48 protein-coding genes and 1 other RNA gene (2 of these 49 running past the window's edge) are annotated in these 57,671 nt (G+C 58.3%); 12 read left to right on the plus strand and 37 right to left on the minus strand.

From position 1 onward, the window contains the following. The 3 genes in view from D0851_RS02720 to D0851_RS02730 are tightly spaced (each overlapping or abutting the next) and all read right to left on the minus strand, a layout consistent with a single transcriptional unit that may run on beyond the window. Positions 1-433, minus strand: partial view of a DNA polymerase III subunit delta' gene (locus D0851_RS02720; protein WP_117617244.1) — the start only. It extends 605 nt beyond the left edge of the window; the window shows 433 of its 1,038 coding nt (coding positions 1-433); the start codon lies at positions 431-433; its stop codon lies off the left edge, out of view. Continuing rightward, the gene (locus D0851_RS02725; protein WP_227539419.1) at positions 426-2,501 is read right to left on the minus strand and encodes a DUF3488 and transglutaminase-like domain-containing protein; all 2,076 of its coding nucleotides are present in this window, start codon (positions 2,499-2,501) and stop codon (positions 426-428) included. The genes D0851_RS02720 and D0851_RS02725 overlap by 8 nt, the downstream gene beginning before the upstream one ends. Then, complete coding sequence (locus D0851_RS02730; RefSeq protein ID WP_117617245.1) at positions 2,498-3,532, minus strand: DUF58 domain-containing protein; 1,035 nt, start codon at positions 3,530-3,532, stop codon at positions 2,498-2,500. The genes D0851_RS02725 and D0851_RS02730 overlap by 4 nt, the downstream gene beginning before the upstream one ends. Before the next feature lie 202 nt (positions 3,533-3,734). Here D0851_RS02730 and D0851_RS02735 point away from each other — a divergent pair, with 202 nt between their 5' ends. After that, entirely contained in the window at positions 3,735-4,352 is a 618-nt protein-coding gene (locus tag D0851_RS02735; RefSeq protein ID WP_117617246.1) for a hypothetical protein, read from the plus strand. A 139-nt stretch (positions 4,353-4,491) separates the two neighbouring features. On the opposite strand, the gene D0851_RS02740 is transcribed toward D0851_RS02735, so the two are convergent. Together D0851_RS02740 and D0851_RS02745 are read right to left on the minus strand one after the other, a co-directional pair. Further along, positions 4,492-5,460 carry a DUF6160 family protein gene (locus D0851_RS02740; RefSeq protein WP_117617247.1) on the minus strand — a complete coding sequence of 323 codons (969 nt, stop codon included), beginning with the start codon at positions 5,458-5,460 and terminating at the stop codon, positions 4,492-4,494. A 190-nt stretch (positions 5,461-5,650) separates the two neighbouring features. Beyond that, complete coding sequence (locus D0851_RS02745; protein WP_117617248.1) at positions 5,651-6,244, minus strand: hypothetical protein; 594 nt, start codon at positions 6,242-6,244, stop codon at positions 5,651-5,653. Positions 6,245-6,426: 182 nt separating this feature from the next. On the opposite strand from D0851_RS02745, the gene pabB reads away from it, so the two are divergent. Next, positions 6,427-7,785, plus strand: a complete 1,359-nt coding sequence (gene pabB / locus D0851_RS02750) for an aminodeoxychorismate synthase component I (protein ID WP_117617249.1) — start codon at positions 6,427-6,429, stop codon at positions 7,783-7,785. Between the two features lie 52 nt (positions 7,786-7,837). On the opposite strand, the gene thrH is transcribed toward pabB, so the two are convergent. Continuing rightward, positions 7,838-8,452, minus strand: coding sequence for a bifunctional phosphoserine phosphatase/homoserine phosphotransferase ThrH (thrH, locus tag D0851_RS02755; RefSeq protein ID WP_117620250.1), 615 nt, complete (start codon positions 8,450-8,452; stop codon positions 7,838-7,840). A 211-nt stretch (positions 8,453-8,663) separates the two neighbouring features. On the opposite strand from thrH, the gene D0851_RS02760 reads away from it, so the two are divergent. Next, on the plus strand, positions 8,664-9,386 hold the full coding sequence (locus tag D0851_RS02760) for a phosphoadenylyl-sulfate reductase (RefSeq protein WP_117617250.1): 723 nt from the start codon (positions 8,664-8,666) through the stop codon (positions 9,384-9,386). A gap of 29 nt (positions 9,387-9,415) precedes the next feature. Here D0851_RS02760 and cysB read toward each other — a convergent pair whose 3' ends face one another. Next, positions 9,416-10,393 carry an HTH-type transcriptional regulator CysB gene (gene cysB / locus D0851_RS02765; RefSeq protein WP_117617251.1) on the minus strand — a complete coding sequence of 326 codons (978 nt, stop codon included), beginning with the start codon at positions 10,391-10,393 and terminating at the stop codon, positions 9,416-9,418. A gap of 281 nt (positions 10,394-10,674) precedes the next feature. Between cysB and D0851_RS02770 the strand changes: the two genes are divergently transcribed. Beyond that, the gene (locus D0851_RS02770; RefSeq protein ID WP_117617252.1) at positions 10,675-13,395 is read left to right on the plus strand and encodes a LuxR C-terminal-related transcriptional regulator; all 2,721 of its coding nucleotides are present in this window, start codon (positions 10,675-10,677) and stop codon (positions 13,393-13,395) included. A gap of 297 nt (positions 13,396-13,692) precedes the next feature. Here the strand turns inward: D0851_RS02770 and dinG are convergent, their stop codons facing one another. From dinG to D0851_RS02795, 5 genes are read right to left on the minus strand one after another with little or no spacing between them, the layout of a single operon-like run. After that, positions 13,693-15,822 carry an ATP-dependent DNA helicase DinG gene (gene dinG / locus D0851_RS02775; protein WP_117617253.1) on the minus strand — a complete coding sequence of 710 codons (2,130 nt, stop codon included), beginning with the start codon at positions 15,820-15,822 and terminating at the stop codon, positions 13,693-13,695. Continuing rightward, on the minus strand, positions 15,822-16,472 hold the full coding sequence (locus tag D0851_RS02780; protein WP_117617254.1) for a general secretion pathway protein GspB: 651 nt from the start codon (positions 16,470-16,472) through the stop codon (positions 15,822-15,824). Before D0851_RS02780 ends, dinG begins: the two co-directional genes overlap by 1 nt. Before the next feature lie 2 nt (positions 16,473-16,474). Beyond that, on the minus strand, positions 16,475-18,211 hold the full coding sequence (locus D0851_RS02785) for an ExeA family protein (protein WP_117617255.1): 1,737 nt from the start codon (positions 18,209-18,211) through the stop codon (positions 16,475-16,477). Between the two features lies 1 nt (position 18,212). After that, entirely contained in the window at positions 18,213-19,700 is a 1,488-nt protein-coding gene (locus D0851_RS02790; protein ID WP_117617256.1) for a DUF3336 domain-containing protein, read from the minus strand. A gap of 29 nt (positions 19,701-19,729) precedes the next feature. Next, entirely contained in the window at positions 19,730-20,518 is a 789-nt protein-coding gene (locus D0851_RS02795) for a VacJ family lipoprotein (protein ID WP_117617257.1), read from the minus strand. 92 nt (positions 20,519-20,610) lie between these two features. Here D0851_RS02795 and D0851_RS02800 point away from each other — a divergent pair, with 92 nt between their 5' ends. Then, complete coding sequence (locus D0851_RS02800; RefSeq protein WP_117617258.1) at positions 20,611-21,018, plus strand: acyl-CoA thioesterase; 408 nt, start codon at positions 20,611-20,613, stop codon at positions 21,016-21,018. 12 nt (positions 21,019-21,030) lie between these two features. Here D0851_RS02800 and D0851_RS02805 read toward each other — a convergent pair whose 3' ends face one another. The 3 genes from D0851_RS02805 to D0851_RS02815 form a co-directional block, all read right to left on the minus strand. Further along, a complete protein-coding gene (locus tag D0851_RS02805; RefSeq protein WP_117617259.1) occupies positions 21,031-22,152 on the minus strand; it encodes a beta-ketoacyl-ACP synthase III in 1,122 nt (373 codons plus the stop codon). A gap of 132 nt (positions 22,153-22,284) precedes the next feature. Continuing rightward, positions 22,285-26,220, minus strand: a complete 3,936-nt coding sequence (hrpA, locus tag D0851_RS02810; protein ID WP_205422259.1) for an ATP-dependent RNA helicase HrpA — start codon at positions 26,218-26,220, stop codon at positions 22,285-22,287. 123 nt (positions 26,221-26,343) lie between these two features. Continuing rightward, on the minus strand, positions 26,344-28,020 hold the full coding sequence (locus tag D0851_RS02815; protein ID WP_117617260.1) for an AMP-binding protein: 1,677 nt from the start codon (positions 28,018-28,020) through the stop codon (positions 26,344-26,346). 188 nt (positions 28,021-28,208) lie between these two features. On the opposite strand from D0851_RS02815, the gene D0851_RS02820 reads away from it, so the two are divergent. Then, positions 28,209-28,730, plus strand: coding sequence for a MaoC/PaaZ C-terminal domain-containing protein (locus D0851_RS02820; RefSeq protein ID WP_117617261.1), 522 nt, complete (start codon positions 28,209-28,211; stop codon positions 28,728-28,730). A gap of 1 nt (position 28,731) precedes the next feature. Here the strand turns inward: D0851_RS02820 and D0851_RS02825 are convergent, their stop codons facing one another. The 21 genes from D0851_RS02825 to D0851_RS02925 all read right to left on the minus strand — a co-directional run bounded on the left by D0851_RS02825 (position 28,732) and on the right by D0851_RS02925 (position 47,828). Next, the gene (locus D0851_RS02825) at positions 28,732-29,733 is read right to left on the minus strand and encodes an AgmX/PglI C-terminal domain-containing protein (RefSeq protein WP_117617262.1); all 1,002 of its coding nucleotides are present in this window, start codon (positions 29,731-29,733) and stop codon (positions 28,732-28,734) included. Continuing rightward, positions 29,726-30,220 (minus strand): ExbD/TolR family protein, encoded by a 495-nt coding sequence (locus tag D0851_RS02830; protein WP_227539420.1) that lies wholly within the window; start codon positions 30,218-30,220, stop codon positions 29,726-29,728. Before D0851_RS02830 ends, D0851_RS02825 begins: the two co-directional genes overlap by 8 nt. Beyond that, on the minus strand, positions 30,217-30,747 hold the full coding sequence (locus D0851_RS02835) for an ExbD/TolR family protein (protein ID WP_117617263.1): 531 nt from the start codon (positions 30,745-30,747) through the stop codon (positions 30,217-30,219). The genes D0851_RS02830 and D0851_RS02835 overlap by 4 nt, the downstream gene beginning before the upstream one ends. Positions 30,748-30,756: 9 nt before the next feature. Then, entirely contained in the window at positions 30,757-31,416 is a 660-nt protein-coding gene (locus D0851_RS02840) for a MotA/TolQ/ExbB proton channel family protein (RefSeq protein ID WP_117617264.1), read from the minus strand. A gap of 16 nt (positions 31,417-31,432) precedes the next feature. Beyond that, positions 31,433-31,786 carry a hypothetical protein gene (locus tag D0851_RS02845; protein WP_227539421.1) on the minus strand — a complete coding sequence of 118 codons (354 nt, stop codon included), beginning with the start codon at positions 31,784-31,786 and terminating at the stop codon, positions 31,433-31,435. Beyond that, the gene (locus D0851_RS02850) at positions 31,787-32,266 is read right to left on the minus strand and encodes a tetratricopeptide repeat protein (RefSeq protein ID WP_117617265.1); all 480 of its coding nucleotides are present in this window, start codon (positions 32,264-32,266) and stop codon (positions 31,787-31,789) included. It abuts the gene before it with no gap. Beyond that, complete coding sequence (locus D0851_RS02855) at positions 32,253-35,099, minus strand: tetratricopeptide repeat protein (protein WP_227539422.1); 2,847 nt, start codon at positions 35,097-35,099, stop codon at positions 32,253-32,255. The genes D0851_RS02850 and D0851_RS02855 overlap by 14 nt, the downstream gene beginning before the upstream one ends. Then, positions 35,096-36,538 carry a hypothetical protein gene (locus D0851_RS02860; protein WP_227539423.1) on the minus strand — a complete coding sequence of 481 codons (1,443 nt, stop codon included), beginning with the start codon at positions 36,536-36,538 and terminating at the stop codon, positions 35,096-35,098. Before D0851_RS02860 ends, D0851_RS02855 begins: the two co-directional genes overlap by 4 nt. Positions 36,539-36,544: 6 nt before the next feature. Beyond that, positions 36,545-37,093 (minus strand): hypothetical protein, encoded by a 549-nt coding sequence (locus D0851_RS02865; protein ID WP_227539424.1) that lies wholly within the window; start codon positions 37,091-37,093, stop codon positions 36,545-36,547. Positions 37,094-37,510: 417 nt separating this feature from the next. Further along, positions 37,511-38,689 (minus strand): vWA domain-containing protein, encoded by a 1,179-nt coding sequence (locus D0851_RS02870; protein ID WP_117617266.1) that lies wholly within the window; start codon positions 38,687-38,689, stop codon positions 37,511-37,513. A gap of 34 nt (positions 38,690-38,723) precedes the next feature. Continuing rightward, positions 38,724-39,566 (minus strand): AAA family ATPase, encoded by an 843-nt coding sequence (locus D0851_RS02875; RefSeq protein ID WP_117617267.1) that lies wholly within the window; start codon positions 39,564-39,566, stop codon positions 38,724-38,726. A gap of 17 nt (positions 39,567-39,583) precedes the next feature. Beyond that, positions 39,584-41,698, minus strand: coding sequence for a VWA domain-containing protein (locus D0851_RS02880; RefSeq protein WP_117617268.1), 2,115 nt, complete (start codon positions 41,696-41,698; stop codon positions 39,584-39,586). Positions 41,699-41,720: 22 nt separating this feature from the next. Beyond that, a complete protein-coding gene (locus tag D0851_RS02885) occupies positions 41,721-42,065 on the minus strand; it encodes a hypothetical protein (protein WP_117617269.1) in 345 nt (114 codons plus the stop codon). After that, on the minus strand, positions 42,065-42,511 hold the full coding sequence (locus D0851_RS02890; RefSeq protein WP_117617270.1) for a YcgN family cysteine cluster protein: 447 nt from the start codon (positions 42,509-42,511) through the stop codon (positions 42,065-42,067). Before D0851_RS02890 ends, D0851_RS02885 begins: the two co-directional genes overlap by 1 nt. Beyond that, the gene (locus D0851_RS02895) at positions 42,508-42,801 is read right to left on the minus strand and encodes a YcgL domain-containing protein (protein ID WP_117617271.1); all 294 of its coding nucleotides are present in this window, start codon (positions 42,799-42,801) and stop codon (positions 42,508-42,510) included. Before D0851_RS02895 ends, D0851_RS02890 begins: the two co-directional genes overlap by 4 nt. Further along, positions 42,798-43,955: a ribonuclease D gene (locus tag D0851_RS02900; protein WP_117617272.1), complete on the minus strand. Its 1,158-nt coding sequence runs from the start codon at positions 43,953-43,955 to the stop codon at positions 42,798-42,800. Before D0851_RS02900 ends, D0851_RS02895 begins: the two co-directional genes overlap by 4 nt. Positions 43,956-43,973: 18 nt before the next feature. Next, positions 43,974-44,576, minus strand: coding sequence for a recombination mediator RecR (gene recR / locus D0851_RS02905; protein WP_117617273.1), 603 nt, complete (start codon positions 44,574-44,576; stop codon positions 43,974-43,976). Positions 44,577-44,607: 31 nt separating this feature from the next. Then, positions 44,608-44,931 carry a YbaB/EbfC family nucleoid-associated protein gene (locus tag D0851_RS02910; RefSeq protein ID WP_117617274.1) on the minus strand — a complete coding sequence of 108 codons (324 nt, stop codon included), beginning with the start codon at positions 44,929-44,931 and terminating at the stop codon, positions 44,608-44,610. Further along, on the minus strand, positions 44,928-46,694 hold the full coding sequence (gene dnaX, locus D0851_RS02915) for a DNA polymerase III subunit gamma/tau (protein WP_117617275.1): 1,767 nt from the start codon (positions 46,692-46,694) through the stop codon (positions 44,928-44,930). Before dnaX ends, D0851_RS02910 begins: the two co-directional genes overlap by 4 nt. Before the next feature lie 178 nt (positions 46,695-46,872). Continuing rightward, positions 46,873-46,969: signal recognition particle sRNA small type (gene ffs / locus D0851_RS02920), an RNA gene on the minus strand. Positions 46,970-47,078: 109 nt separating this feature from the next. Beyond that, positions 47,079-47,828, minus strand: a complete 750-nt coding sequence (locus D0851_RS02925) for a 2OG-Fe(II) oxygenase (RefSeq protein WP_117617276.1) — start codon at positions 47,826-47,828, stop codon at positions 47,079-47,081. 121 nt (positions 47,829-47,949) lie between these two features. On the opposite strand from D0851_RS02925, the gene D0851_RS02930 reads away from it, so the two are divergent. From D0851_RS02930 to D0851_RS02955, 6 genes are all read left to right on the plus strand, one after another. Next, entirely contained in the window at positions 47,950-48,873 is a 924-nt protein-coding gene (locus D0851_RS02930; protein ID WP_117617277.1) for a D-hexose-6-phosphate mutarotase, read from the plus strand. After that, positions 48,870-49,685, plus strand: coding sequence for a lysophospholipid acyltransferase family protein (locus tag D0851_RS02935; protein WP_117617278.1), 816 nt, complete (start codon positions 48,870-48,872; stop codon positions 49,683-49,685). The genes D0851_RS02930 and D0851_RS02935 overlap by 4 nt, the downstream gene beginning before the upstream one ends. Next, positions 49,685-50,632 (plus strand): SDR family oxidoreductase, encoded by a 948-nt coding sequence (locus D0851_RS02940; protein WP_117617279.1) that lies wholly within the window; start codon positions 49,685-49,687, stop codon positions 50,630-50,632. The genes D0851_RS02935 and D0851_RS02940 overlap by 1 nt, the downstream gene beginning before the upstream one ends. Before the next feature lie 83 nt (positions 50,633-50,715). Beyond that, complete coding sequence (gene prsK / locus D0851_RS02945) at positions 50,716-52,851, plus strand: XrtA/PEP-CTERM system histidine kinase PrsK (protein ID WP_117617280.1); 2,136 nt, start codon at positions 50,716-50,718, stop codon at positions 52,849-52,851. Between the two features lie 101 nt (positions 52,852-52,952). Next, a complete protein-coding gene (prsR, locus tag D0851_RS02950) occupies positions 52,953-54,326 on the plus strand; it encodes a PEP-CTERM-box response regulator transcription factor (RefSeq protein ID WP_117617281.1) in 1,374 nt (457 codons plus the stop codon). 52 nt (positions 54,327-54,378) lie between these two features. Continuing rightward, the gene (locus D0851_RS02955) at positions 54,379-57,078 is read left to right on the plus strand and encodes a tetratricopeptide repeat protein (protein WP_117617282.1); all 2,700 of its coding nucleotides are present in this window, start codon (positions 54,379-54,381) and stop codon (positions 57,076-57,078) included. Between the two features lie 132 nt (positions 57,079-57,210). Here the strand turns inward: D0851_RS02955 and xrt are convergent, their stop codons facing one another. Then, on the minus strand, positions 57,211-57,671 hold the final stretch of the coding sequence (gene xrt, locus D0851_RS02960; RefSeq protein WP_117617283.1) for an exosortase. The gene runs 1,117 nt beyond the window's last position; the window shows 461 of its 1,578 coding nt (coding positions 1,118-1,578); its start codon lies beyond the right edge, outside the window; it ends in the stop codon at positions 57,211-57,213.

Consider the following 57,671-nt stretch of genomic DNA (forward strand, 5'->3'; position numbering starts at 1 on the left):
GTAACGGCTCTTCCAGCGTCTTGAGTAATGCGTTCGCCGCGTTGATATTCAGTTGATCCGCACGATCAATGATGGCCACCTTGTGATGCGCCACCTGGGGCGACGCGACTGCAAAGGACGAGAGCGCCCTGATCTGATCCACCTTGACCATGCGGGATTTCTCTGGCCCATAGACACGGACATCCGGGTGGCTGGATGCCGCGAAAAGCTCGCACTGCTTGCAGTGACCACAGGCAATCGGCTGGCCTGAATCCCTGTTCAGCGGCTTGTCACAAAGCAGCAACCCGGCCACGGCCTCTGCCCAGGCGCGCTTGCCGACACCCCGCTCCCCGGCGAGAATCAGAGCGTGGGGGAGCCTGTCCCCGGCCACCCGGCTCTGTACCGTTCGCCAGGCACGCTTGAGCCAGGGCATGTCTTGGGCAATATCAGTCACGGCGCCTTCCTGTCCGGGAATTGGATCTGCGTAATTGTCGCTTCATGGTGGCGAGCAGCCGGCGCATTCGTTTCAGTTGCTCGCCCCCCTCATCCTCTGTGCCTGCGCTATAGTAATGGCTGTTGACCATCCGGGCAAAAAGCCTGGCGGAATCCGCCGCCGCGGGTTCCGCCTTTGCCAGTCTCGTGGCCAGCACAGACGGCGTCTCGCCATGGCGAACCGGCACGCCGGCGCTCGCGCACAGCCGGTGCCAGGTATCCACAACCCGCCGGAAGGCGTTCCGCTTTTCCCCACGGCGCATCTGCAACGCTGATATCAGGCCCGCGATCAGTAATCCGGCCCCGACAATGCCCGCCGTCAGGTACCCCAGCTCCCGCATACCAAAGCCGCCCGGCAACCGGGACATCAAGTCCATCTGGCTCTGGCCCTGATAACCGACGACCCAACGTTGCCACTGATAGTTGATGCGGTCCAGTTGCAGGCTCGCCCACTGAACCAAAGCAACGTTTGCGTACCGCTGGGGCGAGGCCCAATCGTTTTCGAGAAACGACCCTTCTTGCGCAACCGCTTCTCTCAGGCCGGATTCGATGCGCTCGGGTGCAATTGCCGCGGTGGGGTCGATCCGTACCCAGCCCCGGCCATCCAGATAGGCTTCAACCCAGGCATGGGCATCGTATTGGCGTACGATCAGGTAATCCCTCCCGGCACCGGGCTCACCGCCCTGATAACCAACCACCACGCGGGCCGGTATGCCTGCGGCCCGCAATACAAAGGTTGTCGCGCCCGCGTAATGGGCACAGAAGCCCCGCTTTTTGTCGAACAGCAGGGTATCAATGCCGTTGTCCGGCATGGCAGGCGGCCTCAATGTGTAAAAATAAGCCTGCTCCCGAAACCGCTCCATCAGTGAACGGATGATCTGCTCGTCGCCCATGCTTCGACGGAGCTCCCCGGCCAGCTCACGGGCCCTTGGGTTGCCTTCCCCGGGCAGTTGGAGATACCGGCGAAGTTCAGGCCTTTCGATCTGCTCACCTGAGCCGGCTTTCTCTTCCAGGGCCAACCGGTAACGAACCGGGCTGTCAGCGGGCCGACGAAACCGGAACAGGTCGGCCGATTCCTCAACCACGTTGTCGGACACGGCCCGGGAATTTTCCAGGGCAAACGCCCAGCGCTGGTCCGTGGGTTCCAGCAATACGTCGTACTCTTCAGGTTTGAGCGGGCCAACACCGCCATCGACGGCGACCCGACCAAGCGCACGGAAGTCTCCGGCTTGCCCCTGCCTCCAGGTTTCGCCGTCCAGGTAATCCAGGGTAAGGCCACGCCAGTAGCGATCACGATACGGCGGAATCTCGCCACCGAAGGTCACCCGGAACGCCCGTTCGCTGCTCTGCGCCAGACTGGAAATATCGCCTGGTCGCATGGTGTCGCCGATACCGGTCCGGGCCTCACCCGAAACCAGGGGGACGCTCCACAGCGGTGACATGCGCGGGAAGAACACGAACAGCAGAACCACAACAGGCAGAGTCTTCAGGAACAAGGCCCCCAGCCTCCGCCATCCGGATTTCATCCCCCCTGGCAGTTCCGGTGCGTTAAGTACCTGCAACCCCACGAGAAGCAGCGCAATGCCGGTAAAATTCACCAGAGCCCAGAGAATCTCCTGATGAAACAGGAAGTTGACCGTAGCAAGGTAAACGAGAATAAAAAACAACACGTAGAAATCGCGCACTGACCGGGTTTCCAGCCATTTCAGGCCTACAGCAAGCACAAAGAAGGATGCAGCCGTGTCTACCGTAAAGCGCCCTTGTACCGTAGCCACATAGACGCCAGTCAGCACCAGCATTATCCCGGTTCTGAGCCAGCGGCCCGGCAATCTGACCCGGCCATACCGGGCCAGCCATCGCCAGCTGGCGAGTACAGCGCAGGCCGCGATGAGCCACAGGGGAAGCCGGTCCCACTGGGGTGTTAACAGCAGCGCAAAACTGCCTATCAGCCACAGCAGGGCTCTCGATGGCAGGCTGGTTGCCGGTACCTTGTCCGCGTCGTTTCCGCTCAGACGATCCAGAAGGCTCAAACCCGACCCTCCGTGATAACCCGCGACGATGTCCGTGAAGACCGTTTCCGGGTGCCATGGGGTTCAGACATTGCGTCCCTGGGCCGTTCTTCACCCCAGGTTGCCAGCACCCTGAGGCACCGGGCCGCATGCGCAGGCCCGGAATCCGGTTCAATAATCTGCCCCGGAAGATTCAGACCAAACCGGGCCCCGCTTTTGCCACGCTCATTGACCAGAAAGGCCAGATAGCTTAGCCGCAACTCATGATCCGCACCCGGATAGGCATTGAAATCCAGCCAGTGCGGACTTCCCTGCTCGCCCTCCCAGTCTGCGACAACCATCTGCCCGGTTCTTGCAAACCGCTTCCACAAAACCCGCTGGCTCAGATCCCCCTCCCGCCAGGGCCGGATATCGGCATGGTCGTTACCATCAACGGATCGCGCCTGGGCGGACTCCTCGCCATCCTCAACCATGCTGAACGCCTCCGGCGCGGGCACCGGCCTGGGGAAGACAACACCGGCGGACACCGGCCGGATCCAGGACCAGGCCTTCAGCAAGCCAAACGGAAACTGGGTTTCTATACGGATCCTGTCCGGGCGCAGGTATCCCCGGTGAGCGGAATGAACTGGCAGGCTGACATCCTGCGCCTGCCCGCAATGGACATGCACCAGGGCATGGCCCGATTCCCCACAGGAAAGCAGGATGGCAATGGCATCATCCCGGCCCGCCCTGAGCCGGAACCGGAAGGGAATATCATCGCCGGCAAAGCCTTCCCCTGGCTGAACCAGGGTCAGTTCAAGGCCAGAGAGATTTCGATGGGTCTGGTGCATGGCGCCGACAAAAACGGCACCCAGGAGGAACGTGCTCAGATAAATCAGGCTGTTCTGATAATTGATGCCGGTTAACAGCATGATGAATAGCAACAAACCGAAAACCACGCCGGCGCCGGTTGGCAGAATGAAGATATTTTTCTGGCTGAAGGACTGAAGATCAGACCGCGGAATCCGTCGGTTGATCCAGCGCTGCCAGCGGTTTCTGAACAGATTTTTCATAGTGTCGCTGAGGCCATGTAATGCCGAAAAAGTAATGCCAAAAAAGTTCACGGTATTCGACCATGATTTTGCCGTTATTGATAACAGTACCGAAAAATCAAAGATTCTGATCACAATCCGGATATTCCGGCTTGAATTCCTGTCCTACAAACCGAATACTCGGCTCACGGAGCGTGCTTTTTAAACCGCAAGAGGCCAGATTATGAAACGCCAACACCTGCTCACCACCGCCATTAGCGGCCTGGTTGTTGCCTTACCCGCCTTTGGTGGCGTTCAGACCATGACCTCCGACGAAATGGTGGAAACCTATGTCAAGGATTCCGCGGTCATTGTTGTCCCCAAACACCGCCAGAAAACCGAAGCCGACCGGCAACGCATCCTGCGCTCCCTGACCATCTCCCCCGGCCAACCGGTTCTGACCGAAGCTGAAGAAGAAGCCTACCGGGAAGCCCTGCAACGCTATATTGATGAGGGCAAGACCGATGCGCTGGAAAATGCAGAGGAAGAGTTCCTGCGGCGCGCCCTGCTCCTGCCTCAGGAAGAGCTTGCCCGGGCGCAGCCCCCGGCGGAGTTCACCCCGACGATCCCGCCGCTGATCTTCGGACAGCAGGCCCAGATTCCGGAAGAGCCCTTTACCCAGACCTTTCTTAACGATCAACTGGGGATCGGCTTTGACGGCCAGAATCTGAATTTCAGCATCGGCAATCCGCCGGGCATTGACCAGATCCGGATCCCCCAGGCGATCAACGAAGGGCCGATTACGCTGACGCCAAGGCCGGGTGGTGGGTTTGATCTTTCCATTGCGGTGCCGGATCAGTAACGCCCGGTTCCGCTGATCCTGAAACAAAACGGCAGCCATTGACTGGCTGCCGTTTTTATTGGCCTGACGTTTTCAGAGAACCAATAAAAACGCCCCGCAGAGCGGGGCGTCACTTCACCAACGTTGGTCTCAGGTCAGATTAGTGACCGTAGATAGCCAGCTTGGTGTTCTGAATATGCAGGTTGTCCATAGTGAAAGAACCGACGCTGGTTCCACCGACAAGAACACCCGCGACGTTCACATCCATGATTACGTCGTTGACATCAACCCGCAGCACGTCGGTCTTAGCCGATGCACCCAGGCCATTTCCTTTGTATACGTCCATGTTGACGTTTGCAAAGCCCATGTTTAGCTTCTCTTCTTTAGTGTCTCCGGCAACGCCACTGTTATCAAGATCCACATCTGAGAGATCAACCACACCGTCGCCATTGTAATCGAAGTTGGCACCAGCACCGGTCACCGACAGGCCACGGACACCCACCGCCAGGAACGGAACGTCAAATTCCATGTTGTTCACGGTGAAGGCGGTGTCGATGTTCAGAGAACCGTCACCGGTTCCGCCGAGAGTCGTTGCGGCATCTTCAGTATCGACCCGGATATCCAGTCTGCCCACCATACCCCAGGCCTTCATTCCGGAGATCAGGGTAGTGCTCTCACCGGCAGTACCTTCCAGGTTCATCGAGGAAGCAGTGAAGCCCCAGTCAATCGGCAGACCACTGATCGTCTTAACCGAAATGACAGCATCACCGTCGGAAGCCAGGTCAATGTTGATGGCCAAATCGTCCAGAAGCTCGGTCGCTGCGATGTCAGGAGTTCCATCACCGTCGATATCAAAGATAGGGTTCGCACCGGTGATCAGACCAGCACCGCCGAGCTCAATGTCGTTGACGGTGAAGGAACCGCCACCAATCTCGCCGGCAGCACCTGAATCAGTATCGGTGTACCTGAACTGACCGATGCTTACCTGGGTTTCCAGCTCGATGGTCACACCAGCCTGACCGGTGACGTTACCCATCATGGAGTCATTCAATGCCGTCAGTTCTGCCTGTGCGGCGAACGGAGCGGCGGCTACGGCTGTAGCAAGTGCAATTTTCTTCAGGCCTTTCATCTTTATCTCCTTATAAACTCATCATTATTCTTGTGTGAGTCTGTATTTTTTGAAGCAGGATCCGCGATCCCACGAATCCATTTAAGATTGTTTTACAGTCCGAATCCGTGATTGCACTCACAATTCTCAACGACACTGAAACAAACCGTTACAAAGCGGATTTGCGTCACGTTTTTCCTTGCGCCTGCTCCTACCCTTCACTCTCAGCTTCCCGGCCGTCATAGAAAAGCTCGTATGGCTTTTTCTGGGTGCTGGGCTGGCCAAAACTCAGGTCGCCCTGATCAAAACGATAAGGCACAACCTGTAAGCCCGAAAGCCCCAGACGATGCTCATGCTCGATAGCAAGAACCCGGGTATTCTCACCTTCTTCCACGGTGCCTGCATAGACTATTGCGGTTGCGAGAATCTTTCCGTGCCGGGCCAGGGACTTTAAAGCCGCCCTAAACATCAGCACCTTCATGGTTGCGGCAGCTTTCTCCCCGCTCTCGCCCAGCCGAACCCGTTTAACCTCGCCATCGTTCATCATCATCCAGGCGGCGGGAATGACCACACCACTCTGCTCAAGCTCACCCCCCACCTCGTCGCGGGCAACGGCCGTCAAAGTCTGGATATGCTTCGCCGCGAGCCCGGCGTATTTCTTAATTTCATCCGAAGTTAACTGGCCGTCAGCGAGAGCGTTGCGATCTGGTATATCTTCATCGGCGCCAGTTGGCGCTGCAACAGCCGGCGAAACGGCTGCCAGGATCAGCAGAGTGGATAGAAAAAACGGTTTCACGTGCCCCATAATCGTTGTTGTCCTTATATTCCGTTGTCTGGTAAGGAAGCGCGGACGTTAGTGCTGTAAAATAGCAACAAGCCTGCCGGCTACCCTTTAATTCCATTTTCATTAGATCAGTGGCCCGACGATTTCGACAACGCCCGTTTTGTGCCCTGTTTATCATTTTTTCAAAATTCTTCGGAGGTACCTTGAGCCCGGCCACGACCCGCCAGCTTTCTCGGGATGAATTCAGGCGCCTGCTTCGGGAGGCTTCGGGGAAGGATGATTTTGTCCATGTCGGCACCGTGGGTGAAGGCCCGGGGCGTGGTACCTGGAGTGGGTTTTCGTGCAGTGCGGTCCAAAGCCGGGTTCTGTATCCGGGCGATACGGACAGTGACAGGATCGCACGGCTGGCCGAAGAAATGGAAACGGAAGCGGCCAGGTATGCGGGGTATTCGGTTGGCCTTGACTGCCTCGCCGGTGGGTGGATTGGCTTTCTGAGTTACGAACTGGGTTATATCCGGGAGCCGCGACTTGCTCCCATCTGCCCCACGCCCCCCGTGCCGTTGCTCGCCGCAGGGCTTTACCTGTGGCTGGCCAGCCATAACCGGAAAACCGGGGACTATTGCCTCTGGATACACCCGAACTGTCCCGGTAGCCTGGTCACTCAGATCAACGGATGGCTTTCGCTTTCGTTTCATACGGAAAGCCAACCGTGCTCCTGGAAGGTCACGGAACCTTTCAAACCCAGGCAAGCGCCCGAAGCCTTCAAGGCAAGCGTTCAGGCCATCCGGGATTACATCCGTGCCGGCGACTGCTATCAGGCCAACCTGTCGCAGGAATTTGTCGGAAAGTTCACTGGTGACCCCTGGTGCGCTTTTCAGGCATTGGCAAACGCCAACCCCACGCCCTATAGCGCGTTCGTCCGTGCCGGAGAGCACTCCGTGCTTTCGATCTCACCAGAACGATTCCTTGAAATTAAGGGCCGTACGGTCAGGACAAGCCCCATCAAAGGCACTCGCCCCCGCGGGAAAACGACCAATGAGGATGCATCTCTCGCCGCCGAACTTCAGACCTCGGAAAAGGATAGGGCCGAAAACCTGATGATCGTCGATCTGCTGCGCAATGATCTCAGCCTGAACGCCAGAACCGGCAGCGTGAAAGTCGGCAAGCTGTTTGCCCTTGAGTCCTACCGGAACGTCCACCACCTGGTCAGCCACATCCGGGCGGAGCTGGCGGACGGCATAACCCCCATGAAGGCCCTGTTCGATGCCTTCCCGGGCGGGTCCATCACCGGCGCGCCCAAAATCCGGGCCATGGAAATCATCCGGGAACTGGAACCCCACTGGCGCGGCCCCTACTGTGGCTCGATTTTCTATCGCGGACTGGATGGCACCCTGGACAGCAACATCGCCATACGCACCATGCTGTGCGACGGCAAGGGCACCATTCGTTGCTGGGGCGGTGGCGGTATCGTGGCGGATTCCGATCCGGAGGCCGAGTATCAGGAGACCCTGGCGAAGGTCGGGCCTTTGATGCGGTTTCTGGAAACGTTGGTTATCGAGTAGTGAAAATGGGGTCAGAAGAAGGCTTTCTTCTGACCCCTTTTCAGCCGTCGACTCAGGCGCTGTGAATGGCGCTGGCCTTAAGGAATTCCTGCCTCAAATCATCGAAGTTGTGCACCGCCGGGAACTGCGGAAACTCATCAATGACATTCCGGGGCGCGTGGAACAGAATGCCGGCCTCGGCCTGGCCCAGCATGGTGGTGTCGTTGTAGGAATCACCCGCGGCGATGACGCGGTAGTTCAGCAGCTGGAAGGCCCTTACAGACTGACGCTTGGGATCGCGCTGGCGCAGAAGGTAGTTGGCGATCCGGCCATTATCCGCCACTTCAAGTTTGTGGCAAAGCAATGCCGGGTAGCCCAGCTTCTTCATCAGGGGCATGGCGAATTCGTAGAAGGTGTCCGACAGAATCACCACCTGAAAACGCTCCCGCAACCAGTCCAGGAATTCCCGGGCACCGGGGAGCGGGTCCAGCTCACCGATCACTTCCTGAATCTGGGGCAAGCCGTAGCCATGCTGGTCCAGCAGTTTCAGGCGCTGCTTCATCAGGACATCGTAATCCGGAATGTCGCGGGTGGTGGCCTTGAGCTCATCAATGCCGGTTTTTTCGGCGAACGCGATCCAGATTTCCGGGATCAATACTCCTTCAAGGTCAAGGCATGCGAGTTCCACAACGGTCTCCTGATTGATTGGTAGGGGCAGCAGCGGCAAATTCACCGGCCGGGATACGGAGCGTATGATAAGAAAAACCGGGCGGGAATGCATCGTGGAAGTGTAAGTCCATCCTGATAAACGGCGGAATAACCATATAGATTGTCATTCCTTCAGGGTATGAGGCATTTGATGGTAGCCTTTTCACACATTTAGATTAGGTGATTCCGGCATGACCGATATTCAAACCTTGCGGGAGGAGCTCGAAGGCCAGAGCCCCCGTTCGATTCTCAAGGCCGCCCTGAAACAGTACGACAACATCGCGATCTCCTTCAGCGGTGCGGAAGATGTGGTACTGATCGAGATGGCCCACAAGCTCACCGACAATCTGCGGGTATTCACCCTGGATACCGGGCGCCTGCATCCGGAAACCTACGAGTTTGTGGAACGCGTTCGTAAACACTATGGCATAGAGATCGAGGTTCTGTTTCCGGACGCGGAGGAAGTTCAGGACATGGTCAACAAGAAGGGCCTGTTCAGCTTTTACGAAGATGGCCACGGGGAATGTTGCGGTATCCGCAAGGTCAATCCGCTGCGCCGCAAGCTGGCCACGGTTGATGCCTGGATAACCGGCCAGCGCAAGGACCAGAGCCCGGATACCCGCAACGACGTGCCGGTCGTTCAGGAAGATACTGCGTTCTCAACCGATGAGAAAACCCTGGTGAAGTTCAATCCGCTGGCGAACTGGACTTCAAAAGAAGTCTGGGACTACATCCGGATGTCCGAGGCGCCCTATAACGAGCTGCATGAAAAAGGGTTCGTCAGCATTGGCTGCCAGCCGTGCACCCGCCCTGTCCTGCCGGGACAACATGAGCGGGAAGGTCGCTGGTGGTGGGAAGAAGCCACCCAGAAAGAGTGTGGCCTTCATGCGGATAATCTGATCGCCCGGGACTGACCGGGCGGCGAGCTACCCGCGCTCACCGGTTAATAAGTGGGTAGCTCGATTTCCCTGAACAACTCCTCAATTTCTGATCGACTTCCCTGGTGAGCGACCGCTTCGTCCACCTTCTCTTTGGCAAGATGTGGTGCAAAGCGCTGGATGAAGTCGTACATATAGCCCCGTAGGAAAGTGCCTTTTCGGAACCCGATGCGCGTCACGCTGGGGCGGAAAAGTTTCCGGGCGTCCAAAGCAACCAGATCGGTATCGGTTTTCGGGTCGAATGCCATACTGGCGATGATCCCGACACCGAGGCCGAGCCGCACATACGTCTTGATAACGTCCGCATCCGCCGCCGTGAACACGACCTTGGGTGTCAGCCCCTGGGACTGGAACGCTTCGTCAAGTTTTGAACGACCGGTAAAACCGAATACGTAGGTGACCAACGGGTATTCCGCCAGCTCGGCCAGTGTCAGTTCCGGCAACGTCGCAAGCGGGTGATCCCTGGGCACGATCACACTGCGATTCCACCGGTAGCAGGGCATCATGATCAGGTCGTTAAACAACTCCATGCCCTCTGTCGCAATCGCAAAGTCAACAGCGCCGTTAGCGGCCATTTCCGAGATCTGCATGGGCGTTCCCTGATGCATATGCAGGGAAACGTCCGGATACGCCTCAATGAAACCGCTGATCACCGGCGGCAGCGCGTAACGGGCCTGGGTGTGGGTGGTGGCAATACTCAGGTCCCCCTTGCGCTGGTTACTGAATTCCTGGGCAATCTTCTTGATGCCCTCCACCCGCCGGAGAATCTCTCCCGCCTCCCGGATGATAATCTCGCCGCCCGGGGTAATACGGGTCAGGTGCTTACCGCTGCGGGCGAATACCTCCAGGCCCAGTTCATCCTCCAGCAGACGGACCTGCTTGGAGATACCCGGCTGGGAGGTAAAGAGGCTTTGAGCGGTTGCGGACACATTCAGGTCGTGATGCGCAACTTCCCAGATGTAGCGCAACTGTTGTAGTTTCATTGAGTCTGTTGCTCCCTGGAGATCGAAGGACCCTGAAGAAGAATACGCATAAAAATACAGGCTTTCATTCTTTTTTAATATAGGCAATTCTCTTCACACAGTTTAGACCAAAATTGCATTTCCGCAGCCCCTGATAAAACCCGGTCGTGAACAAGAGCGATTAAGACTGATTAATAGTGATTAAGACTGATTACGAGTGATCCAGTGCGTCCATGGCCCTTGACTTGGTCACGACAAAGGACACAATCCCTAATCGATACGCTCCACCTTTCAGGGAAACCATGCTGCTGACCACCAAATTCCTCAGGCCCACCTCTGATTCCCGCGCGGTAAAACGCGAGCGGTTGAGTGCGCTCCTTGAGCCCGATGGCCCGAGACGCCTGAATCTGGTGATTGCACCGGCAGGGTTCGGAAAAACCACCCTGGTGACTCAATGGTGCTCGCGGTCGTCATCACCGGCCGCATGGCTTTCCCTGGACGAGCACGATGATGAGCCGAGGCGCTTCTGGCAGTATGTTACCGGCGCCTTCGAACACGCCGGCCTGGCCGGTGCCGGTGAGCTGCGCAAACAACTGGCCCACGGCACCGACGAGGCCTTCACCGAAGCGATTACAGGGCTAATCAACACCCTGGCACGGGATGGCAGCCCCTGGACCCTGGTACTGGACGATTTTCATTTCATTCACGAACCTGCCATACACCGGCAATTCGCCTATTTTGTCGATTACCTGCCTCCGGGCGTCGCCGTAACCCTTGCTTCCCGGACCGAACCGCCGCTGCCTCTGGCACGGTGGCGGGTGCGCCGCTGGACCCAGGACCTACATCCCGGACTCCTGGCGTTTTCAGAAGAAGAATGCCGGCAATTTTTTCAGGGCACCATGGGCCTGGACATTTCCGAGGAAGACGTCCGGGCAATTTGCCGGAAAACAGAAGGCTGGGTTGCCGCCATGCAGCTGTCGGCACTGTCCGGCAAAGGAAACCCGGCGGGAACGAAGCAGATTGATCTGGACGAGCGCCATATCAGTGACTATGTATTGAGCGAGGTATTAGACCAACAGCCGGCGGAACTGGCGGATTTTCTGCTGGAAACCGCCTGCTGTCCGCGCCTGTGCGCCTCATTATGCGATTCGATCCGCAGCTCCGGCGACAGCCAGGAAATCCTGGAGAAGTTGCTCAGCCAGAACCTTTTCCTGATCCCCCTCGACACCCGGAATGAGTGGTTTCGTTATCACGATCTGTTCCGGGATGCCCTGCTCCTTCGTATTCGTCACAGCCAACCCGAGAAGGCAGCGCAATTGTGGCAGAGAACCGTAGACTGGTTGCTGGCCCACGGCCATGTTCAGGAAGGCATTGCCCAGATCGTCCGTCACGCAGACTGGCACTGGCTGGCCCGGGTACTGGCCGAGCATGGCAATAACCTGATTCATGGCGGATATCATTTACCGGTTCTGAACTGGCTAGACGCCCTGCCCCAGGATCTGGTCACCGACAACCCACAACTTCAGATGCTGCGAATCTGGGGGCTGTTCTTCGCCAACCGTGTGGACACCCTGGCGCCCTTGCTGAGCTCTCTGGAAGATCTTCTCGACCGGCACGTGGCGGATTCCCATCCTGATGCCGAAGGCGCGCTCGGGCTCCAGAGCGAGATCTCACTGATGCGCTCATACCTGGCCCGGACCCGCAGCGATGACAAAAGCGCCACCGATCTCACACGGCAGGTTCTGAAAGAAATCGATCATACCCGCATCCCCCTGAAATCGGTGACCTATTACGGTCTGGGCCTGGACTACTATGGCAAGGGCGAGCTCACCGAAGCCGAAGACGCCCTGCAGTCCGCCGTCCGCTACGGTCAGGTGGAACAAAAGCCGAGCACCGTTCTCTCCAGCGGCGGATTGCTGGCATGGATTCAGTACAACCGTGGCGATATTGACCTGGCCCTGGATACCTGCACCGATATCCGTCAGTGGGTGGACCGGCACTATGCGGACCCCAGCCAGCCCAGGCTGATTTCCTGCTGGCAGAACAGCACCTTGTGCGAAATTCACCGGGAGCGGGACCATCCCCAGCTTGCGGCCACCCACCTTCAACCATTGCTTGAACACGTGGAACGGGGCACGGAAGCCGGGCAGCACGTGGTCATCCAGTACGTCCGCGGCCACCTTGCCTTCAGCGAGGGCAAACTCCAGGAGGCCATCGAGGCGCTGGAGGACGCCGCCCAAACCGCCCGGAAACGCCGGGAACAGATTCTTTTCGAACCACCGGCCAGTACCGCCCTGCTGGCTCGGTGCTACCTGGCCGCCGGTTTCCCGGACAAAGCCCGGGGCTGTCTCGATTCAAGAGTGGATGCCGAGTTCACCAATCCCCTGAACCGGGAACAGAACCGGATCAGTGAGGCGCGGGTAATGGTGGCCCTGGATCAACCTGAACGGGCCCAGGAAATTCTCAGCGCACTCCTTCAGCCGGCCGAGCGTAACGCCCACAACCGTCATCTGGTGGAGATCCTGCTGGTTTATGGCGAGGCCCTGGCACTTCAGGGCCGCACAGAAGAGTCCCGACAAATGCTCACCCGGGCAATCAGCCGGGCCGCCGACGCCGGATTTATGCGGTTGCTGGCAGAAGAAAGCCCGCACCTCCGTTCGCTCCTGCTGTCTTTACCCGCGCTGAACGCACCGGGTAGCTGGAACAGCGGCGTGCGGACCATGCTTCTGAAGCAGGAAGAGATGGCTGGAACGGCCGCGGCAACCCGGGCGACTGAAACCGTCAGGTCGCCGGAACGCTCAGCCAAAACACCGGAAACCCTTCCAGAGCCCCTCAGCCAGCGTGAGCTGGAAGTGCTTGCACTGATTCACCAGGGCCACGCCAACAAGGAGATCGCTTCCCGGATGAGTGTGGCTCCGGCCACCGTCAAGGCCCACATCCGTAACCTTTACGGCAAGCTGGGCGTGGGCCGAAGAACCGAAGCGCTGGCCCGGGCGCGGCAACTCGGGCTCCTTGATAACTGACAACAGCGCCCACGAAATGGGACCCCTGTCACATTTAACTGCAACTTTCTAAGCCTGCTACGCCCTTTGGACGATCCGTTTACGCCCCCTGCTCCTCTATCATTTGTTCAACGGTGAGGGAAACCTTGCCAGGAATTCTGAAACTTCAGGCCTTCAGATTTCTTGTTCCGCGTTGTTTCGACGCCCGGGTTCAAAAGGACCCCTTTGATGAGAGCCACCCCATCTGGGCTGGCTCTTTTTTTTGGGCGGGCTATCTACCTGAACGCATCGTACTCGAAAGAATGGTGCCGGGGAGGATCAGCGTTCGATGATCCGCCGGAACGGCGGCAAGGCATCAAGCAACAGCTGGCCGTAGCGCCTGGCGATGATCCGGCGATCCAGAATGGTGACCCGGCCGGTATCCTGCTCGGTCCTGAGCAAGCGCCCGACCGCCTGAACCAGCTTGATCGAGGCATCGGGCACCGTGATCTCCATAAACGGATTACCACCACGCCGGGTTACCCATTCAGCAAGGCCCGCCTCTATCGGATCATCCGGCACAGAGAACGGCAGTCGGGTAATGACCACGTGGTGGAGGTATTTACCCGGCAGGTCGATACCCTCGGCAAAACTGGCCACCCCAAAGAGCACACTGGGCCGCCCCTCATCCACGCGGCTGCAATGCTGGCGAAGCACCTCACCCTTGGCCATGTCATCCTGGGTGATAATCAGCTCCGGATAGTCCGGCGCCAGTGCGTCACGCACCTGGATCATCTGGCGCCGGGAAGTGAACAGAACCAGCGTTGCCTTTTCACCTGCCCACAGATCGGGCAGGCGCTTGACCAGCTCATCGGTAAACCCGTCATCGGTCGGCAGGGCAGACATCGCCGGCACTTCCACGGTGGCCATTTCGGCATAACGGAAGGAACTGGGAACCACCAGGAAACGGCTGTCCTGGGGCAATCCCGCCCGGGCGTTAAGCCGGTCAAACCGGCCGAGCGCGGTCAGCGTTGCGCTGGTCAGCACAGCCCCGTAGGCCCGGGACCAGAGCCGGGAATACAGCAGATCGTCTGCGAGCACCGGAGAGCTGTAGAGGGTAATGTCTTCGGCGTGATCCCATCGCTGCCGGACCGCCCAGCGCGCGGGAGGCGGGCTACCTCCTTGCTCACACCAGGCCGTCCAAAGTCTCAACTGATCTTCGGCACGACTGTGGAAAGAGCCGATCACCGGATACCATGCCTCGGCAGTCTCACGGTCTAATTCGTGCTCTTTGCGTTCATCAAACGCCCCCTGCAACTCATCCGCCAGCACACCAAGCTGACGCACCAGGTTCGCGGTGGCAATCCGGGTCTCAGCCGACAGATCCGCCATGGCTTCGGGGAGCTCACCCTCCGGGTAACGCCACTGGGCTGTTCGGCGCTCCTCGTTGAATTCCCAGCCGGTATTCTGCTCTGCTTCCTCATAGACCCTGGCCAGAACAAGATCGACATCCCGGGACGCAGAGCCAATGCGGTCGAGACTCTTGGCAGCCTGGCTGCCTCCCGGCAGGTAAGGCTGCATTTTGACCAGCGCCTGGGAGAGCTGCTTCAGCCACTGGCGTGTGGCGTTCAGGGAAACCGAGGCGGCAAAATGATTCAGGGCCTTGTCCGGAAGGTGATGGGCCTCATCAAAAATGTACAAAGCGTTTTCAGGCTCGGGCAAAATGGCACCGCCACCGAGCGCCAGATCCGCCAGCACCAGATCATGGTTCGCCACTACGATATCGGCATCATCCAGATCTTTCCGGGCGTCGAAAAACGCACAGCTGTCGAAGTAGCTGCAGTGGCGGTTGGTGCACTGCCGGTGGTCTGTTGTGACCTGGCGCCAGACATCGTCCGGAATCTGTTCCGGCCAGTGGTCCCGGTCGCCATCCCAGTTTCTTGAACCATAACTGGCGAGCATCTCCTCGAAGAAAGCCCGTGTGCCCGACGCTTCGGACCTGGGGCCATCCAGCAGGAACAGCGGCATGGTGTCGCTGTCGCCATTGCCCTCGTCGTGCAGGCGCGCCTCCAGTCTGGACATGCAAAGATACCGGCCCCGCCCTTTGGCGAGGGTCCAGTTGAAATCCATCTTGCTGTGCTTTTTGAGGTCCGGGAGGTCCTTCAGAACAATCTGGTCCTGCAATGCAACGGTGGCCGTGGAAATAACCAGGGTTTTGCCCAGGGCTTTGGCCACGGGAATTGCCGCGATAAGATAAGCCAGGGTCTTGCCGGTACCGGTCCCCGCCTCTACAACGCACGCTGACGCCGGCGAGGTTCTCTGGCCATCGTTCCCGGTGATCTCACCCATGTATTTTGCAATTTCAGCGATCATCAACCGCTGGCCGTAGCGGGCACGGATATCCTTGCCTGCCAGCACGTCGCGGTAGCCCTGCTGAATCTCGTGCTTGGTGTCGTCAGTCAGAGCCATTATCGGGGGCTCACCCAGTCCCGGACCACACCAACCCGGAAGCGTTGACCGTTAAGGCTGAGTACAACGCCCTCCCCGGTGATGTCTTCCACCCGCAGACCGGAAAACGAATCACCGATTCGCAGATAGGCATTATTAATCATGACGCGGCGGGACGCCGGGGATGATGAGTAGATATGGCTGTTAAAGGTCAAATCCGGGACACTCTTCTGAAACGAAAGGGGCAACTCTACCAGATGGGGCACCCTGCCCGCTTGCTCAGGCACCGGCAAGGGTGGAAAAGTCTGTGATGAATCGGATGAGGGTACAATAATGGTCGCCCGCTCCCGGGGCACGGGCGCCGCGGCGGCCTCAGCCTTCGGCAGGCTCACAGGTGATTCCGGTTCCGGTTCCGGTTCCGGTTCCGGTGCCGGTGTCACCGGTGGCGCTTCAACCTGTTCGGCCGGCTGATCTGGTGGCTGGGAGCCTGGCCAGAAGACAAACGCCAGCACGCCGGCGTTGAGCATCAGGGCGACAGCGACCCAGGCCACCGGCGATACCCGCTTCTTCTTTGGCCGGTGTATCAGCTGCACCTGCTGGCCAAGGTCGGGCACCCGCCCCTGGCGGCGCTCCGTTTCGGATTTTCTTAATGCGTCAAGAATATAAGACATAGTTACTCTCGATTTCCCGACCGATTTCCCGACCGGTTTCCCGGCACTGAGGGCTGAAGCCGGGGAACAGACGCCTCAAGATCGTTATTCATCTGGATGATGGTCATGGCGCCGGCGATTCCGTCAACGGTAAGACCCCGGAGGGACTGATACCAGCGAACCTGCTCTTCGGCACTCATCCGCTTGATCTGATCGCTTTCCGGGCGGCCGGCACTGAGCGTCTCCGCCAGCTCCATCATCCGGGCGCCAATCCATAACTGCTGGCCGTTCCCGGTACTGTAAAAGCCGTCGCCGGTGAGGTATTCCGGAAGGCGCCACAATACCCGGTATTCCCCAAACCAGTAAGGCTCGATACTGGCGAACGATAGCTCCACGTTAGCGGACGGCAACGCAACTTCGGCCATGTCGCCATCTAGGTGACGAATCACAACGTAACCGTCGTTGCCGGCCTGATCCTGAAGCCGCAACATCGCCGGGCGATCCAGAAACTCAAGGCTCCGGCGACTGCCCTGCCGCTCCAGACACGCCAACCCGTTTTCTCTGGCAAAATCACAGGCCACTGGCGCATCGGCAGGCTGATAATTGCGCCCCCAGATCCCGAATAACATCCGGAAGGCATCGACTGAATCCAGCAGCTGACCGGGAACGTCCAGTTCCGCAAGAGCCTGACGCTCAGCAACTTCGTTGTTGTTCGCGGAATCCGCCCTTTCCGGCATTTCCGCCTCAGCCATTTTGCCCGGCTCATCCGCAACCCGCTCGATGGCACCCTGCAATGGCTCCCCCGGGGGCTGCTCAGCGAAAGCCGGCTCGCCCGGGGCCCAACGCTCAAACAGCCAGGCGGTTCCGATAATGGCAACAAGCATGGATGCCGCAACGATCAGGTACTGGGATCTGTCTGGTGAGCCACCTTGCCGCGATGGCCCGGGGCCAGCGGAATGGCCACGAACCTCTTTTGCTGCGTGCCGAATGTGATCAGCGGTAATTTCATGCTCACCTTCCGCGTAGGCCCCAAGCAGAGCCCGGTCGCTGATCAGATTGATCAGCCGGGGAATACCCTGGCTTTCCCGGTACAGTCGCTGAACGGACCGGGGCGAGAAAATGTCCCCGCGCATGCCGGCCACGCTGAGTCGATAGCGAAGGTAGGCCGGCAGCTCGTCCTTGCCAATCGCATCAAGGTGATAACGCGCGGTTACCCGCTGGTTCAGTTGCCGCAGTTCCGGAAGGGCAAGTATCTCCTGCAGTTCCGGCTGGCCAAGCAGGACAATTTGCAGCAGTTTTTTCTCGGCGGTTTCCAGATTGGTCAGGAGCCTGAGTTGTTCAAGCACCTCCGCAGACAGATTCTGGGCTTCGTCGATCATCAACACCTTGTGACGGCCCGCCGCGTGCGCCTTCAGCAGGTCCTGGTTGATGAGATCCACCAGTTCCTTGATGGTGGCGCCGATGTCGTGGGGAATCTCAAGCTCGTCGCAGATGGAGGACAGCAACTCCCGCGCAGAGAGCCGGGGGTTGAGAATCAGCGCTATATCGACATTGTCCGGAGCGTTTTCAATAAAGCAGCGGGATACCGTGGTCTTCCCGGTCCCTACTTCACCGGTAATCACAATGAAGCCGCCCTGGCCCTGAACACCGTACATCAGGTGCGCCAGAGCTTCCTTGTGGCGATCACTGAGATAGAGGTAACGGGGGTCTGGGGCGATAGAAAACGGCGGTTCGCGAAAGCCGAAAAAATCGTAATACATGTCAGGAGGTACCGGAATCCGCGTTATTAACCAACCTGAGCCCGGCAGTGCGCCGGTTCTGCTGTTTCAGTCGACGCACGCACCGCTCAAGGGTTTTGGAGATCCGGGCATGGGAGCGAATCATGGAAATCCTGGGCCAGGTGGCCCGTTCGCCGGCAAGAATCATTTCCCTTACGTAGGCGGGATCCGGATTAGCCAGCATGCGGCGATAGTCCCTGAATGAATAGGTTGGTGCGATGGTAACGTCTCCCGAATACCGCTGAGCCATAATCGTGTACAACTGACCGGACACCTGCCGCAGGAGTTCCGGCCTTACCCGTTTGCGCAGGTAATCGAATACCCCCTTGCCGTGGAACTGGATTTCCGATTTCAGCAGATGCATCGGGAGACTGCCCAGGGAGAGCTTTTCGTCTCTGCCTCGCTGGGTGAGGAACGGCACAACATGGGGGTTGGCCTGGCTCACAATTGTGTAGTTAACGTCGTAGAGATGCATCAGGCGGTCAATTGGGAGATCGCTGACCACCGAACCGTCCACAAACTTGAGGCGTGGCATATAAGGCAGGGTATTGCCGTGGATGTCTTTTTTCATCAGGGTGACCGGCGGAAAAATACCCGGAACCGCCGCACTGGCCAGAGCCGCACTCCACACCATCAGGTAGGGCGATGTATAGCCGCACAACAATCGCGCCTTTTGATGCGCCTGTACCGGTGACACACTTACGTTAATAGAGCGACCAGTACGCTGGTAGGCCTCTTCGAAGGTGTATTCACCAATATTCGCCCGCAGGCAGCCGCGCAACTGCTCCTGATCCATGAGGCCGTCGCCGCGAACGGCACTGATCAGGCCCCGCCACTTCCAGGCCTTGAGGTTGTGGTTTTCCGGTACCAGCATTTCCGGTATTTCCGCATCGGTATGCACACCGAGAATACCGGCAATGATGGCGCCGATACTGGAACCGGCGATCACCTGGGGCAGAAGGCCTTTCTCCCAGAGCGCCTTGATCACCCCGAAATGAAACATGCCGAGGGTGGCACCGCCACTGAGCAGCAATGTCGGCCGGCCGTAGCTTGTCAGGGTATCCCGGAAAAACTGGAGCTTGTCCGCCACGGGGAAACCGGGCACCGAATGGTCGCAGAGGAAATCCAGCGCTTCGCACACCTGGGCAATGTATTCCTCGATCAGATGCTTGGTGCCAACCCGGGACCGGGTGTAGAGCGCAGGATTGCCCATGTTACCAAGATCGTGATGCAAGCCCTCCCTCAGGGCCCGCTTCAGGCGCTCAACGTCGTTCTGCTGACGATACTGCTTAAGGTTGCTCAGGCGATCATAAATGAGCTCGTAGTGGTAGAGACCAGAGGCAAAGTCCTCTTTCCACTCGGCATTGCCCTCCAGAAAATCCAGTTCCAGCGCCGCCGCCTTCCAGACTTCATAGTTCGGCGCCTCGGCCAGCATTTTCCGGAACTTGGCTAATCTTGGATCCTCTAGCACCGCTGACCTCCTTTCAACCCGCCCGAAACTCAGAAATCATCCAGCATCAGATTTTCATCATTGCCACTGGCAAACGGATCATTGACCACTTTCCCATCGTTTATCAGGAACTCACGACGTTGTAAAAACGCGTTTCGGAGGAAAACATACCTGTCGCCGGAAATGAAGCTCTCCGCCGGAATCAGATCAGCCCGCTTATCGACAATCTGGAGAGCCCGGGCAGAATAAGCCTCATGGCTTTCCACGGTGTCCCAGGCTGAAGGCAGAGCAAACCCGTCAGTTACAAAGCCGGTGAAGTGCCGGGGTGTCGAGGGACCAAGAAGCGGTAGCATCAGATAGGGTCCCGGTCCCGCACCCCAGTAGCCCAGGGTCTGTCCGAAATCCTCCGGCCGCTCCGGGAGTTCGAAAGCCGTGGCCACGTCAATCAGGCCCAGGAGGCCGAACGTTGTATTAAAAGTAAAACGCCCGACAGCCACCACCGCGGACTCCCCTTTTAACTGGAGCACGCTGTTGGTGAAGTTCCGGAGTTCGGTGAGGTTGTTGAAGAAATTGGTAATACCCCGGTCGATCAGCCGCGGGGTAAAGTTCCGGTAGGCCTGTGCCACCGGCTTAAGAAACCACCGGTCAATGGTTTCGTTGAAGTTATACACCTTGCGGTTCCAGTTCTCCCAGGGGTCCTTCAGGTCAACCGGCACTGAGCCTTCCGGCGCGGGCTCCTTCATGGTCTGGGCTGTTGCCTGACTGGCGGGAAAAAGCACCGCCATAGCAAGGCTCGTCACGATGGCGATCAACCAGCGTCGGATAAAAAGATATTTCATTTTCGGCTCATGGGTTGTTTAATTCGTCTCGACTCGCCGAAAATACCGGCGCTTTACTTATCATTATTAAACCGTTGTTACGGAGGAACCCGATGTCAGTCCCGGGAAATCTTGTAAGCACGATTACCATGCCGCTCCGCTGGGGAGACATGGATGCATACGGCCACGCCAATAATACAGTTTACTTCCGTTTCTTTGAGGAAGCGCGGATTGTGTGGCTGGCGTCACTGGAACTCGGCGGTCCCGGCGAGCCAACCGGCCCGATTATTATAAAGACCAGTGCCACCTTTCTAAAGGAATTGAACCATCCGGCAACGGTAGAGGTGAAAACATACGCTGACAAAGCAGGCAACACCAGCCTCGACACCTATCATTTGCTGACAGATGTCGATACCGGCGCCATTTATGGGGAAGGTTATGCCAAAATTGTCTGGTTCAACCGGGCAACACGGTCATCGGCTCCGCTGCCAGAGACCTTGCGGGCGCTGGCAACGGGTTAACCCGGCGAGAGACTATCGGCGGCGCACCACGACGCTGCCGATCGAATAACCTGCCCCAAACGAACAGATCACGCCCAGATCACCACTGGCCAGGTCTCCCTTGTGCTTGTGGAAGGCGATGATGGAGCCTGCGGAGCTGGTATTGGCGTACTCGTCCAGAATAACCGGCGCCTCATCTTCGGTGGCATCACGGCCCAGCACCTTGCGGGCAATCAGCTGGTTCATATTGAGGTTGGCCTGGTGCAGCCACATTCGCCGCAGATCGTCCGGGGCAATCGCGAGGCTCCGAAGCTGGTTCAGGATGGTCTCAGCCACCAGTGGTGAAACCTCCTTGAACACCTTGCGACCCTGCTGCACAAACAGCTTGTCGGGTTTGCCAATGCCGGATTCGTCTGCCCGGTTCAGGAAGCCAAAATTGTTCCGGATGTTATTGGAGAATTTCGTCTTCAGGCTGGTACCGAGAATCCCGAACCCCTGTCCGGCGCGGGCATCCTCCTCCCGCTCCACAAAAATCGCCGTGCAGGCATCACCAAAAATGAAGTGGCTGTCCCGGTCCCGGAAGTTCAGATGGCCGGAGCAGATCTCCGGGCTCACCACGAGCACCGAACGGGCGCTGCCGTTTTCCACGGAATTCACGGCAGCCTGCAGGCCAAAGGTCGCCGAGCTGCAGGCAACGTTCATGTCATAGGCAAAACCGTTGATCCCCAATGCTTCCTGAACTTCGATGGAAACCGCCGGGTAGGCGCGCTGCATATTCGAACAGGCGACAATAACGGCATCCACGTCCTGTACGGATTTGCCTGCCTGTTCCAGCGCTTCGCGGCAGGCGGCGACGGCCATTTCGCATTGAACGGAGCGCTCTTCGTTACTGCGCTCCGGGATGTAAGGCGCCATGCGCTTGGGATCAAGGATGCCGTCCTTGTCGATAACATGGCGGCGCTTGATACCGGAGGCTTTTTCTATGAAGGCAGAAGAGGATGGCTGCAATGGGGCAACCTCGCCCTGGGCAATGGCGTCTGCATTCTCTGCATTAAACAGTTCGACGTACTGGTTAAAGGCTTCCACCAGTTCGTCGTTATCAATGGTTGCTGGCGGTGTGTAGAGACCGGTCCCGCTAATAACGGCTTTAATCACGCTAACCCCACGTCATGATTGTGAAAACAGGATGTCAGAAAAATCCACTGTCAGAAATACTAACACAGTCTCCGGGTTTTGCCCGCCGGGAATCAGTCAGGGGCGCCGGATTGGTGCGGGTCTGTCGACGCCTTAAACCCGGGTTTTCTCCCACTGCCGGTCCATCCGTTTTACCGATACCGTCATAACCGTGCCCAGTTGCTGGGCAAAAAACGATACCCGGAACTCCTCAAGCATCCACCGGTAAAGCACCAGCTCCGGATCCCGCACACCCTGGTGCTGCTGTTCGTCACGCTTTACCGCATAGCGGGACCAGAGTGGCTCGATGGTATGCAGGAATTCGCGCTCCCGGCCCATTTCCCGGGGCATTTTTTCAAGCCGGATCAGGGCGGCCTCGAAGTAACGACCGAATTCCGCCAGCCACTCCGGCGGCGTATCTACCAGGAAGCCCGGATAGACAAGATTCCGCAGCTGGAACTTCAGATCCGCCATGCTGTTCGCCAGGGCCAGGTTGATCTTGCCTTTGAGCCGCTTCGCCACTTTCTGGTAGCCGGACATGGCCTGAAACAGCCGCTCGTCCGCCTGCTCAAGCGCGGGAATGAAATCTCCCCGGTGCCTGTCAAACGTGTGCTCAAAGTCATCGGCATTTCTCGGGATACCTTCGATGAGAAAATGCTGCATGGCCGTCGCCAGCAGCAGGTCGTCCAGCAGAACTTTTGCCTGGCCCACCGGGGCAAACATCAGGGCGGATTGCCGGAACTCCGGGAGCTTGCGCTCGAGGTCATCCAGGGTCTTGCCGAACCGGTTGAGAATCAGGCGGGCAACCGCCTTGCGAGTAATGTCCTCTGCCGTCAAACGGTCCAGACACCGAATCTGCCGGACCTGTTTGCCGAGGTCTTCCAGTGCCGGGTACACCGTTACCTGCATCCCGCCTTTTTCGGTCTGTACCTGTTCGGGCAATTGTCCGAACTTCCAGTCGGTATAGGCCCCCACCGGCTCCGTCGAGGCATTGTCACGGGTCGCCGAAGCCAGCGCCTCCTCTGCCCGGCCCTCAAGCTGACCCTGAAGCTCGATGGTATCCCGGCTTTCGGCAATCGCCTTTCCACCATCGCCCATAACCCGGAGGTTCATCCGCAAATGCCTGGGCAATTCCGCCTCAGACCAGGCGTCCGGGTCGATTCTCACGCCAGTCATCCGGCGCAGTTGTTCGCCCAGTTGCAAAGCCAGCGGCTCATTGGATGGCTGGAGATTGGCCAGGGCCGCATCAACAAAATCCGGTACAGGGACGAAATTGCGGCGCAATGCCTTGGGGAGGGACTTCACCAGGGCTACGCATTTCTCCCGTAACAGCCCCGGCACCAGCCACTCAAGCCGGCGGGACGGAATCTGCTTCAGGGCCATCAGGGGAACCTGAAGGGTAACGCCGTCCTGTTCGCTGGCAGGCTCGAATTCGTAACTCAGCGGGTAGCGGACGCCTTCCCACTCCAGGTAATCCGGGTACAACTCCGCCGCCTGGGCGTCGACCGGGCGCTGGAGAATGTCGTCTTCGGTGAGTTCCAGATCTTTCAGCTGCTCCGCCGAAAGGCCTTTCCACCAACTCTCGAAATGGCGCCCGCTGACGATATCCGCCGGCAGGCGCTCCTCGTAGAACGCCACCAGAACGTCATCATCGACCAGAAGATCCCGCCTCCGGGTTTTCTTCTCCAGGTTTTCCACGGTATTGAGTATTTCCCGGTTACGGGCAATGAATGGTGCCCTGGACCGGTAATCGCCCTCAACCAGCGCCCTGCGGATGAACAGAGTGCGACACTCGGCCGGATCCACTTTGGCGTAGGGAATCCGACGTTTGGCCACGATATCCAGGCCGTAAAGCGTCACCTTCTCGTAGCCCATCACCTGAGCCCGTTTCTGTTCCCAGTGGGGCTCAAAATAATGGTGTTTAACAATGTGGCCAGCCAGGGGCTCAATCCATTCCGGCTGAATGGACGCCACCACCCGGGCGAACACCCGGCTGGTTTCAACAATCTCGGTGGCGACAATCCACTTGGGACCGGTTTTGGAAACCCTGGAGCCCGGGAAAAGCATCACCTTCCGGTTGCGGGTGGCGAGATATTCCTTTTTCTCAACCTTGACGGCCACCTGCCCCAGCAGGCCGGCCAGAATAGCCTTGTGGAGCGATTCGTAGCTGGCGGCCTCCTTGTTCACCGCCAGTTTCTGTTCGCGGCAAATCAGGGTGAGCTGGCGATGGATGTCCCGCCATTCCCGCATTCGCATCCAGCTCAGGAAGCTCTTCTGGCAGACCTTCTTCAACTGATTCTGGGACAACTCCTGGCGCTGCTCCTCGTAATAGTTCCAGACGTTCAGCAGGGTAACGAAATCCGATTCCTTGTCATTGAACGGGGCGTGCGCCTGATCGGCCGCCTGCTGTTTGTCCTGGGGGCGTTCACGGGGGTCCTGAATGCTCAGGCCGGCAATGATGACCAGGGTTTCCGACAAGCTGCCAAGGTCGGCGGCGGTTACCAGCATTCTGGCCAGCCGCGGATCCAGAGGCAGTCGCGCCATGGTTCGCCCGAGCTTGGTAACGCGACGCTTGTCATCAACTGCCCCCAGCTCTTCCAGCAGCTTGTAGCCGTCGTTGACCTGCCGTTTGTCCGGCGGTTCAAGAAACGGGAACTGCCGGATCTCGCCGAGCCCGGAAGTGGCCATCTGAAGGATGACTGAAGCAAGGTTGGTGCGCAGGATTTCCGGATCGGTGTATTCCGGGCGGTTGATAAAGTCGGTGTCGTCGTACAGCCGGAAACAGATGCCTGGTGCCACACGACCACAGCGGCCCGCTCTCTGATTGGCACTGGCCTGGGACACGGGTTCTATCGGCAGCCGCTGGATCTTGGAGCGAACGCTGTAGCGGCTGATCCGGGCAACGCCGGTGTCGATCACATAACGAATGCCCGGCACCGTCAGCGAGGTTTCCGCCACGTTGGTCGAAAGCACAATACGCCGGCCTTTGTGAGACTGGAACACCCGGTTCTGCTCGGCATTGCTCAGGCGGGAATACAACGGCAGCACTTCGGTATGCTTCAGATCGACATGGCGCAGAACCTTGCTCAGGTTCCTGATTTCCCGCTCGCCGGGCAGGAACACCAGCACATCGCCCGGTGGCTGCTTTTCACTGCGCTCGTGCTGTTCGATTTCCTCCAGGGCACCCAGAACCCCGTCGGTCCAGCCCTGATCCCGGTCATCTTCATCGCCCGTCAGCGGCCGGTAACGGATGTCCACCGGATAGGTCCGCCCGCTTACCTCAATCACCGGAGCCTTGTCGAAGAACTCGCTGAACCGGTCCACCTCAATGGTTGCCGAGGTAATAATGACCTTCAGGTCCGGTCGCCTGGGAAGGAGCTGGCGCAGGTAGCCGAGCAGAAAATCGATGTTGAGGCTGCGCTCGTGGGCTTCGTCAATGATCAGGGTGTCGTAGCGGTCCAGAAACCGGTCGTGCTGAACTTCCGCCAGCAGGATGCCATCCGTCATCACCTTGACCCTGGATTGCTCCGAGGTGTTATCGGTGAATCGAACCTGGTAGCCGATCTGCTGACCGGTCTGTTCACCGATTTCCTCGGCAATCCGGGCGGCCACACTGCGGGCGGCAATTCGGCGGGGCTGGGTGTGGCCAATCAGCCCCCGGGTACCCCGGCCGCTGTTCATGCAGATTTTCGGGATCTGGGTGGTTTTACCGGAACCGGTTTCACCGGCAATGATCACCACCTGGTGGTTTTCGATGGCCTCCCGGATATCATCCACCCGCTCGGAAACCGGCAACCCCTCCGGGAAACTCGCCGGTTTGTGCAGGGCGTGTCGCTGCTGCACCTTCCCGAGGCCGCGCTCCAGCCAGTTGGCCATCTTTTCCAGGTCTTTCTGGCCCGGCTTGCCCTTGGTGCGGGCAAGGGTTTTCACGATGCGTGCCGCTTCCTGCTGGTTGCAGGCGTCCAGCTGCGCCATCATGGCCTTGACGGCGGCTTCGCCGTCCGGTTTGAGTGTCGGTGTTCTGGAAGTATCGGAACGGGTGTCTGTCATTGAATTGCCGGAATTACGCTCACTCGGATCTGATTGGGCGACAGTCTATCGGGAAAGTCAGGTGGTTAAAAACGGAAAAACCCCGCCGAAGCAGGGTATTCCTTGCAAGAGCCCGGGGCAGGCTTATTGGTTGTTGGCCTCGTCCCGCAGTTCGCGCCGCAGAATCTTGCCCACGTTGGTTTTGGGCAGTTCATCGCGGAATTCAAAGTACTTGGGCACCTTGTAGGCCGTCAGACGCTCGCGACAGAACTCCTTGAGCTCGTTCCCGGTCACGCCCTCGGCTGTCGGCACCAGGTAAACCTTGACCGCTTCGCCACTCTTGGCATCGGAAATGCCCACGGCGGCACACTCGACCACCTTCGGGTGGCTGCTGACAACATCCTCAACCTCATTCGGGAACACGTTGAAGCCAGACACGATAATCATGTCCTTCTTGCGATCAACGATGCGAATGTAGCCGTCTTCCTGGATCAGGGCGATATCACCGGTGCGCAGGAAACCGTCCTCCGTGAAGGACTTCTGGGTGTCCTCCGGGCGCTGCCAGTATCCACGCATAACCTGAGGACCTTTCACACACAGCTCGCCAGGCTCGCCCAGGGGCGTTTCACTACCCTCTTCGTCCAGGGTCTGAACGAGGGTTGAGGGAATGGGCAGGCCGATAGTGCCAATCTGGATGGCACTGGGAGGGTTAAAGGTCACCACTGGCGAGGTTTCAGTCATACCGAAGCCTTCGCAGATCTCACAGCCAGTCACCCGCTGCCACATTTTCGCCGTGTCGCTGGTCAGGGCCATACCGCCGGAGGACGTCAGCTTCAGGCTGGTGAAGTCCAGGGCCTGGAATTCCTCATTGTTGCACAGTGCTACGAACAGAGTATTCAGGCCCAGGAACGCGGTGAACTTGTGATTTTTCAGCTCCTTCACAAAACCCGGGATGTCTCTCGGGTTGGGAATCAGGACATTGTGGGCACCGGCCTCAAGCATGATGCCGCAGTTCAGGGTGAAGGAATAAATGTGGTACAGCGGCAAGGGCGCAATAACAACCTCCTGCCCCTCGACGACCATACCCTCCATCATCGGGCGGGTCTGCAACAGGTTTGCCACCAGGTTTCCGTGGGTCAGCATGGCGCCTTTGGCCACACCGGTAGTGCCGCCGGTGTACTGCAGAACTGCGATATCGTCCCGTTTGCACTCAACCGGTGTAAACTTTTCCCGGCCACCGGCACTAAGCACTGCCGGCAGTTTATGGGCCTGAGGTATGTTGAACGGGGGCACCATCTTCTTGACGTGCCTGATCACCGCATTCATCAGGGTGCGCCTGATCGGTGAATGCATGTCGGCAATTTCAGTCACGATGACGTGTTCGATGCCGGTATGGGGCAGCACTTTTTCGGCGTTCCCGGCCATGTTGGCCAGCACCACCAATGCCTTGGCACCGGAATCGTTGAACTGGTGCTCCATTTCCCGGGTGGTATACAAGGGGTTGGTGTTCACCACAATCAGGCCAGCACGCATGGCGCCAAACACAACCACCGGGTACTGACTGACATTGGGCATCTGAACCGCGATACGGTCGCCAGGTTTCAGATCGGTCTTGTTTTGTATCCAGGCTGCAAAGTTGCGGCTCTGGGTGTCAAGGTCACGATAGGAGAGCGTTGCGCCAACAGCGGAGAATGCAGGACGGTCAGCAAACTTTTTGACGGCCTGCTCAAACACATCCACCATGCTCTTGTACTTGCTCAGGTCAACCTCGCGAGGTACGCCGGCGGGGTATTTATCCTGATAAAACTGCTCAAAATCCATCACCATCTCCTGTTTGGCGCTTTTGATTAGAATGATTTACCGATGTCAGGTTGGTCAAAAAATCAACCCGACAAAAGTATCAGACTCAAAAAAGTGGGGAGAGAATAGCAGTTTTGTAACCGATGAGGTAGTTTTCGGGGTTCTTACCCGAACAGCTGTACACAAATGACATCAGTGCGGAGCGCACCATGAGCGATACCCTTGATACTCTTGATACTCTTGATACTCTTGATACTCTTGATACTCTTGAAAATATTACCTATGACGAGCTGAACGAGGGCGATACCGCCACCTTCATACGCACCCTTTCGGAAGACGAGCTGGTGCTGTTTGCGGCGGTGTCCGGTGACGTGAATCCGGTACACCTGGACTCCGATTTCGCCGCCTGCTCCAGGTTCAAGGAACGCATTGCCCATGGCATGTGGAGCGGCTCCCTGATTTCAGCGGCACTGGCAACGGTTATGCCTGGCCCGGGCACCATTTACCTGGAGCAGAGCCTGTCATTCAGGCGTCCGGTAAAGCTGGATGACACCCTGACGGTAAACCTGAAAGTGCTGCGCAAGGATCCGAGAAACCGTATTGTGGTTGGCTGTGATGTGCGGAACCAGAATGGCCAGCAGGTGGTCTCCGGCCAAGCCAGGGTTATTGCGCCGACGGAAAAAGTCTCCCTGCACAAGCCTCGGCTACCCAGGATCACCATCGAGAGCTGATTCAGCCGGGCAGGAAATCAATCGGGAACCGAACCGTGCGGGTCCCGACCTTGTCGGCACCGAAATTGAACAACCTTACCCTCATGGCAATACGCTGCTCCAGGGACGGATGCTGCAATTCGGAGCTGACAACGTCACAGGCGGAAACCGAACCGTCTGGTTCGATCACCAGTTCCAGCAACACCTTGCCTTCAAGCGTTGGGTCCTGCCGCAACTCCCGCCGGTACAGGGAATAGAGTGCGGTTTTCTGGGCGTCAAATACCTTGCGAATATTGCTCATGGCCCGCTCACCGACGGACGGCCCGGGATTAGCCGGCTTCGCCGCTACGGCACGGGTTTCCTCAACAGGCGCTTCGACTTTCCTGACTTCGTGCCCGGCCACATTCACCGATGTTTCCGGGGCCACAGTGTCTGTAACCCCGCCACTGCCACTGAGCACCTTCCCGGAATCCCCGGGGGGAACGGTGCGCGCCATGCTGTCGGAATCCGTATTCGCCACGAATTGCTGGGCCGGCGCCGGTTCAGGCTCCCTGAGGGAGGCCAGCCGGTCTTTCATCGCCAGCAGCCCGGACCGGGACGCCTTCTCCCTCGCCTGCTCAGTGGTTTGCCGGGGTTTGGCCTGCCGGGCAAGGGCAGGCTCCGGCCGGGGCTCGGGTTTCGGTTCAGCCTTCACCGGCTCAGGGGGCGCCTTTTCCGGTTCTTTTTTTCGAGCCTCGGGCTCCGGCTCTGGCTCAACCGGCTCCCGTCTGGCAGGCTCTGGCGTCACAGGCTCTGGTGTAACAATGGGTTTTGGCCGCTCCACAAGGCGCGCGAGCCTGGGCGGGATCTGTTCAGCCTCGCTGCGTTGAATCTCCGGCAGGTCCAGTGTCGGAATCAACAGTGCCGGAGGCAGTAACAGCGCCAACGTCACCCCGACAATGGCACCAAACCGGAGGTTCTCACCGGTATCCCGGCCCCACGGCAGCCCGGCGGAATGCCCCGCAGGAGACAAGGTATCAGCCATTGCGAACCTCCCCTTCCACCGCAAGCCGCACCTGCCGGTATTGCGCATCAACACAGGTCTGCATCACTTTCCGGAGCAGCCGGTAATCGGTATCGCGACCGGCCATGATGGTAACTTCCAGTCCCTCCTCGGGGATCTCGGTCCAGCGGTTACGTCGCCAGGTGAGCTCCTCCGACAAACCGGAAATACGGTCATCTCCCGTTTCGATTCCCTCCAGCCGGGCCACTTCCTTTCCCTGTACCAGAATGGCGTTGCCGGTTACCTGCACCGTGAGATTCTCTGCGGCTTCCTGCTGTGCCGTCGATTTCGGCAACGGCACATCGGCGGTGTTCTTCATGACTTTCACATCGGAGGAATTCACCATCAGAAAGAAAACCAGAATGGTGAAGATGTCCATCAGCGACACCAGGTTCAGGCCACCCGGTCTGTGCATGCGGCCGTAGTGCCGCTGCCGCTGGATCCTGCGGGCCTTTCGGGATGTTCTCACGCGCCCTCCCCGGATTCTTCCTGGACAGTGGCCGCCAACTGGCGATTATCCGATGCATCCATCAGGGAAACGTCCGGAAACAGCTCGGCCTCCACCACACTGGCCGCCACCACGGCCGGGTATGAGCGAACCGTATCCATGGCGGTAACCAGCGTCTGGTAATCGATATCGGGACCGACTTCCAGCACCACATCGGTCTTCTCCGGTAGCCGGCCTTTCACCTGGCGAAGGACGTCACCAAGCGCTTCAAAGTCCTGTGCACCCTGTTTTTTCGGAAGCACACGAATCAGCCCCCGATCGCTGTCAGCAATTTCGATACCCGCCGGAATCAGTGTTACCACCAGGCGAAGCTCATCGGCTTTTGGAACTTCCCCGGCCTCCATTCCGGGAAAGTTCAGTTCAATTATGCGGACCTGGCTGAACACCATGCCCAGCAACAAAACCGGCACCAGAACGATCATGAGGTTCAGAAAGGCGGTTATGTCCAGCTCCGGCGATGTACTCAGCCTGCGGTGTCGGCGTCTCATGGCATCAACTCAGGCTGCGGATGGCTGGGCATTGGGGTTCGAAACAGGATCAGAAACAATGTTCAGCAGTTTCACACCCGCCATTTCAAAACTGTCCACAATTTCGTTGGTGCGGGTCTGCAGCACGGCATGGAACATTAACAAGGGTATCGCCGACATCAGTCCAAAGGCAGTGGTGTTCATGGCCACGGATATGCTCTCGGAAAGCAGGCTGGCTTTCTGGGATGGGTCTGCCGCTGCCACTGCGGTAAAGGCTGCAATCAGGCCGATAATCGTGCCCAACAACCCCAGAAGGGTGGCGATGTTGGCCAGGGTCGCCAGGTACTGGGTGCGCTTTTCCAGCCGTGGAAGGACTTCCATCAGACCCTCCTCCATGGCGTATTCAATATCTTCCCGCCGGCTGTTGCTCAGCAACCGACCGATGCCCGCGCCCATGATGGAGGCAATGGCGCTATCCGAGTTGCTTGCCGCTTTCATGGCCCGCTGGTAATCACGCTTCTGCAGCAATGGCAGGATGCCCCGTTCGAAGGCCGCCCGGTTGCGCCGCCTCACCCCGGAGAGGTAGAAAAATCGTTCCAGGGTAATGGCCAGGCCCAGCGCCAATACAACAGCAATGGGGTACATGAAGGGGCCGCCTTCCTGGAAAAAACGTACGATGGTGTCCAGCATGATTGTTCTCCCGTTATTACTGCGCAGTCACGGCTGAGTCCCCGAGGGGGCTCAGGATCAGGGGGTTAAGGTTTTCACGAAACAGGCGATGCCTTTCCAGAGTCACCGGGTCTGCCGGCCGCATCAGTTCCGGCGCGGTATCATCCAGCTTTGCCCGGGGACGTTTTGGCAGGCTCGGCGCCTGCCAGGGCAATATGTAAAGTACCCGCGGCTCATCCTCGCCAAGGCTGGCCGATATGCCGTCAACGCTCAGGCGAACCGAGTCCTCCTGACCTGCCCCGGCAAGGGCCGGCGCCAGCAAAACCAGCCCGGCAAGAACAACTGACTGCATACCTGTTACGGTTACCTGCAAGTAATGGCGCATCTGCATCTATTGCAGCCTCCGTTCCAGATCGGCAATCCATCCGGTGACGAGCTGGTCGTCTTCTTCCGTCAGTACCCGATAGCGGTTGTAGTGAGTCAGCGCCCTGTCGAGTTCCAACAGATACAGTTCAGCAATCACGGCCAGGTTGTAATGCAGCTCGGCAACCTCCGGCGAGTTCGAAATACCGGTCTCGAGCAGCTTCGCGGCTTCGGCAAAGCGGTGTTGATCCTTCATCACCAATGCCAGGTTATTAACGACGACCGCGTTGCCCGGGTCCAGCTCAACGGCTTTCTGCCACGCCTCGGCGGCGGCATTCCTGCGGCCCTGCTCCAGAGCCAGCTGCCCCTCCCTTGCGAAGCTTCTTGCCAACTCCGGGTTCGTCTGTGCGGGTTCAGGCTCCTGAACGGTTTGCCCGGCGCAGCCGCCCAGCAGAACCAGCAGAAGACTCCAGGCCAACGTGTTCTTCAACCGGTTATAACGAGCCATCACCCGCCTCCATGTTCCAGCTCAACCATTTCACCTTGCGTTGGTAACGCCCCGGATGCAGATCGGCCAGAACGCCCAGGCTGCGGCCAATCCATGCATCGTACCCCCGGGCGGTGATCCGCCGGTGGTTCTCGGTGTGCAGCCGAATTGCCTTCTCTTCAAACGGATAGGCTTCCTCTTCCAGCAGCATCTGGTATTGCATGGTCTCCAGCTCGTTCAGATCAGCCGGCACTGACGACGCCATCAGGTCCCGGGCCAGCCCCCGGTAAAGTTCCGCACGCCGGTAAAGGGACTCGGACAGCACCGCCTCAGCGCCGAGTGCCTCGGCATCCAGGAATCGTTGACGCGCGGCTTCCAGCGCGCCCTGCTTGCGTTCCAGCGAATCTTCCAGGGGATGGGTCAGTTCGATACTGGTGAAAGCGGCTGCGGCACGGGCACCGAGAACCATTGAGGCACGAGAAGCCCACTCAAGGGTCTCCGGGCTGTGCCAGGGGCTTTCCAGCTCCGCGCTGACCAGTGCTTCCCGCCAGTCATCCCCCTCAACGCCGGATTCCATAAGGCGGTGACGCATGGTCTGAAGGCGCAGGTGGCCCGGACCATCCCCGGCAACGACGCCAGTGGCCAGATAGTCACGGTACAGCGCGTTGCGTTCAGCGATATTGCCAGCGTCATGGAGCAATGCGGCAGCTCTGAGCCGCAGCTGCCAGGGGTCAGGTTGGCCTGCCGCCATCTGCAGGAGCTCTGAGGCAGCCAGCGCTGGCTGCCCGGATGCAACCCAGGCGTGGACCAGCTTTTCAGGGATGCCCGACACCAGCTCATGCCCGGGGAAATCCGACCGGAAACGCTCAAGATCTTCAATGGCCCCGGACCAATCCGAGGCTTTGAGAAGGGTGTTGGCGGCGTCGTAGCGGCCCTTGATGGCCAGGTCTGATCCGGGCAGCACAGAACCGACGCGGCGGAAGTGCCGGACCGCATCTTCGGTCTTGCCTTTGGCCGCGGCCCGCTCGCCCTGACGGTATACAACCGTGGCGAGCTGTTTTCGGACATTCTCCGCCTGATCCCCTGGAAGATCCCCGGGGTCGCCGTTTTCAGCGAGGTCCAGAGCCTGCTTCCAGGCCCTTTCCGCAAGACCGTATTCGTCCTGGTGCTGCCGGACTTCTGCGGTTACCTGCCATGCTGCATAACGTTCCCGGGCGGTAGCTTCGGCACCGGTGATGACTCTCGCGCTGTAATCCAGGGCGCGCTGGTGGTTGCCTGTGGCGAGCCAGCGGGCGGACAGATCCGCCATCAGGCCGGCGTTTCTGGCATCTCCGGAAAAACGTTCTGCGAATTGATCCGCTTCGGCAGAAACTTCCTCGAGCCCGGGGCTGAATCCCTGGCTGGTTCGCCGGCCATTGAGGCCATCGCGCAGCAACGTAATGGCCGCCCAGCCGGCATCAGCCGCCTCGCTGTAATTCGCCACCTCATAAGCTGCGCGCCTGAAGTTCGCCAGTGCCTCGGGGAACTGTCCTGCCTGGAGCCGGGCGTCGCCCGCCAGCCGAAGGATTTCACCGATCCGGACCGACCGCCGGGCAAGCCCCTCGTAATACCCAGCAGCCGAAACAAAAGCCGCCCTGGCAGCGGTTACATCGCCCGTGTTAGCCGAATTTGTTCCCCGGTTATACTGAAAGTCCGCCAGCACCCGGCTGAAGCTTTGCCATTTTTCCTGCTCGCCCGGGTTGAGGCGATCGTAGCCAGCATCGGACCCGAAACGTGCAACGAACCCTGCCCTCGCCTCACGGATCCGCTCGGGCAGAGCAGCCCGCTGCCAGACATCGACGACCTGCAACATGAAGGCGGGAACCTTAGCGTGATCCGGCGCGTAGCGAATAAATGCCTGGTTAACGGCAACGCTGGCCTCTGTCTGCCCCTGGACAGCGTAATAATCCGCGAGCCGGTCAAACAAAAGATGCGCCCAGGGACGCATCCGGGTCTCGTCCAGCCAGGAAATCAGCGTCTCGGGGCCGCGCTTTCTCGCGGCCATCAAGGCAAGCACGCGGAAGGTATCATCGATCGTGTCGACACTGGATTCGTTGACGTCTTCCAGACTTTGGGCGTCTGGCAGGAACTCGTCCAGAACCGTAACGAAGGTGTTGGCTGCCCGGTCCCAGGCCCCGGCACCCTGCTTGAACTGACTCCAGCCCAGCATATACCTGGCCTTGGTGCTGAATTCTCCGTTTTCGCCGGATTCAACCAGGTGTCGATAGCCAGTTTCTGCCTCTGCATAGCGACCGGAAGCAAAGGCGGATTCCGCAATCCGGAATCTGGCCTCTGGCACCAGTGCTGAATCAGGATAAAGCCCGACCAGTTGTTTCAGGCGCTGGATGGATTCCTGATCGTGACCCGTCAGCGCATGGGCCTTGGCCATCTGATACAGCAGTTCATCAAGCCGCCCGCCAAAAGAGCCTCGTTCCAGAATCGATTCGTAGCTACTGATGGCCTCACGGTAGACCTTCTGTTCCTCGGACACAGAGAAGCCGATGTCCTCACCGGATTTGTCGCGAATATTACTCAGACGGTTCAGGGCATCGATCCTTACCTCAGGCTCATCGGAGTTCAGAAACAGGCGATGGTAGCGACGCACCACTTCCGATGGCGAAATAGCGGGCATGGGGCGGGATTCGAATGTCAGAAAAACGGGGCGCATGTCACCGATGGTTTCGCCATCGCGCCCGAGATCGACCCGGAAGGATTCCTGGGCTATCGCTGGCGAGGCGAGACAGAGTGAAATGAAAAGTGCAATGAAAAGTGCGATGAAAAGTGCGGTGAAAAACCTTGGGGCCAGTCGTCTCACGGGCGTCCCTCCCCGGCTGTGTCTCCGGACAGATCTGCGTTGGCAAGATTCTGCAGGGCAAGGTATTCGTACAGGTGGGCGATCTGTTGTTCGGTTTTGTCGAGGGCGAACGCCATCTGCCGATCCCGGCTGGCGACGTAATCGAGGGCCAGTTTGTCCAGAGCCTCCCCGGCTTCGAGCCTCAGACGCTTAACAGAGGCGACCAGCGCCTCATTCCTGCTCTTCAGCGCGAGAGCCTGATCGCGCAGTGCCCGAAGCACCGCCGGTCGTCCCGATGCCCGTTGATCAAGGCTGGCCAGCCGGTCCCGGGTATCCGCCAGGGTTTGCGCCAGGCTGGAGAGCCGGTTTTTCTGAGCGGAATCCACCGCTTCAGCCGACAAACGCTCGATCCGGGCCCTGAGATCAGCTCCCTGCCTGGATAGCGCTTTGGTATTTTCATAGGCAGTTTGCCGCTGACTGTTGGCGATCTGCTCGGCCAGTGCGCTGTCGAAGACCTCCAGATCCCTCTGGTAACCCACAAGCCTTGCGGCCATCACTTCCAGAGCGGCGACCCTCCCCCCGGCATGCTGGGCGGCGGGTTGCGCCATAAAACCCAGCAGATAGGCCATGCGTGGCTGGGTCAGGGTACGGCTATCGGCCAGGAACCAGTCAACTCCGGTTTCCCTGGCATCTTCGATCAATGTCTTGTAAGCCCCCTGGTCCCGGATTTTTTCTGCCAGTTTGCGCAAGGTCACCCGTTCACTTTCAAAGGCTGCGTTGGCCGCCAGGTAGGCTTCTCCGGCCTGACCCAGGTAGCCAGAGAGATCATACCCCCGGCCCATAGCAATCCAGGCATCCGCAACACCCGGGTAAGCCAATGGGTATTTCCTGGCCCGGTGCCAGCTCTGCATGGCGGCCCGGTGGTTGCTCCGCTGCGAGAGTGCAAGGCCGTGAAGGTAGAGCGCCCTCGGTGTGCTGAAGCTGTCCAATGCTACTTTTTCCAGAAAACCGATCGCTTTCTCGTACTCCCCGTGCTGGTATGCAAGGTAGCCGGCCCGAGTGAGCAGGCGGTTCCGAAGCTGTTCACGGCGGGCGGAATCCCCATCGCCTTCCAGCATGGCCAGAGCGACCCTCAGAGCGACCAGCGCGCGGGCAGGATTCAGATCCTCCCTGGCATAATCGGTAGACAGATTAAGGTAACCTACAGCCGCCCAGTAGCCTTCCTTCATTCCGGCGAGGACGCGCCCGGCATCGTCAGTCTGGCCGCTCAAACGGGCCTCTTCGGCATCCTGATAAAGCGCTTGCTGGCGCTTGTCGCCCAAATCCACGCCCACCCCACTGGCCTGCCTGAATGCTTCCAGACCGTCTCGAATATCAGCCGGTAATACCGGTGCGGCAGAAACCATCAGCGGGCTGATGACCAGAAGTGATAAGGACATAAACAGGAGTCGAAAGGTCATGGCAACCTACTTCCACTCAACAAACGAAACCCGGGGTTCATAGTCCGGTGCACGCGCCTCCAGACTCATCTGTAACCGGAGGGTGCCCGGGCGTTTCTGAAAACGGTGTACCGATTCGCGGCGAACAAAATCATCATTGGCGGAGCGGGCCGTTATAACCGTTTTCAGCTCGTGGTCGCCGTTCCTGAGATTGCCGGTAAACAGTTGCTGGACCCCACCGCGTTCCAGTGAGGCCCGTTCTCTTTCGGTATAAAGATGGGAAGCGACTGGCTGGCCGTTTACGAACAGCTCCACCGAATCAAGATCAAGCGCATCCCGGCTCTGGAGTGTCAGAAAAACTGCCAGTCGGGTATTGGCGGGATGCAGCAGTTTCTGCTCAAGGGCAAAGACGCTGGCAGAGTGCCCGGCAACCTCGGCGCTCAGCTCCTCTATCTCCTCATCCAGCGACGCCGCCGCCATTACCGGAGCGGGCAGCAGCAATAACGGAAACAACCAGCCGATGAACGTTCTGCGTTCATGAATCCGGCGCTTATGTGCTTGTTGTATGCCGAACATAAGCCTCCTGCCTTTGTAACCCACGCAAACTTCTGTAACAGATCGGCAGAAAGCGTAACACTTGGTAACCGCCAAGAACGGTATCCAGATCACCAAATGGAAAACGCGGAACCAATAGAGGGAAGATCGAGTGTCGAGTTATTTGACAAAAGCAGAAGTGGCCAAGGCAGACGGGCCATAGAACCTGAATCCGGATACTACCAACCAATTGATTTGATTACGTCTAGTTTAACTGGCCCTGTAATTGCTGAATCGAAGGCGACGGGAAAGCCTGACCGGCGACTCCGTTTGATATGCCGAGCTTTGCCGATGCCCTCAACCGCATCGGCTTTTTTAGTTTGGGGTCAAAAATGGGGTCAGATGAAAATGGGGTCAGATGAAATTTTCATCTGACCCCATTTTCATCTGACCCCATTTTTATTTGCTCAGTTGCTTCATGGCCGATTCAAGGCCTTCAACGGTGAGCGGGTACATGTGGTCGTTAACCAGCTGCCGGGTCATGCCCAGTGAGCCGCCGGTGCCCCAGTAGTTCTCGGGCAACGGGTTGAGCCAGACTACCTTGCGGAAGTGGTCGGAAATGCGCTGGAACCAGGTGGCGCCCGCTTCCTCATTCCAGTGCTCAATCGAGCCGCCCGGGTGGGAAATCTCATAGGGCGCCATGGTGGCGTCACCCACAAAGATGACTTTGTAGTCCGGCGTGTATTTGTGAAGGATGTCCCAGGTGCTCATGGTCTCGTTCATCCGGCGGATGTTGTTCTTCCAGACGCTCTCGTAGATAAAGTTGTGGAAGTAAAAATATTCCATGTGCTTGAATTCGAGACGCGCGGCGGAGAATAACTCCTCACAGACGCGGATGTGCGGGTCCATGGAGCCGCCTACGTCGAAGAAGATCAGCACCTTCACCGCGTTGTGCCGCTCCGGCACCATTTTCAGGTCCAGGTAACCGGCATTCCGGGCGGTGGAGCGGATGGTGTCGTCCATATCCAGCTGGTCCGCCGCACCCTGGCGGGCAAACTTCCTCAACCGCCGCAACGCCACCTTGATGTTGCGGATGCCCAGGGTAATGCTGTCGTCCAGATCTTTGTATTCACGCTTCTCCCACACCTTGACGGCCCGGCCATGGCGGCCGTTTTTCTGGCCGATCCGGAAGCCTTCGGGGTTGTAGCCATTGGCACCGAATGGCGAGGTACCGCCGGTGCCAATCCACTTGTTACCCCCGGCATGGCGTTCCTGCTGCTCTTCCATGCGCTTCTTGAACGTCTCGATCAGCTCCTCGAGACCACCGAGAGAGTCGATTTGGGCCTTCTCTTCCTCGGACAGGTGCTTTTCGAACTCGGCCCGCAGCCAGTCATCCGGAATCAGCGCTTCGAGCAGGTCATCCAGGTTCTGGATGCCCTCGAAATACGCCTGGAAAGCCCTGTCAAACTTGTCGAAGTGGCGCTCATCCTTGACCAGGCAAAGACGCGCCAGATAATAGAACTCTTCCATGTCGGCAAAGGCGAGCCGATGCTGCAGGGCTTCCAGCAAATCCAGGAATTCCCGCAGGCTGGCCGGTACCTTTGCGCGCCGGACTTCAAGAAAAAAATCAATCAACATAAAACGTGACTCTTGCCAATGTTCTTGCTGAGTATCAGCTGCGGCGACGGGCCATGAAGGCGAGCTTCTGCAACAGGTGCACATCCTGCTCGTTCTTCACCAGGGCACCGTACAGAGGCGGCAACGCCGAGCTGGTATCTTTCTCCTGCAACATTTTTGCCGAGAGCTCATCGGCCATCAACAGCTTCAGCCAGTCAATCAGCTCCGAGGTGGAGGGTTTTTTCTTGAGCCCCGGCACCTTGCGTACATCGAAAAACACTTCCAGGGCATCACGAACGATTTCCTGCTGCAAGCCCGGGAAATGGACATCCACGATAGCCTGCATGGTGTCATGGTCCGGGAAACTGATGTAGTGGAAGAAACACCGGCGCAGAAACGCATCGGGCAGTTCTTTTTCATTGTTACTGGTGATGACAATGATCGGCCGGTGCTTTGCTTTTACCGATTCCTGGGTCTCATAGACGAAAAACTCCATGCGATCGAGTTCCAGCAGGAGGTCATTGGGGAATTCGATGTCAGCCTTGTCGATTTCATCAATCAGCAGAACCACCTGTTCATCGGCTTCAAAGGCTTCCCAGAGCTTGCCCTTGACGATGTAATTGCCGATGTCCTTGACCTTCTCATCACCCAGTTGCGAGTCCCGCAGGCGCGATACCGCATCGTATTCGTAAAGCCCCTGCTGGGCCTTGGTGGTGGACTTGATGTGCCACGGGATCAGTTTCATGCCAAGGCCTGCGGCCATTTCTTCCGCCAGCAGGGTTTTTCCGGTGCCGGGCTCGCCCTTGATCAACAGCGGACGCTGAAGTGTGATAGCGGCGTTGACGGCCATTTGCAGGTCATCGGTGGCTACATAGTTCTCGGTACCGGTAAACTTCATGGTCTGGTTCCTGTTGGTTACTTTTTCTGATCTTTGTCGTCGGGTTTCTTTTTCGGACCGTTATCCGGCAATCCGGAATCGTCCTGGTCAAAATCGGGTAAATCGTCGAACTCGGACAGGTCAAAATCCTCAAGCCCGAATTCCTCATCGTCATCGTCTTCCGGGAGGTCGGCGTCAGACGGATCGGCGACGTCTTCCAGTTCCGGAACGTCCTCATCCGAATCAGCGGGCTCTTCCTCCACCAGCGTATCGGCCACCGGGATATCCTCTTCCGTCTGCACTTCCGGTTCATCCAGCGACTCATCGCCGGCCTTCAGCGCCGCTTCGTGCTCATCGATCACCGCTTCAAGTTCCGCCCTATCATCGTCCGGCATTTCCTCAGTGACCTCCGGAATTTCCTCTGGTTCCGGTTCCGGTTCCGGTTCCGGTTCGGGTTCCGGTTCTGGTTCGGACTCGGGCTTCTCTTCCAGGTCTTCCAGAGCCTCCCGCTCAGAAGCAGCCTCCGCCAGGGCCTCCTGGCGCTTCTTGCGCTGACGAAGGGCGACCCATACAACGCCGGCAAACAGTGCAACCCCACCCGCAGCGGCAGCGATCACCGACATGGGTACCGGGAAGCTATCCTGCCCCTCCGCCGGTTCCGTTGACTCCGATGCGGGGCCCTCTGGCTCAGGTTGCTCTGGTTCAGGTTGCTCGGCCGTCGGCGCAGGAGGCTCTTCTACCTGACTCACATCTATGGGTGGGGCAATCTCCGGCTCAGGCTGTTCAGCCACTGGTTCTGGTGCTTCAGCCTCTGGTTGCGGCGCGCCCAATGGCTCACCAACCGGTTCGGCAGGTTCGGCGCCTTCCGGAACCGTAAACCCGACAGTCGCACTGAACTTGCGGCTGAAGGTCTGGCCATCGGCAACCACATCCATCCGGTACAGGCCGGCAGCCGGCAGCCGCCTGACCGCATCCCGATAGGTACCGTCTTCCGGTGGTTGCCCGGCTGACAACACCTTTGTTCCACTACGGCCATCCTCGGAGGTGATGGTCAGCTCAACGTCCAGGACTCCCAAAAAGTCCGGGTTGGTGATCTTTTCCTGTTCTTCAAAAAAGGCGATTCGGATATCGACCGGACGTTCCGAAGAAAAGGTGGCCGGGAATGGATTGACCACCATTCGCAGATCGCTGACCACCGTCACCCGGCTGCCCTCACCCAGTTCTCCGTTCAGTCGCCACTCCCCGGCGGGCGGGTCATTCACCGTAACCAGATCGTACCCGGCTTCTCTTGCCCAACGGACGTTGTCTGGGGAATCCGCCAGGCTGACTGCGCCGCCATCCGGGCCAATCAGCTCAAGCTCACGGGTGGCCGTAGTTTCTTTCTCACCCCAGAAGATCAGAGCGGTAAACTCACGAACGCCGTCGTCAACAGTAAAGCCGTCGCCCTCAATCGGAATCTGTTCCTGGGGAACCGCCGTGTTCAGGGCCTCCAGAAAAGCAAGGTTCAGGGCGTCCGCGGTTTCAGCAATCTGATAGCGACCGCCGGATTTCGTGGCCAGCGCCCTCAGAAAATCCGTATCAGCGGCTTGAGAAAGCGCGACCGGGTGAAAAGTAGCGCCCCTGGCAACCAGATCGGGAACAATCTTTTCAAGGATGCGCTGCTCCTCGGCAGAATTTGCAGCAGAATCGGCGGAAATATCCACCTTGCCATCGGTCAGCAGGATAAAGTGGGTTCTGCTCAGATCACCGTCGGTGTAGTAACCATCGCTGGCAACTTCAATGGCCTTGCCCAGATTGGTTCTCAGGGCAACAGAATTAATCTGCTCCGAGCGCCCGATGGCCGTATCCCGCCACTGATCGTTCACCTCACGGTGCGGAACCAGCATGTTCACATACTGCCCGAAGGTCCAGACCCCGGCCGTCGCGCCCTCTGGCAAGAGTCGGGCAAGCAGTCTTACGGCAGGCTGACGCAGGTTTGTCGGATCGGTGTCCTTCATGGAGCCGGAGATATCGACAATAATCCGCACATCCGATTGTCCGGGCAACTGAACATCGTCAGCCTCCTGCGCCGTTACCGGCAGGGGCAGGTTGAATGCGAGAACCAGTGCAAACAGGCTCAGCAATCTCGGTTTAATCGCTCTCAAGGCATCCATCCGTTCTTATTATTGATTGATGTTACCGACGAACCAGACGATAACGAACCAGGTCCAGCACCCAGACCAGCAGCATCACGAGACCGGCAAGGCCAAGGTTGAACAGCGCCCGGCCCGCCGCATCTTCCTCCCCCAGGATCATTTCATAGCCGCCAAACAACCAGGCCGGAATCCACCAGCCCGCGAGGTCCGGAGACTCCACCGGGGTGAGCAGCAGGGCAACCAGCGCTGCGAGTATCAGGGTTCTCAGTCCGTACAGGGGAAGGAAGCGAATCAGACTCTTCATCATGTAAAAGAACACGACGAAGGCAATGGCGTAGGCGGCCCAGAAAATCCCGTAGGCCATTTGTGCATCGGTATCGATCATTACAGAATCCAGTGAATGATGTGTTCTTGCCAGTCCTCTTCCGGCACCCCGGCCTCTGAAACAGCCCGGTGACGGATGGAAACGCCCGCTTCGTGCACCGAATCCGGATCCCCGCTTCGCAGCGGATGCCAGTCCGCCAGTGGCCGGCTTTCGGCCAGGGTTCGGTAGGCACAGGTATAGGGTAACCAATGGTAGTCCGTGACGGTGCCCGGTGTCAGCATTGTGCAACCCGGAACCTTTTTCAGCCGCTCGCCATAAACGGTGCAGCGGCAGGTCTCTTCATCCATGTAACGGCACACCAGGTCCGTGTGATAAACCTCGCCGGTGTCTTCGTCTTCCAGCTTGTTCAGACAGCATTTTCCGCAGCCGTCACACAGGGATTCCCATTCCCCGGGTGTCATTTCGTCCAGGCGCTTGCGCTGCCAGAACGCCACCTGGGCAATCATGGGTTGCGCTGCTCCGGCTTCTTCCGGAAGTCCACCACGTAACCTTCCCTCTCCTCGGGCATCTGCAGGAAAAAGTCTTTCTCCCCGATGGCCTCAAGCACCTGCTTGCCGGTTGTTCTTGCCAGCTTGCGGTCTGGCGTCACTACCAGATCCATGGAATGAACAGGCTGCCCGAAAATGCCACGCAGGCTCTCCGGAAGCTCCTCCCATTCCTGGCCACGGCGGACAAAAATGTAGGTGTCGCTCTTTTTGCTACTACGGAATACAGAAACAAATTCCCGCTCTTTCATGACGTCAGTAATTCCTCGATATCAGCGCGAACCGGAGCCAGAATCTGCGCCCGCCAGCCCTGAAAAAATTCATGTTGCGCCAGATCACGGTGCTGCACCACTTTCTCAAGCCGCTTCCTGGGCGCAAGCAGTTCCATTGGAATATCAGCATCTTCTGCCGCCTTCCTGAATAACCGCTTTAACTGCTTGAAAAACCCCTGCTGATCCCTCGACAACGGCGGAGCGATGCGTTCAAGGCCGGAATTATCCGCTGTTGCCCCCTTGCTAACAAGTTCGATAAGGGTGTCGCCGTAACGCCGGACCGCGCCGGAAGGCACGCCCTGAATGTTTGAAAGCTCCCTCTGGGAGCCCGGCATATTTTCGGCAATGGCGATCAGCAGGGCATCCGACAGCACCCGGTTGCGCGGCCGGTCCTGTTTCTGGCATTCCAGTTCCCGCCAGCGAACCAGTTCCCTGAGCACGCCCTGCTGCTGTGGAGTGAGTGTCCAGCCGCCCCGGAGCTTCAGGTAATGACTGTCCGGATCTTCCTGCCCGGCCAGTTCGTTGGCGAATCGCGTGGATTCCTCCGCCAGCGCAGCCTCCAGGCCCCGTTCCCGCAGCAAACCGGTTACCCACTCGTACATGGGTTCCAGAAAGCGGATATCGTCAATGGCATAGCGCTGCTGAGCCTCACTCAAAGGCCGGGCCAGCCAGTCGGACCGGGTAGCGGATTTGTCGAGGGTTTCGCCGAACAGGGTTTCCACCAGCCTGGCGTAACCCAGGGAGAACCCGGCACCGGCCATGGCGGCGCCAATCTGCAGGTCTGTCACACCGGCGGGCTCAAGGTTCAGCCACTGACGGAACAGCTCCAGGTCTTCACTCATGGCATACAGAAGTTTGGGCGTTTCCGGATCGGTCAGCACCTCGCGGAAACGGCGGGATTGTTCGGCAACGGCCGGGTCCACAAGACAAAACCCGCCATCCAGTCCGAGCTGAACCAGGCCCGGAATCGGATAAAACGTGTTTACCCGTTCGAATTCGGTATCCAGTGCCAGGGGCTTGCCGGGTGCGCGATCAAGCCACTGATCCAGCGCCTCCGGCTCCCGGATCCAGTGGATGCTGGCGGGTGCCGGAGGAACATCAACAGCGGCAGCGGCCTGGGCAGAAATATCCATAGAAATGCCTGGTCAGATTTATTCGGAGAGAGGTTTACGGCCTCGAAAAGCGTGGGTCAGGGTAAAGCCGTCAACGTAGCCCAGCTCGCCACCCACCGGAATACCATGGGCCAGCCGGGTAATCAGAATCCCGCGGCCATCAAGCCGGTCCGCAATGTAGTGAGCCGTAGCCTCGCCTTCAACCGTGGGGTTAGTCGCAAGAATCAGCTCGGCAACACTTTCTTCCCGAACCCGCCTCAACAACCGCTCGATGCCGATTTCTCCGGGCCCCACGCCATCAATGGGTGACAGATGCCCCATCAGCACGAAATAGCCACCCCGGTAATCACCCGCCTGCTCAATGGCCAGCAGGTCTGACGGGCTTTCGACCACACACATGGTTCCGGTGCGTCGCTGGGGATTGTCACAGATGCCGCAGATTTCGGTATCGGCAAAATTCTGGCAACTTTCACAGCGCCGCACACCGTTCATGGCCTGGTTCAGCGCCTCCGAAAGACGGGTGCCGCCGGAACGGCCCCGCTCCAGCAGGTGAAAGGCCATGCGCTGGGCGGTCTTTTGCCCGACACCGGGCAGGCAACGAAGGGACTCGACGAGCTCGTCAACCAGGGGGCTGAACGCCATGAAATGTCCTCAGACTACGGCAGGATGAAATTCAGAACGGCATCTTGAAACCGGGAGGCAGGCCCAGGCCCGACATCATACCGGACATCTTATCCTTCTGATTGGCCTCAACCCGGCGTACGGCGTCATTCACTGCGGCAGCCAGAAGGTCCTCCAGAATGTCTTTTTCCTCGGACATCAGCGACGGATCAATATCCACCTTGCGAACGTCGTGACGGCCGTTCATGGTTACTTTCACAAGCCCGGCACCTGCCTCACCGGTGACTTCCGCTTTCGCGATTTCTTCCTGGGCTTTCTGCATCTCTTCCTGCATTTTCTGGGCTTTTTTCATCATATCGCCCATATTGTTCATCATGCCTTATCTCCTGCTTGCCTTTTTGTCTTTGCAGTCTCCGCCGTCTCTACCGGCCGGATACTCTCTTCGACTACCCGCGCCCCGAATCGTTCAACAATAGACTGTACGACCGGGTCCCGCCGAATGGATGCTTCCGCCGCTTCCTGGCGGGCCCTTCGCTGCCCTGCGTCATAGGCCGCCGGTGTGTGCGGCCCCGGATCGCCCTGCTCTATACGTAACTGAATGGCGTCGCCAAAGCGGTTTCTCAAGGCGGCCAGGATCTTTTCCTTGTGCCGGCTGCTCAGGAGCCGTGCGTGGCCTTCGTCAATGGTCAGGGTGATCGCGTCACCATCCCGGGCCATGGCTCCGTGGCTGGCCAGATTGCCGGGCATACCTACAATGCCAAGCTCCGAAAAATCCCGGTGCCAGACAAATTCGCCCATAGGCTCGCGAGCAACGCTTTCGGGTTCTGACTCAGACTCCGGTTCTGGCTCAGACTCAAGCTCAGGTACGGACTGCTCAGGCTCAGGTTGCCCAGGCTCAGGTTGCTCAGGCTCCGGTTGCTCAGGCACGGACTGCTCAGGCTCAGGTTGCCCAGGCTCTGGCTGGTCAGGTTCCGGGGCCGGGTCGGGCTCATCCCGCGGCTCGGACGTGGCGCTTTGGCCGCCGGAACTTATGGCGGGCGGCTCCCGGCGATCAGCACCCGGCCGGAAAGCCAGCATCCTGAGCAAGGTCATCTCGAACCCCATACGGGCATCCGGCGTAATGGCCAGGTCTTTTCGACCAATCAGGGCAGACTGGTAGAACAGTTGGGCATCCTCGGCACTGAGTTTGCGGGCCAGGGACTGCACCTGTTCCGCATCGCCCAGGGCGTTATCGGCGCTTCCGGGCACCACCTGTTCCATGGTAACCCGGTGAAACAGGGAAAGCAGATCAGCCAGGATCACGCTGTAATCCGGTGCAAAATCCGAAATCCGGCTGATTTCCGCCAGCAGGGCCGGGCCATTCCCCTCAACCAGCGTACTCACGATACGTTCAATATCGCGCTGATCAATGGTACCCAGCATATTGCTGACATCACCGGCCGCCAGTTTCTGGTTACCAAAAGCGATGGCCTGGTCGGTCAGACTCAGGGCATCCCGCATGCTGCCGTCCGCAGCACGGGCCAGAAGCCAGAGCGCCGGTTCCTCGAACGGAATCTCCTCCACGCCCAGCACGTGCCTCAGGTGGCCGGCAATGTGTTCCGGTGTCATCCGCTTGAGGTTGAACTGCAGGCACCGGGAAAGCACCGTCACCGGCAGTTTCTGGGGATCCGTCGTGGCCAGCAGGAACTTGACATGTTCCGGCGGCTCCTCAAGGGTTTTCAGGAAGGCATTGAACGACTGGTTGGTCAGCATGTGCACCTCGTCAATGAGGTACACCTTGTAGCGGCCGCGGCTTGGCGAGTACTGAACGTTGTCCGTCAGTTCCCGCATATCGTCCACGCCGGTGCGGGAGGCGGCATCAATTTCGATCAGGTCGACAAACCGGCCTTCCTGAATTTCCCTGCAGCTGGAGCATTCGCCGCAGGGATTCGGGGTAATGCCAGTTTCACAGTTGAGGCATCGGGCCAAAAGACGGCCGATGGTGGTCTTGCCCACCCCCCGGGTACCGGTGAACAGGTATGCGTGATGCAGACGCTGGCTTTCCAGGGCGTGAATCAACGCCTGGAGCACGTGTTCCTGGCCCACCATGTCCTCAAAGGTGCGTGGGCGCCATTTACGGGCAAGTACCTGGTAGCTCATGTTCCGTCAACTGCAGTGAAAAAACGGGCTTAACCTTAGCATGGACCGGTTGTGAGAAGAAGCAAACTTCATCCCGGAAACAGGCAGCAAAGGTTACGGGTATCGAGGAAAAATCAGAGTAATAACAACTAGCAAAATCAGAGTAACAACAACTACAGGAAGGGAAAACTGGGGGTGACTCCATCAGCGACACCCCGGCACACAATTCCACCGCTTCGGCTGCTCCCTTCCGGGCCTGACCGGGTTCACGGTTTCATGTTGCGGAGGCACCAATGGAGCCACCATAACGGCGTTTCAGGACAATTCCCTGAAAGCGGCGCGCATATTAGCAAAAGGGTTTGCCGACTACAATGAGAAATCCACAGCCACCGCAGATACCCGCTTTCAGAGCGGCAAGGGCACCTCGTCCTGGCGAAACCAGCAGGCCAGGCTGTAACGGGTACGATTCGCTGGAAGCACCTCGTGGGGGATCTCTTCACTCATGAACAATGCCATGCGACCGGCCTCGGGCAACACAGTGCCGCATGCCTCGTATTCAATATCCCGATTGAACACCTGAAGCGCGCCGCCGTGGGCCTCCTGCCAGTCCTCATTGAGATAGAGCACCAGGCTGACCACACGGGACGCACGGCCCTGAAAGCTGTCCAGATGCTTTTTGTAGAAATCCCCGGGATGATAAGTGGCGTAGTGCGTTTCAAACCGCTTCAGGCCGAGGAACAGGCGTTGATTCAGTCCCTGGCGGATAGCATCAAAGAATTCAAACAGGGCGGCCTGGGGCGCGGTGATCCCCTGCAGCCAGGCAATCTTGTCACGGCGAACCGACCGGTCACGCACCAGATCGTTGCCCCGGCCGATGCCCGCCCTTTGCATGGCATCCGTGCGGTCCAGAATTTCCACTTCCTGCTGTAACGCCGCCAACAGGTCGCTGCCCAGCCGGGCCCGCACATCCAGTGCCATCCAGCCCTGCTCGCTCAGCCCCAGGGCCAGCTCATCCAGCCAGATTTCAGAAACCGCGCCTGGCCGATCGTGCACCAGGCCCACTGACTGAACATCACTACCAGCAACAGCGACTTGCACAGCACTGGCAGGAGCGATCAGGGGATCATGAATGGGGGTGACAACGGGCGTTCCCATCGGCGGGCCTTATGCAGAATTTGCGCGTATTTTAGGCGCAATTCTCGCCGGAGCGGCAGTTTTAATTTACTCTCTGTATAAGCGAATACACTTAACCGGCTTCAGTCAGCAGTAGCTCACCATGTCAGAAAGCAGTAACAGGCCACCGATATCACTCACTCCGGGCCAGTGGTCCTTCACACGCTGGAAAACCATCGGGCAACTGGAAGCGCTTGAGGTGCACCACCCCCTGTTTCAGGCCACCATTGTCCTGCAAGGCGCCCACCTGGCCCGTTTTGCACCCCAGGACGAAGCGGACTGGCTGTGGATGAGCCCCACCGCCCGATTTGAACCGGGCCGGGCCATCCGCGGTGGCATTCCCGTTTGCTGGCCCTGGTTTGGCGATCCTGGCAAGAACGCACCAGAGGTCCGGAAACGGATTCATACCGAAAGCGCCCATGGCTTTGCCCGCACAGCCCTATGGAAGCTGGAGGACGTCCGCGAGAGCGCCCATGAGGTAGAAATCAGCCTGTCTCTGGACGCCAATGAGGATTTCAGCAATGTCTGGACCGGTCACGCCCTGGCCCTGTTCACCTTCAGCTTCTCTATCCGGGGTTGCCAGCTGGCACTGACCACCACAAACCTGGGGAATGACCCCCTCGCCTTCACCCAGGCTCTGCACAGCTATTTTCCCACCAGCGACATCAGCCGCACACGGGTTCTGGGGCTTGGTGGCAGTCAATACACAGATACCCTGGATAACTGGGAATACCGGACACAGGACGGCCCGGTCTATTTCGAAGGCGAAACCGACCGGATTTATGAGAGCGGTGAACCGCTGACTATCGTGACACCCAGAACCGGGCGTAAGCTTTCCGCTGTGGGCAGCGACTCAACGGTGGTCTGGAACCCCGGCCCCGCCAAGGCCGCAAAACTGTCGGACTTCCCGGACACGGCCTGGCAATCGATGCTGTGCGTCGAAACCGCCAATGCCGCAGGCGATTACCGGGTGTTAAATAATGGACAAAGCCACACCTTGGGCGTTTTTATCGGAAGGAAAGCATGAGCCTGGCATCGTTTCTGAAGTCCAGACTGGTTCCAGCGGAACTGGACGACCATATCAACCGGATCCGCAAACCCATCGGAACCCTCGGGTACGACCCCTGGGGCTACAATAACGAAGCCATGAAGTATGGCCTCTCGATCACCAAACAGATTTATGAAAAATACTTCCGGGTTGAGGCCCACGGAGTAGAGAAGGTACCTGCTGAAGGTCCGGTACTCATCATTGCCAATCACAGCGGCCAGTTACCCATCGATGGCGTGCTCGTCGGCTACGCCCTCGCGACCCGTAAGGAAAGCGCCCGTATTCCCAGGGCCATGATTGAACGCTTCTTCCCTACCGTGCCGTGGCTGGGCAACCTTCTTAACGAAGTCGGCGCGGTACTGGGAGACCCGGTCAACTGCGCCAAGATGCTCGCCAACGACGAAGCCGTGATCGTCTTCCCCGAAGGTGTACGCGGTTCTGGCAAGCTCTACCGGGACCGGTACCAGCTCAAGCGCTTCGGTAATGGCTTCATGCATCTGGCCATGAAGTACAAGGCGCCCATTGTTCCCGTGGGCGTTGTGGGTTGCGAGGAAACCATCCCGGCCATCGCCAACATCAAGCCCCTGGCTAAAGCCCTCGGCATCCCCTACGCGCCCGTTGCCCTACCCGTGGTACTTCCAGCCAAGGTGCACCTGAATTTTGGAGCGCCTATGGTTTTTGACGACCTGGAAATTCCGGAAGAACAGGTCACTGAACGGGTGGAAAAGGTCAAGGCCGAGATCAGCCGGCTGATCGACAAGGGACTGAGCGAACGAAAAAGGCTTTTCTGATGACCGAACAACGCAGACCCCACATCCTGATAACCGGTGCCGCCGGTGCCCTTGCCCAACAGGTAATCAACCAGCTCCGGGACACCTGCGATCTGGTGGCTGTGGATTTCCGGGAACAGGTCTACCTGGGCGACGATATTCCCAGTTACTGCATCGATTTCAACAAGCGCGTTTTTGAAGACCTGTTCCGGCGCTACCGGTTTGATGGCGTAATCCACATGGGCCGCATCATGTCCAGCCAGCTCACCCGCATGCGACGCTACAATGCAAACGTGCTCGGCACCCAGAAACTGCTGGACCTGAGCCACAAATACGGCATCAAGCGCGTGGTGGTACTTTCCACCTTTCATGTATACGGAGCGGTGGCCTACAACCCAGCGCTCATTGATGAGTCGGCCCCGCTGAAAAGCGCCGGCCTGAGCGCCGATCTCGTCGATTCCGTGGAACTGGAGAACCTGGCCAACATCTACCTCTGGCGTTACCCGGAACTCAACATCACCATTCTGCGCCCATGCAACATCGTCGGCCCCGGTGTGCGCAATACCATCAGCACCCTTCTGGCAAGCTCACGGGCGCCGGTGCTGGCTGGCTTCTCCCCGATGATGCAGTTCATACATATTGATGACATGGCAGACGCCATCGTACTGGCGTATAAAACACCGACACGGGGTGTGTTCAACGTGGCGCCTCAGGATTGGGTGGCCTACCAGCACGCGCTCAAGCTTTGCGGCTGCAGGCGCATTTCCGTGCTATCGATTCCGCCTGTTTTGCCGAAATTCATTCTCAGTACGCTGAAGCTGAAAAGCTTTCCGTCATATCTGCTGGCCTTCTTCAAATACCCAGTGGTGATTGACGGGCGGGCGTTTGCCAGGGAATTCGGGTTCGAACCCAGGCGGTCGCTGAAGGAGATTTTTCGGTTTTATCGAGAGAACAAAAGGCCGGTTTAGCGGTTTGGGTAACAGGCGAAATTTACCCTAAGCGCCAAACGTAGCTATGCTCTTACAGGGATTTATTTTTGGGGCAATAACGCATGCTCAGCAACATGGACGCACTCAGCTACTCGCTGGCGGCGATTACCTTCGGGCTACTGGGAATATTGGTAGCCGCGCGCTACTTGCGTCGTGGAGTGGACCGGGCTCTTGCTCTGGCAGCGGCCGTTTCGGCCCTATGGGCGCTTGCTATTGTCAGCCAGAGTCTCTGGGGGCACCCGGGCTTTAACCTACGCTACCTGATTGAACTGGTCCGGGACGCCGCCTGGGTTTACCTGCTGTTTGCCCTGCTTAAAGACGGGCTCCGGGAAAACAGGCTCACCGGCAAGGTGAAACAGATCCTCGGCGCCAGCGTTGTCATTCTGCTGGTTCTGTTAATCAGTACCAGTGTGATCGAGCATTTTGGAAGCGTCGACATCTCCACCGGCAAAGTCAAACTGCTTGGCCAGATTGGCCTTTCCCTGCTGGGCCTTTCGCTGGTGGAGCAGATCTGGAGAAACTCCCCCAACTTTGGCCGCTCCAGCATCAAATACATCTGCATCGGCGTTGCCAGCATCCTTGGTTTTGATTTCTTCATGTATACCGATGCCCTGCTGTTCGGGCATGTAGCCGATTCCTTCTGGAACGCCCGCGGGTTCGTTAATGCCCTGCTTACCCCCCTGTTTGCGGTCAACGTCATCAACACACGCAAACAACCTGTCGATTTCCAGCTGTCCCGTTCAGCGGTATTTCACGCAGGAACCCTGGTATTCGCCGGCGGTTATCTGCTGTTCCTGGCCCTGGGTGGCTATTATGTTCAGGTGCTCGGCGGTGAGTGGGGAGATGCACTCCAGGTCCTGTTTTTCACGATCTCACTGGTCTTCCTGACAACACTCATGCTGTCACGGCGAATCCGCGCCAAACTTATGGTGCGGATCAGCCAGAACTTTTTCGATTACAAATACGATTACCGGGAAGAATGGCTGAAAATGACCCGGGAACTGGCGGATCTCAGCAACGATCCGCCAGTTCCCGAACGTGTGATCCACATTCTGGCGGGCCTGGTCGAAAGCAATGGCGGTGCAATCTGGCTGAAAGGAGAAAGGGAAGGCTATGCCCTGAAAGCTGCCATCCATCTATCCCCCCCCAGGCACACTCTGATTGACAGTGATGCTGAACTGGTCCGTTTTTTCTCAAACCGAGAATGGATTATCGATTTGCATGAATACCAATCAGACCCGGTCAGCTACGACCTCGTGGAAATACCGGACGCCATAGCAGAAACCCCGGACGGGTGGCTGATCATTCCGCTGTACCTGGGTAACGATCTCTACGGGATGGCTCTGGTCGGTACCCCTTATGCCCGTGTTGCCCTGAATTGGGAGAACTTCGACCTGATCAAGGTAGTTGCCCGCCAGACCTGTAACCTGCTCGCCCAGGCCGATGCGCAAAACCGACTCTCCCGGGCGATGCAGTTCGAGGCGGTTAGCAAGGCCTCGGCCTTTATGGTTCACGACCTTAAAACAGTGATTGCCCAGCTGTCACTTCTGGTGAAGAACGCGCCGAAGCACCGGAATAACCCCGCCTTTGTTGATGACATGATCCACACCACCGACCATGCCGTGCGGAAAATGTCGGGCCTGGTAGACCACATTCGCAGACCTGGCGCCGATGATGAAGACCCGTTAACGCCGGTCAATCTTACGAAGCTGGTAACAGAGCTTATCGGGCATCATCAACGTCAGGCCCCTGCCCCACATCTGGAAGGAGAAATTCCAGATGCCATCATTAAAGCCGACCTTGAGCAGCTCCGCAGCGTTCTTGGCCACCTCATCCAAAACGCCCAGGATGCCACCCCGCAGAATGGCGAAATCACCATTGCCCTGAAAATCGCAAAAGGCAACGCGGTCTTGTTCATTCAGGATTCGGGCACAGGCATGACCAGAGAATTTATCTCCACTCAGTTATTCAAGCCCTTCGAGAGCACCAAGGGGCTCACCGGGATGGGCATCGGTGCGTATCAGGCCCGCGAATATATCCGCAAAATCGGAGGTAACATTGACGTCACCAGTGAGCCGGGTGTCGGATCCTGTTTTTCCATCCGGATCCCGCTCGTGAACGAAAAACCCGAGACACAGGATGCTGAGGCATCGCGGCCAGTTTCTGCCTCCCAGGACCCCATACAAAGCGCCAATTAATTGTCATTACTGAATATGAGCAAAAACCGGCATTGCAAAGTGTCAATGTTCGGTTGAGAATCAGTGGTGTGGAAGTATCTTTAAAAGGACTTGTTGCCGTTGTGACCAGACGACTCCTGATTGTAGAAGATGACCCCGGCCTCCAGAGCCAGATGCGCTGGTGTTTCAGCGAAGACCTGGAAGTATCCCTGGCGTCGGACCGGGAGGCAGCTCTCGCCTGCCTGCGGCGGGAGGAGCCGGAGGTGGTAACGCTCGATCTCGGTCTTCCACCGGACCCGGGTGGCGCCACAGAAGGCTTCAGACTGCTTGAGGACATTCTCCAGTTGGCCCCGATGACCAAGGTGATCGTCGTTACCGGTCGTGAAGACAAAGAAAACGCCGTCAAAGCCATCGGCATGGGTGCCAGCGACTTCTACCAGAAACCCCTGGATGCCGACATTCTTGCCTTTGTGGTGAACCGTGCATTCCGGCTGGCGGAACTGGAACGGAACAACCGTGAACTCGCGCACCAGCGCAATGGCACCAGCATCAAGGGCATTGTTGCCGCCAGCCCCCAGATGCTCTCCGTTTGCCGTACCCTTGAGAAAGTCGCCCCTACCGATGTAACCACCCTGATCACCGGCGAAACCGGCACCGGTAAGGAACTGCTGGCGCGTGCCCTTCACGATCTGAGCCATCGCGGGGACAAACCGTTTGCTGCCATCAACTGTGCTGCCATCCCCGAAAACCTGCTCGAGAGTGAACTGTTCGGGTTCGAGAAAGGGTCGTTCACCGGTGCCACCCAAAGCAAAAAAGGCAAAATAGAAAGTGCCAACGGCGGCACCCTTTTTCTGGACGAAATTGGCGACATGCCCATGGCGCTTCAGGCCAAGCTGCTCCGGTTTCTTCAGGAGCGGGTTGTTGACCGGGTGGGGTCGGTTAAACCGATATCGGTGGATGTACGTGTGGTGTGCGCCACCCACCGGGACGTTCAGGAACTCATCAGCCAGGGTACCTTCCGCGAGGACCTTTACTACCGGATCAGCGAAATCACTCTGGATGTGCCAGCCCTTCGGGACCGGGAGGGAGACGCCCTTGTGATTGCGCAATCGTTGTTGCAATCCCTGGGCAAACAAATGGACCGCCCCAACCTGGCGTTTACTGAAGACGCCATCAACGCCATCAAGAGCCACCCCTGGCCCGGCAATGTGCGAGAAATGATCAACAAGGTGAAACGAGCCATCATTATGGCGGATGGTAAACGGGTGACCGCCGCCGACTTGCAGCTCAGTTGCGACGAGGGAAGCCCGGAGAGCCAGCTCAACCTGCGGCAAGTGCGTGAAAACGCCGAGCGGGCGGCCATTTTACAGGCACTTCAGTCCTGCGGTTTCAATATGGCACAGGCCTCGCGCCTGCTGGGCGTCACCCGGCCAACACTTTACAACCTGACCGACAAATACCGGATAAAAAACTCGTCTGAATCGTCAAGTGCCTGAGTAGAAAACAGGGAATCCAATACAAGACCCAATAAGGGAAAGGAACAGGGCCATGAAACCAGTGTCAGCAGTACGTGCCACCCTTCTTTCAGTTGCCATTTCGCTGACCCTCGCCGGTTGTGGCGGCGACGACAATGAAATGAGCCCGGAAGAAATCCAGTATATCAGCCACCTGGACCAGTCGCGCTTTTTCCAGCGCCAGGGTGAGCTCAAGGCCAGTACGCTGGAGGCGCGCAGTGCTATTGAATTGCAGCCTGATCGAATCGATCCGTACCTGCTCATCATAAATAACCTGCTCACCGCCGGCGATGCCCTCAATGCGGAACGTCAACTGGATCGGCTTCTCTCGAACGTTGGCGAACAGCCCCTAAGTCAACAGAATCTAAACGATGCAGTCCTGATCCGCGCCCAGGCCAGACTGATGCAGCAAAAGTATGACAAAGCGCTGGCCGCTCTGGAAAAATTACAGGAGCCGGATCGGGCTCAACAACTCAAAGGCGCCCTGATCAAGGGTGATATCCACCTGGCGGCAAGCCGCCCGGATGCCGCCAGGGAAGCCTACTCCACCGCCCGGGACATCGATTCAAATACAGCAGAGCCGCTGATCGGGCTATCGAAAGTGGCATACAGCCAGAATGAATCCGAGCAGGGTGACGAATACATTGCTCAGGCTGAAGAGCTGAACCCGGACAGCGTGGAGCTCTGGCTCTGGAAAGCGAGACTGGCCCACGCCGCCGGAGACTGGGCTGAAGCCGAACAGGCTTACGTCAATGCACTGGAAACCATCGGCCAGTACGACATAATGACATACCAGAAGTTTGAAACCATGTCGGCGCTGATCAATGTCCTGCGGGAACAGGGCAAATCCTCTGAAGCCTTTGTCTACGAAGAAATTCTCGCAAAATCAGCGCCTGGCACCATCAGGAGCAACCTGATAGCGGCACAAGAGGCATTCAACAACGGCGAACTGAATAACGCCGCACGCTACCTTGAGGAAGTACTGTCCCAGGCTCCGAGCCAGCAGCAGGCCGCACTGATGTTGGGCCTCATTCGCTATCGCCAGGGCCGGCCAGAGGAGGCTGAAGCCCTGCTGGCCCCGGTTGCCGATATGGGCGACTCCGCGCAGGCGAGAAAACTACTTGCGGCCACCCGCCTACAAATGCGCAACCCCGAAGGCGCCCGGGAAATCCTTGCCAATCTCGAAGACCAGGATTCAGACCCGGAAACCCTGGCGCTGGTGGGCATCGCCTCACTGGTCAGCGGCGACACCCAGAGCGGCGAGCAGTTCATCGAAAAATCGCTGGACCTCGCCCCCGACAACAACAACCTGCGGCTGCGGTATGCGACGTATCTGGTGCGCACAGGCGAAACCGACAGGGCCATCGAGCAGGCCAATCGAGTACTGGAGAGCGATCCGGAATCGGAGCGGGCAAGATTGCTGGTCGTCCAGGCCCATGTATCCGCCAACAACAACGATGCAGCCATCGCCGCGGCTTCCGACTGGGTTAAGGAGCAACCAAAAAGTGTTGCCGCACTGGTTACCCGCGGCAATGTCGCCGCCAACGCCGAGAATATCGAGGAGGCCAGGCAGTACTATCAGAGAGCCGTAAAGGCGGATAGCGAGAATCCCGCCGGACTTAACGCCCTTGGCAATCTCGCACGGTTACGCAATGAAACAGATCAGGCAAAAGACTACTACCGCCGTGCCATTGAACTGTCCCCGGACAATCGCCAGGCACTGCAGGGGATCTCCTCGGTTATGCCGCGTGAAGAACTGAAGGCGCTGATGGAAGAGGTCCGGGAGAAACACCCGGACGCGTATGGCCCCAGGCTGATATTGCTGGAATCGGCGCTGATTGACAACGACACGCAACGGTCAGATGAGCTGACCGCAGGACTGCTTGAGCGGGAAGACGAATCCAGCCCCGCCCCGGCAGAATCGCTGGTTGCCGCCGTGTATCACGGCATTGCCACTCAGTTGGCCCAGCGGGAACGCCTGGAGCAGGCAGCTGACGTGCTTCGCCGGGGGCGCATACTCTTCCCCGAGAACGAAGAAATCGGCATCCAGGCGGCTGTCATCGAATTCACCCAGGGAAATGCCAGAGAGGCCCGGGACATCCTGAGAGACGTCAAGCAACAACATCCGGAATCCGCCGCCCCCTTCCGTATAGAAGCCCGCTACTTTGAGAGGCGGGAAGAGTACCAGGAAGCAGCGGAGTTCTATCAGCTTGCCCTTGAACTGGAACAAACCGCCGAGCTGGAAGTCGCCCATGCCCGCGCCCTGGCCCGGGCGGGACAACGCGATAAGGCGATCGAATCCCTCGAAAACGCACGCCAGGCTTTTCCACGGAACCCCCAGGTGCTGATGAGCTTGGCGGTACTGCACCAGGAAAACGAGGCACCTGAAAAGGCAATACCGCCCTATGAAGAATTGCTTGAAGTAACACCCCGGAACGTGGTGGCACTCAACAACCTGGCATGGATCTATCACCAACAAGGCGACGAACGCGCCATGGAACTGGCCAGGCAAGCTTTCGAGCTGAACTCCGGCAACGCCGCCATTGCAGACACCTACGGCTGGATTTTGTTCCAGGCGGGAAAAACGGAAGAAAGCCTGCCCGTGCTTGAAAAAGCCCACGAGCTGCAGCCTGATTCGGAGGAAATTGCCATGCACCTGGCTGAGGCCTATCGCGCCAACGGCCGCGATGCGGACGCAAAACGGGTGCTGGAGAAGTTTGGTGACCGGGGGTAAACGCGGAAAGACACAGACGCCATAACTACCGCCACATAATACCGAACCGCTCGTAGGCTTTGGTGGCACTCTCCCTCCTTCGCAACAACAGTACTTTACTCATCGTAATTGTTGCGCAAGGAAGGTAGTGCGTTAGTCCCCGCCTCTTTTCTTTTCCGCAACTTGTTTATCCACAGCGGTCACCACCTCTTCCATCACTGAATCTATTATTGAAGACAAACGATTTTTCCCATCACAGTCTTCGCAATACACAGCAAACACGATCAAAGAAGCATCGCTACGGGAATTCATAAGCCCCCAAACCTGGGCTAGCTTGGCTCTCAGGTTATCCGTCTCCCAGAATCCCTCTACGTAATAGGTGTAGGCAATGTGGATCCGCGTGTCGGTAAACCGTTGACGAAGCGTCAAGCCTTTGAGGGGAACTTTCCCTGGCCGGGGCAGAGTGAAAAATGTCTCTGGATACCATTGCTCCCGATCATAAACCCGATTCGAATACTGGATTACTTCAGCACCCTCCCGCTGATAGTCATAACTGTACACCGCCGCAAAAAGGGACTCACCAAGCCCCGACTGATCGCCAGCACGTCTCCGGT

This window comes from Marinobacter sp. Arc7-DN-1 (genome assembly GCF_003441595.1).
Classification (GTDB): Bacteria; Pseudomonadota; Gammaproteobacteria; order Pseudomonadales; family Oleiphilaceae; genus Marinobacter; species Marinobacter metalliresistant.

Coding starts and splice junctions, on each gene's coding strand:
- D0851_RS02730 (WP_117617245.1), bottom strand. CDS start 3,532: ATGAAAAATCTGTTCAGAAACCGCTGGCAGCGCTGGATCAACCGACGG.
- D0851_RS02735 (WP_117617246.1), top strand. CDS start 3,735: ATGAAACGCCAACACCTGCTCACCACCGCCATTAGCGGCCTGGTTGTT.
- D0851_RS02740 (WP_117617247.1), bottom strand. CDS start 5,460: ATGAAAGGCCTGAAGAAAATTGCACTTGCTACAGCCGTAGCCGCCGCT.
- D0851_RS02745 (WP_117617248.1), bottom strand. CDS start 6,244: ATGGGGCACGTGAAACCGTTTTTTCTATCCACTCTGCTGATCCTGGCA.
- D0851_RS02760 (WP_117617250.1), top strand. CDS start 8,664: ATGACCGATATTCAAACCTTGCGGGAGGAGCTCGAAGGCCAGAGCCCC.
- cysB (WP_117617251.1), bottom strand. CDS start 10,393: ATGAAACTACAACAGTTGCGCTACATCTGGGAAGTTGCGCATCACGAC.
- D0851_RS02770 (WP_117617252.1), top strand. CDS start 10,675: ATGCTGCTGACCACCAAATTCCTCAGGCCCACCTCTGATTCCCGCGCG.
- dinG (WP_117617253.1), bottom strand. CDS start 15,822: ATGGCTCTGACTGACGACACCAAGCACGAGATTCAGCAGGGCTACCGC.
- D0851_RS02780 (WP_117617254.1), bottom strand. CDS start 16,472: ATGTCTTATATTCTTGACGCATTAAGAAAATCCGAAACGGAGCGCCGC.
- D0851_RS02785 (WP_117617255.1), bottom strand. CDS start 18,211: ATGTATTACGATTTTTTCGGCTTTCGCGAACCGCCGTTTTCTATCGCC.
- D0851_RS02795 (WP_117617257.1), bottom strand. CDS start 20,518: ATGAAATATCTTTTTATCCGACGCTGGTTGATCGCCATCGTGACGAGC.
- D0851_RS02800 (WP_117617258.1), top strand. CDS start 20,611: ATGTCAGTCCCGGGAAATCTTGTAAGCACGATTACCATGCCGCTCCGC.
- hrpA (WP_205422259.1), bottom strand. CDS start 26,220: ATGACAGACACCCGTTCCGATACTTCCAGAACACCGACACTCAAACCG.
- D0851_RS02815 (WP_117617260.1), bottom strand. CDS start 28,020: ATGGATTTTGAGCAGTTTTATCAGGATAAATACCCCGCCGGCGTACCT.
- D0851_RS02820 (WP_117617261.1), top strand. CDS start 28,209: ATGAGCGATACCCTTGATACTCTTGATACTCTTGATACTCTTGATACT.
- D0851_RS02825 (WP_117617262.1), bottom strand. CDS start 29,733: ATGGCTGATACCTTGTCTCCTGCGGGGCATTCCGCCGGGCTGCCGTGG.
- D0851_RS02835 (WP_117617263.1), bottom strand. CDS start 30,747: ATGAGACGCCGACACCGCAGGCTGAGTACATCGCCGGAGCTGGACATA.
- D0851_RS02840 (WP_117617264.1), bottom strand. CDS start 31,416: ATGCTGGACACCATCGTACGTTTTTTCCAGGAAGGCGGCCCCTTCATG.
- D0851_RS02845 (WP_227539421.1), bottom strand. CDS start 31,786: ATGCAGATGCGCCATTACTTGCAGGTAACCGTAACAGGTATGCAGTCA.
- D0851_RS02850 (WP_117617265.1), bottom strand. CDS start 32,266: ATGGCTCGTTATAACCGGTTGAAGAACACGTTGGCCTGGAGTCTTCTG.
- D0851_RS02860 (WP_227539423.1), bottom strand. CDS start 36,538: ATGACCTTTCGACTCCTGTTTATGTCCTTATCACTTCTGGTCATCAGC.
- D0851_RS02865 (WP_227539424.1), bottom strand. CDS start 37,093: ATGTTCGGCATACAACAAGCACATAAGCGCCGGATTCATGAACGCAGA.
- D0851_RS02870 (WP_117617266.1), bottom strand. CDS start 38,689: ATGTTGATTGATTTTTTTCTTGAAGTCCGGCGCGCAAAGGTACCGGCC.
- D0851_RS02875 (WP_117617267.1), bottom strand. CDS start 39,566: ATGAAGTTTACCGGTACCGAGAACTATGTAGCCACCGATGACCTGCAA.
- D0851_RS02880 (WP_117617268.1), bottom strand. CDS start 41,698: ATGGATGCCTTGAGAGCGATTAAACCGAGATTGCTGAGCCTGTTTGCA.
- D0851_RS02885 (WP_117617269.1), bottom strand. CDS start 42,065: ATGATCGATACCGATGCACAAATGGCCTACGGGATTTTCTGGGCCGCC.
- D0851_RS02890 (WP_117617270.1), bottom strand. CDS start 42,511: ATGATTGCCCAGGTGGCGTTCTGGCAGCGCAAGCGCCTGGACGAAATG.
- D0851_RS02895 (WP_117617271.1), bottom strand. CDS start 42,801: ATGAAAGAGCGGGAATTTGTTTCTGTATTCCGTAGTAGCAAAAAGAGC.
- D0851_RS02900 (WP_117617272.1), bottom strand. CDS start 43,955: ATGGATATTTCTGCCCAGGCCGCTGCCGCTGTTGATGTTCCTCCGGCA.
- recR (WP_117617273.1), bottom strand. CDS start 44,576: ATGGCGTTCAGCCCCCTGGTTGACGAGCTCGTCGAGTCCCTTCGTTGC.
- D0851_RS02910 (WP_117617274.1), bottom strand. CDS start 44,931: ATGATGAACAATATGGGCGATATGATGAAAAAAGCCCAGAAAATGCAG.
- dnaX (WP_117617275.1), bottom strand. CDS start 46,694: ATGAGCTACCAGGTACTTGCCCGTAAATGGCGCCCACGCACCTTTGAG.
- D0851_RS02925 (WP_117617276.1), bottom strand. CDS start 47,828: ATGGGAACGCCCGTTGTCACCCCCATTCATGATCCCCTGATCGCTCCT.
- D0851_RS02930 (WP_117617277.1), top strand. CDS start 47,950: ATGTCAGAAAGCAGTAACAGGCCACCGATATCACTCACTCCGGGCCAG.
- D0851_RS02935 (WP_117617278.1), top strand. CDS start 48,870: ATGAGCCTGGCATCGTTTCTGAAGTCCAGACTGGTTCCAGCGGAACTG.
- D0851_RS02940 (WP_117617279.1), top strand. CDS start 49,685: ATGACCGAACAACGCAGACCCCACATCCTGATAACCGGTGCCGCCGGT.
- prsK (WP_117617280.1), top strand. CDS start 50,716: ATGCTCAGCAACATGGACGCACTCAGCTACTCGCTGGCGGCGATTACC.
- D0851_RS02955 (WP_117617282.1), top strand. CDS start 54,379: ATGAAACCAGTGTCAGCAGTACGTGCCACCCTTCTTTCAGTTGCCATT.